The sequence below is a fragment of the Nonomuraea fuscirosea genome, assembly GCF_003001935.1.
GTDB classification, from domain to species: domain Bacteria; phylum Actinomycetota; class Actinomycetes; order Streptosporangiales; family Streptosporangiaceae; genus Nonomuraea; species Nonomuraea fuscirosea.
In genome coordinates this window covers 1-54,139 of sequence record NZ_PVNG01000015.1, presented here as the reverse complement: position 1 = coordinate 54,139, position 54,139 = coordinate 1, and the positions used below count along the sequence as shown (strand labels likewise).

Annotated in this window: 58 protein-coding genes and 4 pseudogenes (1 of these 62 cut by a window edge); 29 read left to right on the top strand and 33 right to left on the bottom strand. The window is 70.5% G+C overall.

The window, feature by feature from the left end; all coding sequences use genetic code 11:
• A protein-coding gene (locus B0I32_RS31625) for a zinc-dependent alcohol dehydrogenase (RefSeq protein WP_106246023.1) crosses the window boundary here: on the bottom strand, nucleotides 1-948 show its 5' portion. The gene continues 234 nt to the left of window position 1, outside the view; only the first 948 of its 1,182 coding nucleotides appear in the window; it begins with the start codon at nucleotides 946-948; the stop codon falls past the left edge of the window.
• Between the two features lie 94 nt (nucleotides 949-1,042).
• Here B0I32_RS31625 and B0I32_RS31620 point away from each other — a divergent pair, with 94 nt between their 5' ends.
• From B0I32_RS31620 to B0I32_RS31595, 6 genes are all read left to right on the top strand, one after another.
• Nucleotides 1,043-1,312, top strand: a complete 270-nt coding sequence (locus tag B0I32_RS31620; RefSeq protein ID WP_106246021.1) for a hypothetical protein — start codon at nucleotides 1,043-1,045, stop codon at nucleotides 1,310-1,312.
• Nucleotides 1,313-1,518: 206 nt separating this feature from the next.
• Nucleotides 1,519-2,568, top strand: coding sequence for a polyprenyl synthetase family protein (locus B0I32_RS31615; protein ID WP_106246020.1), 1,050 nt, complete (start codon nucleotides 1,519-1,521; stop codon nucleotides 2,566-2,568).
• A 12-nt stretch (nucleotides 2,569-2,580) separates the two neighbouring features.
• Nucleotides 2,581-3,522 (top strand): 4-hydroxy-3-methylbut-2-enyl diphosphate reductase, encoded by a 942-nt coding sequence (locus B0I32_RS31610; protein WP_106246018.1) that lies wholly within the window; start codon nucleotides 2,581-2,583, stop codon nucleotides 3,520-3,522.
• A gap of 30 nt (nucleotides 3,523-3,552) precedes the next feature.
• Nucleotides 3,553-4,968 carry a family 2B encapsulin nanocompartment shell protein gene (locus B0I32_RS31605; RefSeq protein WP_106246016.1) on the top strand — a complete coding sequence of 472 codons (1,416 nt, stop codon included), beginning with the start codon at nucleotides 3,553-3,555 and terminating at the stop codon, nucleotides 4,966-4,968.
• A 31-nt stretch (nucleotides 4,969-4,999) separates the two neighbouring features.
• A complete protein-coding gene (locus tag B0I32_RS31600; protein ID WP_106246015.1) occupies nucleotides 5,000-6,376 on the top strand; it encodes a family 2B encapsulin nanocompartment shell protein in 1,377 nt (458 codons plus the stop codon).
• A gap of 19 nt (nucleotides 6,377-6,395) precedes the next feature.
• The gene (locus tag B0I32_RS31595) at nucleotides 6,396-8,705 is read left to right on the top strand and encodes a terpene synthase family protein (RefSeq protein ID WP_245956149.1); all 2,310 of its coding nucleotides are present in this window, start codon (nucleotides 6,396-6,398) and stop codon (nucleotides 8,703-8,705) included.
• On the opposite strand, the pseudogene B0I32_RS61470 reads toward B0I32_RS31595, so the two are convergent.
• Nucleotides 8,664-8,882: pseudogene (locus tag B0I32_RS61470) on the bottom strand (STAS domain-containing protein); the annotation flags it as partial. The gene B0I32_RS31595 and the pseudogene B0I32_RS61470 sit on opposite strands and share 42 nt — an antisense overlap.
• Nucleotides 8,883-9,306: 424 nt before the next feature.
• Entirely contained in the window at nucleotides 9,307-9,573 is a 267-nt protein-coding gene (locus tag B0I32_RS31585) for a hypothetical protein (RefSeq protein ID WP_146178373.1), read from the bottom strand.
• A 363-nt stretch (nucleotides 9,574-9,936) separates the two neighbouring features.
• On the opposite strand from B0I32_RS31585, the gene B0I32_RS31580 reads away from it, so the two are divergent.
• On the top strand, nucleotides 9,937-10,500 hold the full coding sequence (locus B0I32_RS31580; protein ID WP_181307979.1) for a C40 family peptidase: 564 nt from the start codon (nucleotides 9,937-9,939) through the stop codon (nucleotides 10,498-10,500).
• Between the two features lie 223 nt (nucleotides 10,501-10,723).
• Here the strand turns inward: B0I32_RS31580 and B0I32_RS31575 are convergent, their stop codons facing one another.
• Nucleotides 10,724-10,990, bottom strand: a complete 267-nt coding sequence (locus B0I32_RS31575; protein ID WP_106246008.1) for a hypothetical protein — start codon at nucleotides 10,988-10,990, stop codon at nucleotides 10,724-10,726.
• A 430-nt stretch (nucleotides 10,991-11,420) separates the two neighbouring features.
• Between B0I32_RS31575 and B0I32_RS31570 the strand changes: the two genes are divergently transcribed.
• Entirely contained in the window at nucleotides 11,421-11,882 is a 462-nt protein-coding gene (locus tag B0I32_RS31570) for a hypothetical protein (protein ID WP_146178372.1), read from the top strand.
• A 44-nt stretch (nucleotides 11,883-11,926) separates the two neighbouring features.
• Here the strand turns inward: B0I32_RS31570 and B0I32_RS31565 are convergent, their stop codons facing one another.
• Both B0I32_RS31565 and B0I32_RS31560 read right to left on the bottom strand, forming a co-directional pair.
• Nucleotides 11,927-12,373: a MarR family winged helix-turn-helix transcriptional regulator gene (locus B0I32_RS31565; RefSeq protein WP_106246005.1), complete on the bottom strand. Its 447-nt coding sequence runs from the start codon at nucleotides 12,371-12,373 to the stop codon at nucleotides 11,927-11,929.
• The gene (locus B0I32_RS31560; RefSeq protein WP_106246003.1) at nucleotides 12,370-12,987 is read right to left on the bottom strand and encodes a DJ-1/PfpI family protein; all 618 of its coding nucleotides are present in this window, start codon (nucleotides 12,985-12,987) and stop codon (nucleotides 12,370-12,372) included. Before B0I32_RS31560 ends, B0I32_RS31565 begins: the two co-directional genes overlap by 4 nt.
• Nucleotides 12,988-13,048: 61 nt before the next feature.
• Here B0I32_RS31560 and mads6 point away from each other — a divergent pair, with 61 nt between their 5' ends.
• Nucleotides 13,049-14,401, top strand: a complete 1,353-nt coding sequence (gene mads6 / locus B0I32_RS31555; protein WP_106246001.1) for a methylation-associated defense system protein kinase MAD6 — start codon at nucleotides 13,049-13,051, stop codon at nucleotides 14,399-14,401.
• A gap of 132 nt (nucleotides 14,402-14,533) precedes the next feature.
• Here mads6 and B0I32_RS31550 read toward each other — a convergent pair whose 3' ends face one another.
• On the bottom strand, nucleotides 14,534-15,337 hold the full coding sequence (locus B0I32_RS31550; protein WP_146178371.1) for an FKBP-type peptidyl-prolyl cis-trans isomerase: 804 nt from the start codon (nucleotides 15,335-15,337) through the stop codon (nucleotides 14,534-14,536).
• Between the two features lie 148 nt (nucleotides 15,338-15,485).
• Here B0I32_RS31550 and B0I32_RS31545 point away from each other — a divergent pair, with 148 nt between their 5' ends.
• Genes B0I32_RS31545 through B0I32_RS31530 form a run of 4 tightly spaced genes read left to right on the top strand, consistent with a single transcriptional unit; the run spans nucleotide 15,486 to nucleotide 18,607 of the window.
• The gene (locus B0I32_RS31545) at nucleotides 15,486-16,529 is read left to right on the top strand and encodes a DUF2293 domain-containing protein (RefSeq protein ID WP_106245997.1); all 1,044 of its coding nucleotides are present in this window, start codon (nucleotides 15,486-15,488) and stop codon (nucleotides 16,527-16,529) included.
• 10 nt (nucleotides 16,530-16,539) lie between these two features.
• Nucleotides 16,540-16,911: an MmcQ/YjbR family DNA-binding protein gene (locus tag B0I32_RS31540; protein ID WP_106245995.1), complete on the top strand. Its 372-nt coding sequence runs from the start codon at nucleotides 16,540-16,542 to the stop codon at nucleotides 16,909-16,911.
• Between the two features lie 36 nt (nucleotides 16,912-16,947).
• Nucleotides 16,948-18,039: a serine hydrolase domain-containing protein gene (locus tag B0I32_RS31535; RefSeq protein ID WP_106245993.1), complete on the top strand. Its 1,092-nt coding sequence runs from the start codon at nucleotides 16,948-16,950 to the stop codon at nucleotides 18,037-18,039.
• A 34-nt stretch (nucleotides 18,040-18,073) separates the two neighbouring features.
• Complete coding sequence (locus tag B0I32_RS31530) at nucleotides 18,074-18,607, top strand: pyridoxamine 5'-phosphate oxidase family protein (RefSeq protein ID WP_106245992.1); 534 nt, start codon at nucleotides 18,074-18,076, stop codon at nucleotides 18,605-18,607.
• Nucleotides 18,608-18,641: 34 nt separating this feature from the next.
• Here B0I32_RS31530 and B0I32_RS31525 read toward each other — a convergent pair whose 3' ends face one another.
• Genes B0I32_RS31525 through B0I32_RS31510 form a run of 5 tightly spaced genes read right to left on the bottom strand, consistent with a single transcriptional unit; the run spans nucleotide 18,642 to nucleotide 22,696 of the window.
• Nucleotides 18,642-19,913 carry a kynureninase gene (locus tag B0I32_RS31525; RefSeq protein WP_106245990.1) on the bottom strand — a complete coding sequence of 424 codons (1,272 nt, stop codon included), beginning with the start codon at nucleotides 19,911-19,913 and terminating at the stop codon, nucleotides 18,642-18,644.
• Nucleotides 19,914-19,955: 42 nt separating this feature from the next.
• Entirely contained in the window at nucleotides 19,956-20,078 is a 123-nt protein-coding gene (locus B0I32_RS61070; protein WP_281262631.1) for a hypothetical protein, read from the bottom strand.
• On the bottom strand, nucleotides 20,075-20,500 hold the full coding sequence (locus B0I32_RS31520; RefSeq protein WP_106245988.1) for a RidA family protein: 426 nt from the start codon (nucleotides 20,498-20,500) through the stop codon (nucleotides 20,075-20,077). The genes B0I32_RS61070 and B0I32_RS31520 overlap by 4 nt, the downstream gene beginning before the upstream one ends.
• A complete protein-coding gene (locus B0I32_RS31515) occupies nucleotides 20,497-21,294 on the bottom strand; it encodes a 2-keto-4-pentenoate hydratase (RefSeq protein WP_106245987.1) in 798 nt (265 codons plus the stop codon). Before B0I32_RS31515 ends, B0I32_RS31520 begins: the two co-directional genes overlap by 4 nt.
• Nucleotides 21,287-22,696 (bottom strand): aldehyde dehydrogenase family protein, encoded by a 1,410-nt coding sequence (locus B0I32_RS31510; RefSeq protein WP_106245985.1) that lies wholly within the window; start codon nucleotides 22,694-22,696, stop codon nucleotides 21,287-21,289. Before B0I32_RS31510 ends, B0I32_RS31515 begins: the two co-directional genes overlap by 8 nt.
• Before the next feature lie 155 nt (nucleotides 22,697-22,851).
• On the opposite strand from B0I32_RS31510, the gene B0I32_RS31505 reads away from it, so the two are divergent.
• The 4 genes from B0I32_RS31505 to B0I32_RS31490 all read left to right on the top strand — a co-directional run bounded on the left by B0I32_RS31505 (nucleotide 22,852) and on the right by B0I32_RS31490 (nucleotide 25,426).
• On the top strand, nucleotides 22,852-23,556 hold the full coding sequence (locus B0I32_RS31505) for a dienelactone hydrolase family protein (RefSeq protein ID WP_106246413.1): 705 nt from the start codon (nucleotides 22,852-22,854) through the stop codon (nucleotides 23,554-23,556).
• 56 nt (nucleotides 23,557-23,612) lie between these two features.
• Entirely contained in the window at nucleotides 23,613-24,155 is a 543-nt protein-coding gene (locus B0I32_RS31500) for a VanZ family protein (protein ID WP_106245983.1), read from the top strand.
• A gap of 152 nt (nucleotides 24,156-24,307) precedes the next feature.
• Nucleotides 24,308-25,060 (top strand): GntR family transcriptional regulator, encoded by a 753-nt coding sequence (locus B0I32_RS31495; RefSeq protein ID WP_106245982.1) that lies wholly within the window; start codon nucleotides 24,308-24,310, stop codon nucleotides 25,058-25,060.
• 123 nt (nucleotides 25,061-25,183) lie between these two features.
• Nucleotides 25,184-25,426 (top strand): hypothetical protein, encoded by a 243-nt coding sequence (locus B0I32_RS31490; protein WP_106245980.1) that lies wholly within the window; start codon nucleotides 25,184-25,186, stop codon nucleotides 25,424-25,426.
• Nucleotides 25,427-25,635: 209 nt separating this feature from the next.
• Here the strand turns inward: B0I32_RS31490 and B0I32_RS31485 are convergent, their stop codons facing one another.
• Nucleotides 25,636-26,721, bottom strand: coding sequence for a coiled-coil domain-containing protein (locus B0I32_RS31485; RefSeq protein ID WP_146178370.1), 1,086 nt, complete (start codon nucleotides 26,719-26,721; stop codon nucleotides 25,636-25,638).
• Between the two features lie 150 nt (nucleotides 26,722-26,871).
• Between B0I32_RS31485 and B0I32_RS31480 the strand changes: the two genes are divergently transcribed.
• The gene (locus B0I32_RS31480; protein WP_393270217.1) at nucleotides 26,872-27,393 is read left to right on the top strand and encodes a gamma carbonic anhydrase family protein; all 522 of its coding nucleotides are present in this window, start codon (nucleotides 26,872-26,874) and stop codon (nucleotides 27,391-27,393) included.
• On the opposite strand, the gene B0I32_RS31475 is transcribed toward B0I32_RS31480, so the two are convergent.
• Nucleotides 27,365-28,129 (bottom strand): DUF1349 domain-containing protein, encoded by a 765-nt coding sequence (locus B0I32_RS31475; RefSeq protein ID WP_106245976.1) that lies wholly within the window; start codon nucleotides 28,127-28,129, stop codon nucleotides 27,365-27,367. The two genes, B0I32_RS31480 and B0I32_RS31475, sit on opposite strands and share 29 nt — an antisense overlap.
• Before the next feature lie 203 nt (nucleotides 28,130-28,332).
• Between B0I32_RS31475 and B0I32_RS57980 the strand changes: the two genes are divergently transcribed.
• Nucleotides 28,333-29,757 (top strand): hypothetical protein, encoded by a 1,425-nt coding sequence (locus B0I32_RS57980; RefSeq protein ID WP_181307977.1) that lies wholly within the window; start codon nucleotides 28,333-28,335, stop codon nucleotides 29,755-29,757.
• A gap of 505 nt (nucleotides 29,758-30,262) precedes the next feature.
• Here B0I32_RS57980 and B0I32_RS31465 read toward each other — a convergent pair.
• The 7 genes from B0I32_RS31465 to B0I32_RS31435 form a co-directional block, all read right to left on the bottom strand.
• Nucleotides 30,263-30,544: a metal-sensitive transcriptional regulator gene (locus B0I32_RS31465; RefSeq protein ID WP_080044376.1), complete on the bottom strand. Its 282-nt coding sequence runs from the start codon at nucleotides 30,542-30,544 to the stop codon at nucleotides 30,263-30,265.
• A 29-nt stretch (nucleotides 30,545-30,573) separates the two neighbouring features.
• A complete protein-coding gene (locus tag B0I32_RS31460) occupies nucleotides 30,574-31,659 on the bottom strand; it encodes a glycosyltransferase (protein ID WP_106245974.1) in 1,086 nt (361 codons plus the stop codon).
• Nucleotides 31,656-32,462 carry a hypothetical protein gene (locus B0I32_RS31455; RefSeq protein WP_106245972.1) on the bottom strand — a complete coding sequence of 269 codons (807 nt, stop codon included), beginning with the start codon at nucleotides 32,460-32,462 and terminating at the stop codon, nucleotides 31,656-31,658. Before B0I32_RS31455 ends, B0I32_RS31460 begins: the two co-directional genes overlap by 4 nt.
• Nucleotides 32,463-32,610: 148 nt before the next feature.
• A complete protein-coding gene (locus B0I32_RS31450) occupies nucleotides 32,611-34,737 on the bottom strand; it encodes a (Fe-S)-binding protein (protein WP_106245971.1) in 2,127 nt (708 codons plus the stop codon).
• A gap of 138 nt (nucleotides 34,738-34,875) precedes the next feature.
• Nucleotides 34,876-35,472 carry a TetR/AcrR family transcriptional regulator gene (locus B0I32_RS31445; RefSeq protein WP_106245969.1) on the bottom strand — a complete coding sequence of 199 codons (597 nt, stop codon included), beginning with the start codon at nucleotides 35,470-35,472 and terminating at the stop codon, nucleotides 34,876-34,878.
• Nucleotides 35,469-36,266: a class I SAM-dependent methyltransferase gene (locus tag B0I32_RS31440; RefSeq protein WP_245956146.1), complete on the bottom strand. Its 798-nt coding sequence runs from the start codon at nucleotides 36,264-36,266 to the stop codon at nucleotides 35,469-35,471. Before B0I32_RS31440 ends, B0I32_RS31445 begins: the two co-directional genes overlap by 4 nt.
• Nucleotides 36,267-36,300: 34 nt before the next feature.
• Entirely contained in the window at nucleotides 36,301-37,110 is an 810-nt protein-coding gene (locus B0I32_RS31435; protein WP_106245968.1) for a sugar phosphate isomerase/epimerase family protein, read from the bottom strand.
• Between the two features lie 204 nt (nucleotides 37,111-37,314).
• On the opposite strand from B0I32_RS31435, the gene B0I32_RS31430 reads away from it, so the two are divergent.
• The 5 genes from B0I32_RS31430 to disA all read left to right on the top strand — a co-directional run bounded on the left by B0I32_RS31430 (nucleotide 37,315) and on the right by disA (nucleotide 41,381).
• Nucleotides 37,315-38,013 carry a class I SAM-dependent methyltransferase gene (locus tag B0I32_RS31430; protein ID WP_106245966.1) on the top strand — a complete coding sequence of 233 codons (699 nt, stop codon included), beginning with the start codon at nucleotides 37,315-37,317 and terminating at the stop codon, nucleotides 38,011-38,013.
• Between the two features lie 61 nt (nucleotides 38,014-38,074).
• Nucleotides 38,075-38,443: a MerR family transcriptional regulator gene (locus B0I32_RS31425; RefSeq protein ID WP_106245964.1), complete on the top strand. Its 369-nt coding sequence runs from the start codon at nucleotides 38,075-38,077 to the stop codon at nucleotides 38,441-38,443.
• 2 nt (nucleotides 38,444-38,445) lie between these two features.
• Nucleotides 38,446-38,751: a thioredoxin gene (trxA, locus tag B0I32_RS31420; RefSeq protein ID WP_219912102.1), complete on the top strand. Its 306-nt coding sequence runs from the start codon at nucleotides 38,446-38,448 to the stop codon at nucleotides 38,749-38,751.
• A 106-nt stretch (nucleotides 38,752-38,857) separates the two neighbouring features.
• Nucleotides 38,858-40,264 carry a DNA repair protein RadA gene (gene radA, locus B0I32_RS31415; RefSeq protein WP_106245961.1) on the top strand — a complete coding sequence of 469 codons (1,407 nt, stop codon included), beginning with the start codon at nucleotides 38,858-38,860 and terminating at the stop codon, nucleotides 40,262-40,264.
• A gap of 40 nt (nucleotides 40,265-40,304) precedes the next feature.
• Nucleotides 40,305-41,381, top strand: a complete 1,077-nt coding sequence (gene disA, locus B0I32_RS31410; protein ID WP_106245960.1) for a DNA integrity scanning diadenylate cyclase DisA — start codon at nucleotides 40,305-40,307, stop codon at nucleotides 41,379-41,381.
• A 49-nt stretch (nucleotides 41,382-41,430) separates the two neighbouring features.
• Here the strand turns inward: disA and B0I32_RS31405 are convergent, their stop codons facing one another.
• On the bottom strand, nucleotides 41,431-42,111 hold the full coding sequence (locus B0I32_RS31405) for a hypothetical protein (protein WP_106245958.1): 681 nt from the start codon (nucleotides 42,109-42,111) through the stop codon (nucleotides 41,431-41,433).
• Nucleotides 42,112-42,190: 79 nt separating this feature from the next.
• Here B0I32_RS31405 and B0I32_RS31400 point away from each other — a divergent pair, with 79 nt between their 5' ends.
• The gene (locus tag B0I32_RS31400; RefSeq protein WP_106245956.1) at nucleotides 42,191-43,066 is read left to right on the top strand and encodes an HhH-GPD family protein; all 876 of its coding nucleotides are present in this window, start codon (nucleotides 42,191-42,193) and stop codon (nucleotides 43,064-43,066) included.
• 354 nt (nucleotides 43,067-43,420) lie between these two features.
• Here B0I32_RS31400 and B0I32_RS31395 read toward each other — a convergent pair whose 3' ends face one another.
• Entirely contained in the window at nucleotides 43,421-43,867 is a 447-nt protein-coding gene (locus tag B0I32_RS31395; protein ID WP_181307975.1) for a cupin domain-containing protein, read from the bottom strand.
• Between the two features lie 12 nt (nucleotides 43,868-43,879).
• Nucleotides 43,880-44,257, bottom strand: a complete 378-nt coding sequence (locus B0I32_RS31390; RefSeq protein ID WP_106245954.1) for a cupin domain-containing protein — start codon at nucleotides 44,255-44,257, stop codon at nucleotides 43,880-43,882.
• Nucleotides 44,258-44,317: 60 nt separating this feature from the next.
• Between B0I32_RS31390 and B0I32_RS31385 the strand changes: the two genes are divergently transcribed.
• On the top strand, nucleotides 44,318-44,782 hold the full coding sequence (locus B0I32_RS31385; protein ID WP_219912101.1) for a MarR family winged helix-turn-helix transcriptional regulator: 465 nt from the start codon (nucleotides 44,318-44,320) through the stop codon (nucleotides 44,780-44,782).
• A 175-nt stretch (nucleotides 44,783-44,957) separates the two neighbouring features.
• On the opposite strand, the pseudogene B0I32_RS31380 reads toward B0I32_RS31385, so the two are convergent.
• The 3 genes and pseudogenes from B0I32_RS31380 to B0I32_RS31370 all read right to left on the bottom strand — a co-directional run.
• A pseudogene (locus B0I32_RS31380) lies at nucleotides 44,958-45,962 on the bottom strand (ABC transporter ATP-binding protein); the annotation flags it as partial.
• Nucleotides 45,963-46,150: 188 nt separating this feature from the next.
• Nucleotides 46,151-46,852, bottom strand: coding sequence for an ABC transporter permease (locus tag B0I32_RS31375; RefSeq protein WP_106245951.1), 702 nt, complete (start codon nucleotides 46,850-46,852; stop codon nucleotides 46,151-46,153).
• A gap of 22 nt (nucleotides 46,853-46,874) precedes the next feature.
• Nucleotides 46,875-47,762: an ABC transporter substrate-binding protein gene (locus B0I32_RS31370; RefSeq protein ID WP_106245949.1), complete on the bottom strand. Its 888-nt coding sequence runs from the start codon at nucleotides 47,760-47,762 to the stop codon at nucleotides 46,875-46,877.
• Nucleotides 47,763-47,817: 55 nt separating this feature from the next.
• Between B0I32_RS31370 and B0I32_RS31365 the strand changes: the two genes are divergently transcribed.
• Nucleotides 47,818-48,753 (top strand): substrate-binding domain-containing protein, encoded by a 936-nt coding sequence (locus tag B0I32_RS31365; RefSeq protein WP_106245947.1) that lies wholly within the window; start codon nucleotides 47,818-47,820, stop codon nucleotides 48,751-48,753.
• A 15-nt stretch (nucleotides 48,754-48,768) separates the two neighbouring features.
• On the opposite strand, the gene B0I32_RS31360 is transcribed toward B0I32_RS31365, so the two are convergent.
• Both B0I32_RS31360 and B0I32_RS31355 read right to left on the bottom strand, forming a co-directional pair.
• Entirely contained in the window at nucleotides 48,769-49,707 is a 939-nt protein-coding gene (locus tag B0I32_RS31360; RefSeq protein ID WP_106245945.1) for a TIM barrel protein, read from the bottom strand.
• Nucleotides 49,708-50,062: 355 nt separating this feature from the next.
• Nucleotides 50,063-50,869, bottom strand: coding sequence for an SDR family oxidoreductase (locus B0I32_RS31355; RefSeq protein WP_281262630.1), 807 nt, complete (start codon nucleotides 50,867-50,869; stop codon nucleotides 50,063-50,065).
• Nucleotides 50,870-50,921: 52 nt separating this feature from the next.
• Between B0I32_RS31355 and B0I32_RS31350 the strand changes: the two genes are divergently transcribed.
• Complete coding sequence (locus tag B0I32_RS31350; RefSeq protein WP_219912100.1) at nucleotides 50,922-51,536, top strand: TetR/AcrR family transcriptional regulator; 615 nt, start codon at nucleotides 50,922-50,924, stop codon at nucleotides 51,534-51,536.
• 85 nt (nucleotides 51,537-51,621) lie between these two features.
• On the opposite strand, the gene B0I32_RS31345 is transcribed toward B0I32_RS31350, so the two are convergent.
• Together B0I32_RS31345 and B0I32_RS31340 are read right to left on the bottom strand one after the other, a co-directional pair.
• Nucleotides 51,622-52,032 carry a cupin domain-containing protein gene (locus B0I32_RS31345; RefSeq protein WP_106245940.1) on the bottom strand — a complete coding sequence of 137 codons (411 nt, stop codon included), beginning with the start codon at nucleotides 52,030-52,032 and terminating at the stop codon, nucleotides 51,622-51,624.
• Nucleotides 52,029-52,595 (bottom strand): YbhB/YbcL family Raf kinase inhibitor-like protein, encoded by a 567-nt coding sequence (locus tag B0I32_RS31340; protein ID WP_106246405.1) that lies wholly within the window; start codon nucleotides 52,593-52,595, stop codon nucleotides 52,029-52,031. The genes B0I32_RS31345 and B0I32_RS31340 overlap by 4 nt, the downstream gene beginning before the upstream one ends.
• Nucleotides 52,596-52,682: 87 nt before the next feature.
• Between B0I32_RS31340 and B0I32_RS31335 the strand changes: the two genes are divergently transcribed.
• Nucleotides 52,683-53,363, top strand: a complete 681-nt coding sequence (locus B0I32_RS31335; RefSeq protein WP_106246404.1) for a GntR family transcriptional regulator — start codon at nucleotides 52,683-52,685, stop codon at nucleotides 53,361-53,363.
• 190 nt (nucleotides 53,364-53,553) lie between these two features.
• Here B0I32_RS31335 and B0I32_RS61745 read toward each other — a convergent pair.
• Both B0I32_RS61745 and B0I32_RS31325 read right to left on the bottom strand, forming a co-directional pair.
• Nucleotides 53,554-53,697 (bottom strand): annotated as a pseudogene (locus B0I32_RS61745) (pentapeptide repeat-containing protein); the annotation flags it as partial.
• A gap of 172 nt (nucleotides 53,698-53,869) precedes the next feature.
• Nucleotides 53,870-54,139, bottom strand: a pseudogene (locus tag B0I32_RS31325) (ATP-dependent Clp protease ATP-binding subunit ClpC); the annotation flags it as partial.

Here is a 54,139-nt window from a genome sequence, read left to right as displayed (position 1 = left end):
CATCCCGCCGTAGACGCCGATGACCGATATCACCCCGCTGCGCCTGACGGTGTCGATGGCCTGGTTGAGCGCCGCCAGACGGTCCACGCCCGCGTTCGACATGAGCGGCGCGGCCACCGCGTCGGGCAGCAGCCCGGTGAGCGTCTGGGCGATCTTGGCCGCGGTCGAGCCGTGGGCCTCCATGCCGACCGCGTCGATGACCGCGTCCGTGCCGCGCCCGCCGGTGAGCCCGCGGACCTCCCCGGGGACGTCGGTGACCTCGCTCGCGTCGATCACCTCGATGCCGTGGCGGCGGGCCATCTCCAGGCGGGCGGTGACGCCGTCCACACCGATCACGCGGCGGCCGAGGTGGCGGGCGATGCGGGCGCACATCTGGCCGATCGGCCCGAGGCCGAAGACCGTGACGCTGCCACCCTCAGGGATCTCCGCGTACGCGACGGCCTGCCAGGCGGTCGGCAGCACGTCGGACAGGTACAGAAAGCGCTCGTCCGGCGGCCCCTCCGGGACCTTGATCGGGCCGAACTGGGCCTCGGGCACCCGCAGGTACTCGGCCTGCCCGCCGGGCACCTGGCCGTAGAGCCTGGTGTAGCCGAACAGGGCGGCGCCCATGCCGTGCTCACGCACCTGGGTGGTCTCGCACTGCGCGTACAGCTCCAGCCCGCACATGTGGCAGTGACCGCAGGCGATGTTGAACGGGACGACCACGCGGTCGCCCGGCCGGATGCCGGAGACCGCGGACCCGACCTCCTCGACGACGCCCATGGGCTCGTGCCCGAGGATGTCGCCCTCGGCCATGAAGGGACCGAGGACCTCGTACAGGTGCAGGTCGGAGCCGCAGATCCCGGTGCTGGTCACTTTGATGACAGCGTCGGTCGGCTCCTTGATCGACGGGTCGGGGACGTCCTCGACCCGCACGTCGCGCTTGCCGTGCCAGGTGACTGCCTTCATCCTCGTCTCCTCAGCCAGAGGTTACAAAAGCCGCATACCCCCACGTAGCTCTCCAAACGGCTCCCACGTCGCAGCGAACGCCTAGACTGCCCCCATGGCGCCGACACCCCTCACCCCCGACGAGGCCGCCCGCTTCCGGGTGACCATGTCCGAATGGCTCGCGAAGGAGCTCGTGGAGAAGGGCTCGGTCCGCCTGTCCGCCGTGGAGGACCCGGAGCTGCAGCGCCACTTCCAGGAGGTGGTGCACCGGGTGAGCGAACAGCTCGGCCGCCCGGTGACCAGCGTGGCCGGCCGGCGCGGCATGACGTTCGAGCTCGGGGCCCAGCCGCTCACCGACCAGGAGCGCCCGCCGCTCACCCCGTGACCTTCCCTTCCTGACCTTTCTCCGCTCCGGCCCCGCACGGTGACGACACCGTCAGGGCCGTTTTTTGTCGTGCCGTGGATCGGCCCCGGCGACCTGGTGTTTCCTCCCGCGTGCCCATGGCCAAGCCGCGGGAGAAGCTTTACACTCTCCGTATTCGATGAGTAACTAGGGGTAGCGACCGACTCGAGAGAGAAGGAGCCGTGCGTATGCCGGTGAGCTTCACCCAGCATTCCCTTGGTTCACGCATTGATCAGCGTCTGAGCGGTTTCCTGGAATCCTGGGGCGCCCAGATCTCCGACCCGGGCGTCGAGGCCGCCTACGGTCTGTTGTCCTCGTTCATCCTCGGCGGCGGCAAGCGCGTGCGGCCGCAGCTGTGTTACTGGGGCTGGCGCGGCGCCGGCGGCGACGACTGTGAGGAGATCATCAGCGCCGCCGCCGCCCTTGAGCTGTGCCATGCGGGCCTGTTGATCCACGACGACATCATGGACGGCAGTGAGCTGCGCCGGGGCCGCTCCACCATCCACATGAGCCTGGCCGGGCTGCACGACGGGCCGGGGGCGGAGGCGTTCGGCCGGGCGGGCGGCATCCTGCTCGGCACGCTCAGCCTGGCCTGGTCCGACGCGCTGCTGTCGTCGTGCGGCGTGGACGGCGCCCGGCTGCGGACGGCGCACCACGTGTTCGACACCATGCGCACCGAGGTCATCAGCGGCCAGTACCTCGACGTGCTGGCCCAGCTCCGCTCGGGCGCGACCGAGGCGGAGGCGCTGACCGTGATCCGCTACAAGAGCGCGAAATACACCGTCGAACGGCCGCTGCAGATCGGGGGCGCGCTGGCCGGCGCGCCACTGGAGCTGCTGGACGAGTACTCCCGCTTCGGCGTGCCCCTGGGCGAGGCGTTCCAGCTGCGCGACGACGTGCTCGGCACGTTCGGCTCGTCGGCGCAGACGGGCAAGTCGGCGCTGGACGACCTGCGGGAGGGCAAGCAGACGGTGATGTTCGCGCACGCCGTGCAGCACGCCTCCCCCGCCCAGCTCGTTCACCTGCGGAGCTGGCACGGCAACCCGGCGCTGGACGAGGAGCACGCCGCGGAGGTGCGGCAGATCCTGATCGACACGGGCGCGCTGGCCAGGGTCGAGGAGATGATCGAGGAACGGGTGGACCAGGCCATGACCGCCCTGGGCCGGGCACAGATCAAGCCGGAGGCGGCCGGCGTGCTGGCCCTCATGGCCGACCAGCTCGCCCACCGCACCACGTAAGGGGACCTCCGGATGGGACGGGTACTTCTCGCTGCCCCGCGCGGCTACTGCGCGGGCGTGGAACGCGCGATCATGACGGTGGAAGAGGCGCTGAGACGCTTCGGACCCCCCGTCTACGTGCGTAAACAGATCGTGCACAACACCTTCGTGGTCGACGACCTGACCCGGCGCGGCGCGGTCTTCGTCGAGGAGCTCAACGAGGTCCCCGACGGCGCGCTGGTCGTCTTCTCCGCCCACGGTGTCTCGCCCGCGGTGAAGGACGAGGCCGGGTTGCGCGGCCTGCGCTCGATCGACGCCACCTGCCCCCTGGTCACGAAGGTGCACAAGGAGGCCGCGCGGATGGCCGAAGAGGGCTACGAGATCGTCCTCATCGGCCACGCCGAGCACGAGGAGGTCGAGGGCACGGTCGGCGAGGCGCCTGAGCGCATCCACGTCGTGGATCCGGCCAGGCCGGACGACCTGGTGACGGCCGGCTCCGGCCGGATGAGCTGGCTGTCGCAGACCACGCTGGCCGTGGACGAGACCATGCGGGCCGTCTCGGCGCTGCGTGAGCGCTTCCCCGGCCTGGTCGATCCGCCGAGCGACGACATCTGCTACGCCAGCCAGAACCGCCAGCAGGCGATCACCAGGATCGCGCCGGAGTGCGAGCTCGTCATCGTGGTCGGCTCGCCCAACTCCTCCAACAGCCGGCGGCTGGTCGAGGTCGCGCTCGACGCCGGCGCGGGCGCCGCCCACCTGGTCGACCGGGCCGCCGACGCCGACGAACGCTGGCTCGACGGTGTCGCGACCGTCGGGGTGAGCTCCGGCGCGTCCGTGCCGGAGAGCCTGGTCGGCGACTTACTGGCCTGGCTCTCGGCCCGCGGATACGCCGACGTGGAGCAGGTGACGCTGACGGAGGAGACCCTCACGTTCTCGCTGCCGCTCGAACTCCGATCCTCCCGCAACCCTCGCTAGGTCCCATCCACAGATTGGCGGTGCACCACGATGACCGAAACCACGCACACCACGGCACCCGAGAACGGCAACGGGAACGGGCAGCTCAGCCTCAGTACCGACGCGGCCAAACAGCTCTCGACGACCACCAAGACGCCGCCGCAGATGCAGGAGATCACCAGCCGGTGGCTGCTGCGGCTGCTGCCGTGGGTGCAGTGCTCGGGCGGCGTGTTCAGGGTCAACCGGCGGCTGACGTACACGCTGGGCGACGGCCGGATCACCTTCACCACCACGGGTGCCGAGGTGCGGGTGATCCCGGCCGAGCTGACCGAGCTGCCCATGCTGCGCGGCTTCGACGACATGGAGGTGCTCGGAGCGCTGGCCGACCGGTTCAGCCAGCGCGAGGTGGAGGCGGGCGAGGAGATCGTCTCCGAGGGCGGCGAGGTGGACCGGCTCGTGCTGATCGCGCACGGCCGGGTGGCCAAGGTCGGGCGCGGCTCGTACGGCGACGAGCAGAACCTCGGCGTGCTGGCCGACGGCGACCACCTGGGCGAGCTGAGCCTGGCCGGGGGCGGCAGGCACGAGTTCTCGGCCCGCGCGAAGACGGCCACCACCGTGCTCACGCTCTCCCGCCAGGACTTCGAGCAGATCGCCGAGCAGGTCCCGGCGCTGCGCGAGCACGTCGAGCGCTGGCGTACCAGCGGCGACCGGAAGCAGAACGACTACGGCGAGGCCGCGATCAACATGTCGGCCGGCCACGTCGGCGAGGCCGTCCTGCCCGGCACGTTCGTGGACTACGAGCAGAGCCCGCGCGAGTACGAGCTGAGCGTGGCCCAGACGGTCCTGCGCGTGCACAGCCGCGTCTCCGACCTGTACAACCAGCCGATGAGCCAGCTCGACCAGCAGCTGCGCCTGACGATCGAGGCGCTGCGCGAGCGCCAGGAGCACGAGCTGATCAACAGCAGGGAGTTCGGCCTGCTGCACAACGCCGACTTCGGCCAGCGCATCCGCACCCGCTCCGGCCCGCCCACCCCCGACGACCTCGACGACCTGCTGTCGACCGTGTGGAAGGAGCCGTCGTTCTTCCTGGCCCACCCGCAGGCCATCGCCGCGTTCGGCCGCGAGTGCAGCAAGCGCGGCGTCTACCCGCAGTCGAGTGAGGTCAGCGGGCACCGCGTGCCGGCCTGGCGGGGCGTGCCGATCTTCCCGTGCAACAAGATCCCGGTCTCGGGCACCCGGACGACGTCCTTCCTGCTCATGCGCACCGGGCAGGAGAACCAGGGCGTCGTCGGCCTGCACCAGACCGGCATCCCCGACGAGTACCAGCCGAGCCTGTCGGTCCGGTTCATGAACATCAACGAGAAGGCGGTCATCTCCTACCTCGTCAGCGCCTACTACTCGGCCGCCGTGCTGGTGCCGGACGCGCTCGGCGTGCTGGAGGACGTCGAGCTCGGCCGCAACGGCTAGCAGCCGCCCTTTCCCGTCAGGAGTTGGTGTGATGACAGCGGAGCCCGGCCAGAGGTCGAGCCTCGGCGCCCCGGCGGCGCGCAACCTGGCCACGACGACCAAGACGTCCCCCCAGATGCGGGAGATCTCCCCGCGCTGGCTGCTGCGGGTGCTCCCGTGGGTGGACGTCGCGGGCGGGGTCTACCGGGTGAACCGGCGGCTCACCTACCCGGTCGGCGGCGGCCGGGTGAGCTTCGCCAACACCGGGGCCAGGATCCACGTCGTCCCACCGACCCTGGCCGAGCTGCCGCCGCTGCACGGGCTGGCCGGTGACCCCGTGCTCGACCTGGTCGGCGACCGGTTCGAGCAGCGGGAGTACGAGCGCGGCGACACGATCGTGCGGGCCGGACGGCCGGCGGACGAGCTGATCGTCGTCGCCCGCGGGCGGGTGCGGAGGATCCGGGCGGGCGAGTACGGCGCCCGGGCCTTCGCCGGCATCCTGGCCGGCGGCGACCACGCCGGCGCCGACGAACCCGCCCCTGGCGAGCCGTGGGACAGCACGCTGACGGCCGACACCGCCTGCACGGTGCTGTTCCTGCGCTGGGAGGAGCTGCGCGCGCTGAGCGAGCGGTCACCGGCGCTGCGCGACCGGCTCGCCGCCTACCGCGCCCGCCGGGCCGCGCCGCAGAACAGGTGGGGCGAGGCCGAGATCGCCACGGCCGCCGGGCACCGCGGCGAGGTGACGCTGCCCGGCACGTTCGCCGACTACGATCCGGGGCCGCGCGAGTACGAGCTGAGCGTCTCGCAGACCGTGCTGCGCGTGCACACCCGGGTCACCGACCTCTACAACGACCCGATGGACCAGAAGGAGGAGCAGCTGCGCCTGACCATCCAGGCGGTACGCGAGTCGCAGGAGCGCGAGATGATCGTCAACCGCGACTTCGGGCTGCTCCACCAGGCCCACCCCGGCCAGCGCGTGCACACCCGCACCGGCCCGCCGGGCCCCGACGACCTGGACGAGCTGCTGTGCCGCAGGAAGAAGTCCCGCTTCTACCTGGCCCATCCGCGCGCCGTCGCCGCCTTCCACCGCGAGTGCAGCGCCAGGGGCGTCTATCCCGACAGCGTCGAGATCGACGGCTCGCGGCTGACCGCGTGGCGCGGCGTGCCCATCCTGCCCTGCGACAAGATCCCGATCAGCCGGGACGGCACGACCTCGATCCTCGTCCTGCGCACCGGCGAGGAGGATCAGGGCGTCGTCGGCCTCCACCGCGGCGGCGTCCCCGGCGAGCGCGAGCCGGGGCTGAGCGTGCGCTTCACCGGCATCGACGCGAGAGCCGTCGCGTCCTACCAGGTCAGCGCCTACTACTCGGTCGCGGTCCTGGTGCCGGACGCGCTCGGCGTGCTGGAGAACGTCGAGGTGGCGCGCTGACCGTTCACGTGAAGGAGCGATGATGTCCCAGCCGTTCGAACTGCCGGACTTCTACCAGCCGTATCCGGCCCGGCTCAACCCGCACCTGGACGAGGCCCGCGCCCACTCCAGGCGGTGGGCGCGCGACATGGGCATGCTGGAGGGCTCGGGCGTCTGGGAGGAGGCCGACCTCGACGCCCACGACTATCCGCTGATGTGCGCCTACACCCATCCCGACTGCGACGGCGCCGAGCTGAGTCTGATCACCGACTGGTACGTGTGGGTCTTCTTCTTCGACGACCACTTCCTTGAGGTCTTCAAGCGCACCGGTGACCTGAAGGGCGGCAAGACGTATCTCGACCGGCTGGCCGGGTTCATGCCGATGGGCTCGGACCTGACGGTGCCCGAACCGTCAGGCCCGGTGGAGGCCGGTCTGGCCGACCTGTGGCCGCGTACGGTGCCGGGCATGTCCGCCGACTGGCGGGCGCGGTTCGCGGAGAGCACCCGCAACCTGCTCGACGAGTCCCTGTGGGAGCTGGCCAACATCAACAGGGGCCGGGTGGCCAACCCGGTCGAGTACATCGAGATGCGGCGCAAGGTCGGCGGCGCCCCCTGGTCGGCCGGGCTCGTCGAGCACGCCGTGGCGGCCGAGGTGCCGGCCAAAATCGCGGCGTCGCGGCCGATGCGGGTGCTGCGCGACTCCTTCTCCGACGCCGTTCACCTGCGCAACGACCTGTTCTCCTATGAGCGTGAGGTCCGTGACGAGGGTGAGCTGAGCAACGGGGTGCTCGTGCTGGAGACGTTCCTCGGCTGCGGCACTCAGGAGGCCGCCGAGGCGGTCAACGACCTGCTGACCTCGCGGATGCAACAGTTCGAGCACACGGCGGCGTTCGAGCTGGGGCCGCTGTTCGTGGAGCACGCCGTCGACCCGATCGGCGCGGCCGACGTGCTGGCGTACGTGAAGGGGCTGCAGGACTGGCAGTCGGGCGGGCACGAGTGGCACCTGCGCTCCAGCCGGTACATGAACGCGCGGGCCAGGGCGAGCCGGCCGCTCGGCATGTCGTCGGCGCTCGACCTGCTGGGCGCCAAGCGGCTGCGGAACTTCGCGCACGTGCCGTACCCGCGCGTGGGTCCCTCGCGCATCCCCGACCTGTACGTGCCCTTCGACCTGAAGCTGTCGCCGCACCTCGACCGGTCACGGCGGGAGACCGTGGACTGGTGCCGGGCGATGGGCATGCTGGAGCCGCAGCACGGGGTGGTCGGCACGGCGGTGTGGGACGAGGCGAAGCTGGTCGACTACGACCTGCCGCTGTGCGCGGCGGGCCTGCATCCGGACGCCTCGCCGGAGGAGCTCGACCTGGCCTCCTTCTGGCTGGCCTGGGGCACGTACGGCGACGACTACTTCCCCGTCGTCTTCGGCGGGACCCGTAACCTGTCGGCGGCCAAGGTGAGCGTGGACCGGTTCAAGGAGCTCATGCCGCTCGACTGCTCCGCCCCGCCGCAGCCGGTCGGCGCGCTGGAGCGGGGGCTGGCCGACCTCTGGGCCAGGACGGCGGGGCCGATGCCGGTCGAGGACCGCCGCGAGCTGCGTACGGCGGTCGAGGACATGTGCGCGGCCTGGCTGTGGGAGCTGGCCGGCGAGATCGCCCACCACATCCCCGACCCGGTGGACTACCTGGAGATGCGGCGGCACACCTTCGGCTCCAAGCTGACGATGAGCCTGTGCCGGTTGCGGCACTCGAAGGCGATCCCGAGGCAGTTCTACGCGGCCGGTCCGATGGTGGCGCTGGAGAACGCGATGATGGACGCCGGGATGCTGGTCAACGACATGTTCTCGTACCAGAAGGAGATCGAGTTCGACGGCGAGGTGCACAACGCCGTGCTGGTGGTGCAGAACTTCTTCGACTGCGACTACCCGGCCGCGCTGGAGGTCGTCAACGACCTGATGGCCTCGCGGGTGCGGCAGTTCGAGCACATCGTGGCGCACGAGCTGCCGATCCTCTGCGCCAACTTCGGCCTCGACGCCGCCGCGCGGCGGGACCTCGACGCCTTCGTGGCCGAGCTGCGCGACTGGCTTGCGGGCGTCGCCCACTGGCACCGCGAGTGCTCGCGCTACGACGAGCCGTCGCTGCTCCGTCACCACCGCTCGGCGCGGTGGCGGCTCGGCGGCCCCACGGGGCTGGGCAGCTCGGCCGCGATGACGAGCTCACAGGGGCACGTGGTGGACCGTGGGCTGGTAGTACCACCCCATCAGGCGCAGCAGCCGCCGCTGAGCCGGCGTGACGTTGTGCAGCCGGATCCAGCGTTGCCCGGCGGGCAACATGGGCATGACCAGCACACGCAGGCCTGACACGTCGATGAAGCTCAGCGCGCCGGTGTCGACATCGATGTAGGGGCAGGGGCCATTCTGAACGACGGCGTTCCGCTCGGGGTCCTGGCGGCAGTTCGCCAGGACGCCGGCCAGCGCCGGACTGTTGGTGGCGTCGATCTCGCCGATCAGCGTGACGACCGGAGCCGCGGACGTCATCGCCACGGTGATGCTCAGCTGCTCGTCCTGGTAGAGCAGTCGCTGCTGGACGCTACACACTCCTCGCACCCCCCAACACGCACCTATGGGGGTCATATTGCCGAATTTCCTGAAATACAGGCTACACGAGGAATTAATTAATAGGTATTCTTCGCCGTGTTATGACCGTTTTTAGGGTGAATGTTGGTAGGTAGCGCTTTCCGAACAGGCGGGCCGTACCCGCGCCGGCTGCGGGCTTGACGGACACCGGCCTGTTCGGATTCGCGATCTACCGAGGACGGTGACCCGCCGCGCCCGGCTCCGCGTACGCGACCGGCGCGGAGCACTCCGGCAAGGTGCCGCCACGAGGGGTTCGTGGCTGCCGGAGCGCCGTCACACCGAGGCGCGCGGACCTGGGCGTCGAGCCGCCGCCGCCCTCAGGCGATCAGTTGTTGTCGCCCACGTTCTCCAGGTTGCTGAGAGCGTTGAGGTCGATGTCCTGCAGGTGCAGGGCCGTCAGGATGTCGATGTACTTGACGGAGTCGTTGAGGACGTCGTTGGCCACCGTGGCGTCGTCGAGGATGCTCAGCTGGCTGAGGATCTGCTTGCCCTTGTTGAACGCGTTGGGACCGACGTCGGCCGAGGCGCTCGTGGCCGACATCCCGAACATGCAGCCCGCGATCGCTGCACCAGCGAGAATGCGACGGATCATTTGTTTGTTTCTCCTTCGTCGGAATCGGCGCGGGATGCGCGTCATCGTGAATCACTCGCACAGCACTGCGAGATTCCCTGAATAACAATCTCGCGGCCCGTCGGCGCGCCGCAACCCGAGCACGCTAAGCCAAAGTCAAATACCCGCCCCAATTCCTTGGCTGCCGATCATCCCCAGTCGGGATATGTCCGAGTGGTCCTGATATGCCCGGGGCGGCATGACGGCAATTTTTCATCTTATGCCCATACACACACCCTGCCTGACCAAAGGGCGTTTTATCCGCATAGGGATGGAGGAATGTTAGCGGTAGAGCGCCGTGACCACGGGCTCGGCGTCAACGAGTCGAGGAGCGCTGAATATGCCATGAACGGAATAAGGCCGGTGCTGCTGACCGTACTGGCGGGCACACTTGTCAGCGCGTTTCCCGGCGCTGCCGTGGCGGCCGCCGGCGCTTGTCCCGCGCAAATATGCCGGCCCGTCGCGGCGATACGGTCAGGAGCCGGGGCCATCGCGGCGCGGGCGGCGATGGAGATGATCGGAATTCCCTACTCGTGGGGCGGCGGCGGGGTGCGCGGGCCCGGATTCGGGATCGGGAAAGGCGCCAAGACGCTCGGCTTCGACTGCTCGGGCTTGACGGAGTACGCCTGGGCGCGGGCGGGGGTGCTCATCGGGACGACCACGCACGAGCAGTGGCGCTCGGGGATCCGCGTGGCCAAGGAGCAGGTGGAGCCGGGGGATCTGGTCTTCTACGACAGCGACCCGGGCAGTCCGGGGCCAGAGCACGTCGCCGTGGCGGTGGACGCGACGCGGATGGTGCACGCCCCGTACACGGGGCAGGTCGTCCGGGTGGACGCGCTGGATCGGCGGACCTTCATGGGCGTGATCCGGCCCAGCGAGACCTCGGCGAACCTCGATCCGCTCGCCTGAGAAAACGACGATCGCGCGGCCCGGGGTCGTCCTGCAGTGATCGACCCGGACCGCGCGATGCGCGTAGCTCGGTGCGCACCAAGCCAGTGCCGTGGTCGCGATGTCCACGGCCCGTACATTCGGCCTACCTCAAGGCACCAGAAAGACGATCTTGGCCGGGCGGGCTCTCCGCATATTCGGAAAGCCGCCGATCACCTTCCTGCCTACGCCATGTGAGGAGTCGTCAGTTGTTGTCGCCGGAGTTCTCCACGTTGCTCAGGACGTCGGCGTCGATGTCCTGCAGGTGGGCGATGGTCAGCACGTCGACGTACTTGACGGAGTCGTTCAGGACGTCGTTCAGCGCGGTCAGGTCGTCCAGGATGCTGAACTGGCTCAGAATGCTCTGCCCGCTGTTGTGCGGGTTGGGGCCGACGTCGGCCGAGGCGGCGGACGCGGAGAAACCGAGAGCGACGGCCGCGATTGCTGCACCGGCGAGAATGCGACGGATCATGTGTGCTTTCCTCCATGGATCGGCGCGGAATTCCCGACGCCATAGTCGTTTGTGCAGGGCTGTGAGGTGCCGCCAATAACAATCGCGGCAGGCAGCGAGAACCGCAACTCATTTGGCCCTGCCGGAGGCCGAGCCGGAACCCCTCTTTCTTGGCACGGTGTTTTCACGCCCGTCGACCGCGCCCGGCATTTAACCGCCACCGGCAGGCCGGAAATCGACATCCGTTTTGGCTCTCCGCGAGAATGCCCGCCTATCGGCTCACCACCGGTTAGGCAAGGATCGCCCGAAACTTGAATATCGCCCTACGCCCTGCGGTGTATCCGGACGGCCGCCCGAGGGGGGACGTCGCGCGCGCCTGGAGCGGTGAGGATGGCCGCCTGGACCAGGAAAGGAGGCGGGTGCGATGCGGCCGCGAATGAGGAGGACGATCGTGGTCATCCACGTCATCGCTTCGGTCGCGCTGGTCGGGGAGGTCTGGGGGCTGGTCGTGCTGAATACGGCGGCGACGCTGGCGAACGATCCCGCGCTGACGCACTCGGCCTATCGGATGATGTCGCCGCTGGTGTTCGCGGGCGGGATACCGCTCAGCCTCATCGCATTGACCAGCGGCATAACACTGGGCCTGACCAGCCATTGGGGGGTGTTCCGCCATTACTGGGTGGCGGGCAAGCTGGTGCTGCTGCTGGCCGTGGTCGGCGTGGGCATGTTCCTGTTCGATCCGGAGGGAATGGCCGCCGCCACCTCGGGCGGCCGGTCCGTGGCGGAGGCGCGGCAGTGGGGCCAGGTGGCGGCGCTGGGCGCCCAGATCGTCATGCTGATGACGGCCACGACACTCTCGGTCTTCAAACCACGCCGCAGAATCCGCCTGACCGGGAGCGGGGACCTGGAGTGACTGGCGTGTCCGGGACCGGCGTGGCGCGACCGGGACCGGGGTCGTCAGGGGTTGTCGCCGAGCCGGTCGAGGGCCGCTGACAGCCGGCGCAGCGCCTCCAGGCAGTCTCGTGCCGTCTCCACGCCCAGCTCCCCCACGAGCCGGTCGGCGAACTCCCGATGGCCGGGGATGATCTCGGCGATGGCCGCCCGCCCCTCGGCGGTGGGCCGCAGCAGCTTGGCCCGCCGGTGCGCGGGGTTGGGCCGGTATTCGGCCAGCCCCCGCTCGACCAGCAGGTCCGCGATCCGCTGCACGCCCTGCCTGGTCATCCCCATGGCGCGGGCGATCCCGGCGACGGGCAGGGGCTCGTCCAGCACGGCTCCGAGCACCTGCCACCACGCCGCCGTCATCCCGGCCGGCCGGGCCAGCCCCTCGGCGACGTGCAGGAACTGCCCGTTGAGCCGGAACGACCCCAGCGCCATCCCCGACAGCAGCTCGGCACTCTCGCTCATGCGGCCGCCAGCACCTCGAACGCCGTGGCGTCGCTGTGCCCGAACAGCCGGAACCAGGCGTCCAGCACCTCGGGCCGGTAGACGTCGAGCCGCCGGAAGATCTCCCTGGCGAAGGCCACCGGCTCGGTCGGCCCGGCCGTGATGAGGTCGCCCCCGAGCACCGCGTCCCGGTCGAGGTAGCGCCCGGCTCCGGCGTAGCCCTGCTGCGCCTGGAGGTAGTGCACCACGGCGCTGGTGTGGTCGCGCTCGTCGAGCAGCCCCTCGCGGGCCAGCCCCGCCGTGGCGCCGCAGATGGCCGCCACCGGCACGCCCGCGTCGAGGAACTCCCCCGCCTTGCGCGCGAACGGCGCGAGCGAGTCGCCCGCGTCCCACAGGTCTGCGCCGGGCAGGATGAGCAGCGCGCTGCCGGCCGGCGACAGGTCGCCGAGCGCGAGGTCGGGCGTGAGGCGCACGCCGCCCATGGTGACGACGGGGTCGCGGGTCAGGCCCACCGTGACGATCTCGAATCCGCCGGGCTCACGCATGTAGCGGCCGTTGCGCAGGTGTGCGGTCGCGTGACCGGTCTCCCAGTCGGCGAGTGTGTCGTAGACGGCGTGGTGCACGATTCGCTTCATGACAGCATCTTGTCATTTCGACAGTATGTTGTCAATGCGATCCCATGCGAGGATAGTCGTCATGGCAGAGATCGTCGGCGGCGGACGCCCGGTGAACGACGCGGAGCGGCGTGTGATCGCCTATCTGCGCGACCACGCGCCCGGCGACTGGCTGCTGCTGCACAACGTCGAGGTCCCGCGCGGCCACGACGTGTTCGAGGTCGACCTGATCGTGCTGACCGGCCACTCGCTCGTCGTCGTCGACGTCAAGGGCACCAGGGGCCGCATCGAGGTGTCCGGCACCCGCTGGTTCCCCCCGCGCAGGGAGGCGTTCGGCTCGCCCGTGGCCAAGCTGCGGGGCACGGCGAAGGCGCTCAAGGGCCTGCTGGTGTCCAGGGCCACCCAGCTCGAACGGGTCTACGTCGACAGCCTGGTCGTGCTCACCTCGCCCGACGCCGAGCTGATCGACCCGGCCGGGCGCGACGCGGTCAACGTCACCGACCTGCCGGGCCTGCTGGCCACGCTGAGCGACGTCTCCCGGGTCAGGCGCGGGTGCAGTCCCGACGCGAAGCCCTACCTGACGGCGATCCTCGACGCGCTCAACCAGACCGTGCGCCGCAGCACCGCGCCGCCCAGGTTCGGCAACTGGGAGGTCGAGGAGCAGCTCGGCGGCGACGCCAAGGTGACCGAATACCGCGCGTTCAACGCCACACTGCCGGGCAGCGAGACCGTGCTGCTGCGGGTCTACCAGGCCGATCCGCTGGCCGACCACGAGTCGCGGGCAGCCGAACGGCAGCGCATCGCCAACGCCTACCAGTCGCTGGCCAGGATCCCGCCCCATCCGTGCGTGGTGCGCTCGCGCGACTTCTTCGCCATCGACGACGAGAGCCGGTTCGTGCTGGTGCTCGACGACGTCCACGGCCAGGCGCTGCACCTGGCGATGGGCAAGGGCGCCGCCCCGATGCCGGTGATCCAGGACCTGCTGCGCGGGCTGGCGCACGCGCACGCCAACGGCGTCGTCCACCGCGCGCTGACCCCGGCGTCCCTCCTGGTCACCGACGCCGGGCACGCCGTGCTGACCGGGTTCGACTACGCCAAGCCGGGGCCGCGCAACTACACCGTGGCCCACGAGCTGGGCAACGTGCTCGACGCCCACTACGTGGCGCCCGAGTGCCAGGAGCGGCCCGACCAGATGACGACCGCCTCCGACGTCTACGCGGCCGGCGCCATCGCCTACCAGCTCCTCACCGGCCAGCTGCCGACCAGCGCCGACGCCCACGGCGGCCCCGACGTGCCCGACGTGGTCCGCCGGATGCTCGACCACTCGCCCGCCAAGCGGCCCACGGCCGAGCAGGCGCTGGAGTCGCTGCGCAGCACGCCGCAGCAGGGGTCGAAGATCAGGCGGCTCGTCCGCAGGATCGTCTCCGGCTCCTGACGAACGCCGGCACAGCTCGCCGAAGACGACGACCGCCCGCGCATGCCGCCGGAACCGCACAACCCGCCGGAGACGACGATCGCTGTCGTCCCCCGCCGGAGACGACGATCCGACGGGGTGCCCAAGGCCGGACTACGCGGACGTGATCGTGTCGAGGATGTCGATCACGTAGAGCATGGGCAGCTCTCCCGGCGACGGCACGGCCACCCGGCTGCCCACGTGCTGCCCGGTCAGCGCCTTGACCCAGGACATGGGCGCGGCGCCGGCCTCCAGCGTGTACGCGCTCGGTCCGCCCCGCCGGTAGGAGGAGTCCACCACGGTCCGCGACGGCCAGGACGCGGCCACGTACTGGACGATCACCTTCGCACCGGCCTCCACGCGCGGCCCCGACCCGTCGATGAGCGTACGCGGCGGCTCCGACGGCGTGAGGTCGGCCGGGACCACCGGCAGCGCGCGCCCGACGAGCCGGGCGTCGGGCGGATAGCCCCCCAGGATGTCGAAGACGAGCACCAGCGTGTCGGCGGGCGAGAGGCCGCCCAGCGGCACGTTCGGGCCCGTCGCCTCGCCGGCCGGGCTGACCAGCATGACCCGGCTGCCCGCCGGCCGCCCGATGAGGGCCTGCCGCCAGGTCTCCGACACCTGCCGGCCGTCGAAGACGACCGTGGTGGGCTGGTTGCCGTCCCAGGTGCTCAGATAGGGACGATTGCCCGACCAGCGCCGGATGTCCACGTCGGCGAGCACCACGTCACCGGGCACCGTACGCCGTCCGCTGCCCATCGACAGCACCGTGATCCGCGGCGTGCGCCCCGGCTGGCCCATGGGTATGGAGACGTTCGGCTTGCTGCCGAACCGCCCCGTCACGACGGGTTGCGTGCCCTCTTCCGCCACCCCGCACGTGGTGGCGAGCATGAGGAGGGCAGGCCAGAACAGACGCACGATTTCCTCCAGGACCAGATCCGAAGGAGTTACTTGCCGTAAGTGTCCAAAGGAAAGCTTCGGGGCGCGCCATCTCACGACAAACTTGGAACGTGAGTGAGGGGACCATCGGACGCGGCCCGCTGACGGGCCCGCGCAAGGAGAGCCTGTGAGCAAGCCCAACCTCGCGCGGCGGGTCGCCGAGGCGGCCGAGATCGCGTTGACCACCCGGAAGTACGTGACGTTCATCGACGTGGTGACCGCTCTGCGCTGGCTGCACACCCGGCACGTGGACACCTGGCGGCAGGGCAGGGCGGCCACGCTGGCCGAGCTGGCGGCGGTCGACGAGGACCGCCTGCTGGCCACGGCCGGCCTGCTGCGCGACTGGGCGCGGGCCAAGGGGCTCAAGCCGGTCGACACCCCGTACGTCGCGGGCACGCGGGACCGCCGCGAGCTGCGCTTCACCGCCGCGCACGCGCAGGAGCCGTTCCGGGTGCACTGGCTCTCGCCCGACCTCAGCGAGGCCAGGGTGCGCCGGCTCACCGAGGCGCAGAGCAAGGCGCCCGACCTGGTGGCGGTGTCCCCGCTCGACGACTGGACGTGCGCGTCCTGCGCCGGCACCGGCCCCTACCTGATCATGGAGGACGACACGCCCCACTGCCTGACCTGCGCGGACATGGACCACCTGGTGTTCCTGCCGTCGGGCAACGCCGCGCTCAGCCGCCGCGCCAAGCAGGAGAGCGGCCTGTCGGCGGTGGTGGTCCGCTACAACCGGCGGCGCCGGCTCTACCAGCGCCAGGGCCTGCTGGTGGAGGAGGCCGCGCTCGCCGCCGCCGAGGACCGGTGCCTGGCCGACGAGGAGGTGCGGCTGCGCCGCCGCGAGCGCGACCGCGTCCGCAGGGCGGATCAGGACGTCGAGTTCCAGGCGCGGATGGCGGCCGAGATCGCCCGGCTGTTCCCCGGCTGCCCCGAGGAGCGGGCGCGGGAGATCGCCGAGCACGCCGGCCTGCGCGGCAGCGGCCGGGTCGGCAGGTCGGCGGCGGCCAGGGCGCTCGACGAGAACGCCATCACCCTGGCCGTCATCGCCTCGATCCGGCACCTCGACACCGACTACGACAGCCTGCTCATGTCCGGCGTGCCGCGGATGGAGGCCAGGGAGCGGATCAGAGGAGCCATCGAGCGCAAGCTCGAAGAGTTCCGCGTCCCACGCTAATGTCGAAAACATGAGCGATTGGCACGACGTGAGGCGAGAGCTGCGCGCGTTCGCGCTCGGCCTGCCCGAGAGCCACGAGGACCATCCCTGGGGCGAGACGGTCATCAAGGTCAACAAGAAGGTCTTCCTGTTCCTCGGGATCGACGAGCAGACCGAGAAGTGGGACCCGACCTTCGGGGTGAAGCTGCTGTCGGAGACCCATGGCCACGCGCTGACGGTCGAGGGGGCCAAGCCGAGCGGTTACGGGCTGGGCAAGGCCGGGTGGGTGACCGTGCCGTTCCTGGCCGAGCTGCCCGAGACCGAGGTGCTGCTCGACTGGGTCGAGGAGAGCTACCGTGCCATCGCACCCAAGCGCGCGGTCAAGGAACTCGACCTCAGGTGACGGCCGGACGGTGCCGGTTACGGAGCGGGAACGGCGATGAGTGATCTACAGGACCGGATCCAGCGGCACCTCGACACGCTCGTCGGCACAGACGTGGAGACGGGCGTGCAGGTCGCCGTCTATCAGGACGGCACGCTGATCGTCGACGCGGTGGCCAGCCTGGCCGATCCGGTCACCGGCCGGCCGCTCACCTCGCGTACGCCGATCTTCAGCTTCTCCACCTGCAAGAACATGGCCGCGACGCTCGCTCACATGCTCGTCGCGCGCGGTTTCCTCGGCTACGACAGCCTGGTGGAGGATCATTGGCCCGAATTCGGCGTACGCGGCAAGGCCACGACGACGCTGCGCCACGTCCTGACCCACACGACCGGTCTTCCCGCCATGCCGCGCGAGATCACTCCGGCCGAGCTGCCCGACTGGTCCAGGGTGTGCGCGGCGCTGGCCGCGGCCGAGCCGCGCTGGCGGCCCGGCGCCGCCATGGGCTATCACGCCTACACCTTCGGCCATCTCGTCGGTGAGCTGGCCCGCCGGACGACCGGGCGGCCGATGCGCGAGCTGCTGCGTGAGTGGATCACCGCGCCGCTCGGCATCGAGGGGCAGCTCTTCTTCGGCGCTCCGCCGGAGTCGCTGCCGGGGCCGGCCCGCCTGGAGCAGCGGGCGGAGCAGTGGCCCGCCGTCCCGGACGGCGGTGACGCGATCCTCGCGCCTTGGGAGAGCGGGCCGCGGGCGGACTTCGGCAACGACGAGGCGATCCTGCAGGCCGACATACCGTCGGTGGGCAGCGCCACCGCGCACGGCCTCGCCGCGATGTTCGACGCCCTGCTGCGGGGCGAGCTCGTGGGCTCCGCGCAGCTGGAAGAGCTGTGCGCGCCCGCGTACGTGGGCGTGGACCAGGTCTTCGGCACTCCGGCGCGGATGGCGCTGGGCTTTCCGATCGGCCGGATCGGCGCGCCCGCCGCGGAGAGACCGGTGGCGTTCGGCTGGCCGGGTGGAGGCGGCAGCTACGCCTACGCCGACCCCGCGCGCGGCGTCGCGTTCGCGCTGACGAAGACCCGGCTCGTCCCGAACTTCGACACCGCGCTCTCGGTCACCACGATTCTGTCGGACCATCTCGCCAGAATGACCTGAGCCGCCTCCGCCTGAACCGCCACCAGGAGAGATCATGTCCACGCCCACCACCGGCGACCCGGCCGTGCCGCAGACCGTCCTCGGCCCCTTCTCCGCGCCGGATGCCACTCCGACGCCGTGGGAGGAGACGGAGTGGGCGCTGCGCCGGATCCAGAAGTTCCAGCTCTGCACGGTGCGCCGGGACGGCCGCCCGCACGTGACACCACTCGTGGCGATCTGGGCGTTCGGCGCGATGTGGTTCATCACCGGCGAGAACGAGCAGAAGGCCAAAAACCTCAGCGCCAACCAGCACTGCGCGCTGACCAGCGGAACCGACACCCTGACCAGCACCAACTACGTCATCGAAGGCACCGCGAGCCTGGTCACCGACCCGGACACCCGGCACGCCGCGGCGGCCGCGTTCGAGCAGTCCTACGGCTGGCAGTTCACCCGCGACGACGGGACCTGGTACCAGCTGGGCGACCGCGTCCGGGCCGGAGCCGTCCAGCTCTACCGGGTCCAGCCGGACAAGGCGTTCGCCTTCGCCGACGGGAAACGGTCGTCCCAGACGCGCTACCTGTGGCGCTGACGGCCGCCACCGCCCGGACACGTGTCAGGAGACCTCAGGTGACGGCCAGGCGGGTGGCGTAGGCGGGGTCGCGCCAGAGCTCCTTGTCCAGCACCTCCAGCAGGGTCGTGGCGGCGTCGTGCACGTCGGCGTAACCGATGTAGAGCGGCGCGAAGCCGAACCTGAGGATGTCGGGCGCGCGGAAGTCTCCGTGCACACCCCGGTCGATCAGCGCCCGCATCACCGGATAGCCGTCGGGGTGGCGCAGGCTGACCTGGCTGCCCCTCTCCGTGGGGTCGGCCGGCGAGACCAGCTCCAGCGCGTCGCCGACCAGGTCGATGAAGAGCGAGGTCAGCGCCATGCTCTTGGCCCGCACCTGGGCCAGGTCCACCCGTTCCCAGATGTCCAGCGTGGCCTCAAGGGCGGCGAACGACAGCACGTGCGGGGTGCTCACCGCGAACCGCCTGATGCCCTCGGCCGGCCGGAAGTCCTCCTCGAACGCGAACGGCTCGGCGTGGCCGTGCCAGCCGGACAGCACGTTCTCGGCGGTGGCCTGGTGGCGCGGGTCGACGTAGAGGAACGCGGGCGCGCCAGGACCGGCGTTCAGGTACTTGTAGGTACATCCAACCGCGAAGTCGGCACCGGCGAAGTCGGCACCCCCGCGATCGGCCTCAGCGGCGGCGGCCCCAGCGAAGCCGTCGCCCGAGACGTTCACCTCCATGGCGCCCACGCTGTGGCACAGGTCCCAGACGATGAGCGCCCCCGCCGCGTGCGCCTCGGCCGTGATCGAGCGCATGTCGCGCCGGGCGCCGGTGCGGTAGTCCACCTCCGACAGCAGCACCACGGCCGCGTCCTCGAAACGCCGCTCGGCCAGGTCGCGCACCTCGTAACGGTCCTGCCCGCCGCCCAGCAGCCGGGTCAGCCCCTGCACGATGTAGTGGTCGGTGGGGAAGTTCCGCACCTCGGAGACGATCACCCGGCGGTCCGGGCGCAGCCTCAGCGCCGCCGCCACCGCCTGGAAGATCGCGATCGAGGTGGTGTTGCCCACCACGACCTGCCCCGGCCCGGCGCCGATCAGGGGGGCCAGCCGGTCGCCGGTGGTCAGCGGCTGGTCGTACCAGCCGGCGTGGTTCCAGCCGCCGACGAGCTGCGCGCCCCACTCGTCCTCGACCGCCTGCCGCATCCGCTCGGGCGTGCGCCGGGGCAGCGCGCCGAGCGAGTTGCCGACGAGGTAGATCACGCCGTCCGGCAGCACGAACTCGTCCTTGAGGGCCCGCAGCGGGTCCGAGGCGTCGAGGGCGAGACACTGGTCGCGGTCCACGGCCACTCCTGTCCTGACGAAATAGTGAATTTCACCCTATTTACGCCATTATGGGACCTGACCGAGGAACACCTCCGCGTTACCCCCGAGCAGCTTCGCGCGGGCCGGACCGGACGGGAAGCCGGCCCGCCTGATCAGGCCGCCCGCCGGCAAGTCGATGGGGACGATCACGATCGCTCCAGCGGATGGTAGGCCACGGCCTGCATCTCGATGAGGAGGTGGGGGTGCGGCAACTGGTGCACCGCGACCGTGGCCCTGGTGGGTCCCTCCTCGTCGAAGAACTCCGCGTAGACCTCGTTGTAGCCCCTGAAGTCGTTCATGTTCACCAGGTATGTGGTGATCTGCACGAGGTCGGCCAGTGAGCCGCCCGCGGCCTTGAGGATGTCGCCGACGTTCTCGATGACCGCGCGGGTCTGGGCGCGGATGTCGAGGTTCGTCGTGCCGTGCTTGTCCACCTCCACGCCCACGAACGTGTCGTCGAGGCGCCGGCAGCTCGTACCGGAGATGTACAGGAAGTCACCCGCCCTCTTGACGTGCGGGAACCTGCCTCGCGGCGCGGCCTTGCCCGGAACGCGGATGGCCTTGGGCCTCACTTCCCGAACACCGCCCGCACCGATCCCAACCCCTCGACGCGCGCCTCGAACACGTCTCCTGGACCGACCGGCACGACGGGGCCGAGCGCGCCGGTCAGCACGACGTCGCCGGCCCGCAGCGCGTAGCCGGTGCGGCCGAGCCGGTCGGCCAGCCAGACGGCGGCGTTGAGCGGGTGGCCCAGGCACGACTCGCCCGACCCGGTCGAGACCTCCTCGCCGCCGCGCGTCATCGTCATCCCGGCCGCCCGCAGGTCCAGCCCCATGAGCGAGGTCGGCGTGCTGCCCAGCACGAACGCGCCGGCCGAGGCGTTGTCGGCGACGGTGTCGGCCAGCGTGATGTCCCAGTCGGCGATCCTGGAGTCGGCGATCTCGATGGCCGGCAGCGCGAAGTCGACCGCCCTGATCACGTCGGCCACCGTGAAGGGGCCGCCCTCCAGGTCGGCGCCGAGCACCAGCGCGACCTCCGCCTCGGCCTTGGGCTGCAGGAACGGCTCCAGCGGGATCGGCAGCCCGTCGCGGTGGTACATGTCCGCGAACAGCATGCCGAAGTCGGGCTGGTCGATGCCGAACTGCTGCTGCAGCAGCGGGTTGGTGACGCCGATCTTCCGGCCGATCAGCCGCCGCCCTTCGGCCAGCGCCCGCTTCGTGCCGATCTCCTGTACGGCGTACGCGTCGGCGGCGGTGCTGACCAGGTCCCTGATCGGCGCACAGGGCTTGCCGGAGAGTGCTGCCTCGGCCAGCCGGTCGGCGGCCTGGGCGTGCGCGTTGACTGCCTGGGACCATTCGTCATGCATCGGACTGCTCCAGTTTGATGGTGATCGTGGTGGGTTCGGAGTAGAAGTCGAGTGACCGGGTGCCGCCCTCCCGGCCGATGCCCGACAGCTTCACGCCGCCGAACGGCGTCCGCAGGTCGCGCAGGTACCAGGTGTTCACCCAGACGAGCCCCGCCTCCAGGCGCTGCGCCACCCGGTGGGCGCGGTCGAGGTTGGTGGTCCACAGCGTGGCGGCCAGGCCGTAGTCGCTGCCGTTGGCCAGGTCGATCGCCTCGGCCTCGCTGTCGAAGGGGGCGACGTGACACACGGGACCGAAGATCTCCTCCCTGTTGAACCTTGACCACTCCGACAAGCCTGTCACTACCGTCGGTTCCACGAAATATCCGGAATCGCGGTGGTCGCCGAACAGGGGGACGCCGCCTCCCGCCAGCACCTTGGCTCCCTCCGAGCGGGCCAGGGCGTAGTACGAGAGCACCTTGTCGCGATGTTCGGCCGAGATCATCGGCTGCAGCTCGACCTCCTGGGCGCGCACGGCCAGCCGGGCGCAGAACTCCTCGAAGATCGAGCGTTGCACGTAGAGCCGCTCGGTGCACAGGCAGACCTGGCCGCCGTTGGTGAAGACCGACTTCACCGCGCCCTCGACCGCCCGGTCGAGATCGCAGTCCTCGAAGATCAGCCCGGCGTTCTTGCCGCCCAGCTCGAACGAGATCGGCTTGACCCGCTCGGCCGCCGTGATCATGATCGCCGTGCCGGTCCGGGTGGACCCGGTGAACGTCAACCCGTCCACGCCGGGATGCTCCACCAGCAGCTGCCCGACCGGGCCGTGCCCGAAGATGATGTTGACCACGCCCGGCGGCAGCCCGGTGTCGGCGCAGATCTCGGCGAACACCGCCGCCGAGCCGGGCGTCTGCTCCGACGGCTTGACCACCACGGTGTTGCCCGAGACGAGGGCGGGGGCGAGCTTCCAGGTCATGAGCAGGAACGGCAGGTTCCACGGCACGATCACGCCGACCACGCCGAGCGGCCTGCGTACGGTGTAGCTGAGCGTTCCGGACAGGTGGAAGGCGTCGTCGGGACGCTGGGCCGCGATCTCGGCGAACGCGCGGAAGTTCGCGATGCCGCGCGGGATGTCCAGCGTGCGGGTCTGGTCGAACGACTTGCCCGTGTCGGCGATCTCCGCGGCCACCAGGTCGTCGAAGCGCGCCTCGATGCCCTCGGCCAGGCGCCGCATCCACCCGGCGCGCTCGCCGACGGGCAGCCCGGCCCAGTCGCGGGCCGCCTCCCTGGCCGCGCGCACCGCCCGGTCGACGACCTCGGGGTCGGCCTCGTGCGCCTGCCTGACCACCGCGCCCGTCACCGGGTCGTGCACGGGGAACACCTTGCCCGCGGCCACCGGCTCGCCGCCGATGAAATGGGTCAGCACAGCACTCTCCTCATCTCTCCCTCGCCTCCCGGTCTGGATCGACCGGTCCGGATCGACGTGCGGCTCGTGGACCTTGGAGCGTCCCGGGGACACGGAACCTCTGATCGCATCGTCTCGCCGGATCGCGCGGCGCGCTATGAGCGATGCTGGTGAACATGCAGATCCGAACAGACAGAATCGCCGCCCATGACGGCTCCTTCGACGTACGCGTGTGGCTGCCCGACGGCGGGAGCGGCCCGGGGATCCTCCTCGTCCAGGAGATCTACGGCGTCGGCCCGTACATCGAGAAGGTCGCCGCCGACCTGGCCGCGCGCGGTTACGTGGTGGCCGCGCCCGATCTGTTCTGGCGGTTGCAGCCGCACTGGATCGGCGAGCACACGCCGGAGGGCACTCAGACCTCGATCGCGCTGGCCGAGGGGTTCGACTTCGCCCAGGGCGTGGCCGACTGCGCGCTCACGGTCGCCCATCTGGGCGCGCTGCCCGAGGTGCGCGGCGGCGTCGGCGCGGTCGGCTTCTGCCTGGGCGGCTCGATCGCGTACATGCTGGCCACCCAGGTCGAGCTGGGCGCGGTGCTGTCGTTCTACGGCTCGGCCGTGCCCGAGGGGACCGGCATGATGGAGCGCATCCAGGCGCCGCTGCTGCTGGTCTTCGGCGGCGACGACCCCTTCATCGCCCGCGAGCGGGTGGCCGTGGTCGAGAAGGCCGCCGAGTCCCGGCCGAACGTGATCATGCATGTGGAGGAGGAGGCCGGGCACGCCTTCCACAACAGCGAGGCGCCGATGTTCTACCGGCCGGAGGCGGCGGAGCGTACGTGGGGGGTCGCCATGGCCTTCCTCGGCGAGCATCTGCCCGCCCGGTGAGACCTGTCCAGATGGACATCTTCCGGTACCCCTAGATCAATCGCCATGATGGTCGGATGGCGCGGACGTGGGAATTGTGGGGAAACGTCATTATTGCTGGTACGTTTGCACTCCCTGTCGCGTTGCTAGCAATCTTGGTTCTCCACCGCCACCGCGCTCGCGCCGGCCGTCCCGCGGCCCTGCGCACCGCGATCGCCGACGTCGGCATCGTGGCCGGGACCGCGCCCTGGATCTGGATGATCCTCACGCCCTCGGACGGCCGGGGAGGAGTCGGGCTCGTCCCCTTCGCCGACCTCGCGGACCTGCTGACGGCACCGTGGGAAGCGGTGTCGGTGCAGGTCGGAGGCAACCTGCTGGTTTTCGCCGCGCTGGGCGCGCTGCTGCCGGTGCGCAGCGCGGCGATGTCCTCTCCCGCCCGTGTTGCGGCCGTCGCGGCGGCATTTTCGGTCCTGGTCGAGGTGCTCCAGTACGTGCTGCGACTGGGTCGTTTCTCCTCCGTGGACGACGTCATCCTCAATACGGCCGGCGCCGTGATCTTCTCTTTGGTTACTCGCCGCTGGTGGGCCGATCGAATACCGGCTGGGACCGTTCCACGCTAACGGTCCGCTAAAACATCGCGGAATTCACCACACGGGCACGATCCTCTCAAAATCAGCCCGCGACCAAGCCCTGCATCTGTGCGATCGTGGACAAGACGGGGCAAGTTCTCTGGAGACGCCACTACCCGGTCGGTGACAGAGGGTGATCAAAGTTGTCTGAATCCCCGGTACCCCACGAGCCCCCTATCTATCGACGCATCGCCGACGGCCTCCGCGCCCGGATTCTGTCCGGCGAACTGCGCGACGGGGACCGACTACCGGGCGAGAACGCGCTGATGGCCGAATACGCAATCGCACGAGCCACCGCCAGGCAGGCGCTTGCCGTACTGATCAACGAAGGGCTGGCGGTGCCCAAACGAGGCTCGGGGGTTTACGTGCGGCTGTTCAAACCGATCCGCAGGCACGGCTCGCGCCGCCTGTCACGAGAGCAGTGGGGTCAGGGACGGGCCATCTGGGACGCCGACGCGCGCGGCAGGCCGTTCACCGTCGACCGGGTGGAGGTGGTGCTGGAGCGCGCCACCGAGGAGGTGGCCGCGGTCCTCCAGAGCGGCGAGGTGTGGGTCCGGCGGCGGCGCTACTCGGTCGACGCCAGACCCGTGCAGCTGGCCACGTCCTCCTTCCCCGCCCACCTGGTCGAGGGAAGCGCGATCACCCTCGCGGACACCGGCCCGGGCGGCGTCTACGCCCGGCTGGGCGACCTGGGCCTGCCCCCCGTGCACTTCACCGAGGAGGTACGCGCCCGCATGCCGGGACCGCGCGAGAGCGGGCTGCTCGACCTGCCCGGCGGCACGCCCGTGATCGTCATCTCGCGGACCGCGTACACGTCGGGAGGGCTGCCGATCGAGCTCAACGAGATGGTGCTCGACTCGGCGGCGTATGTACTCCAGTACGACTTCGACGCGTAATTCAAGGGGATCTGTCAAGCGATAGGTTGACCTGTCCGTCACGATCATAGAAATTCTCTAGAGAGGTGGCGCATCTTGTAGGGAGATGGAACCTCGCCTGGGGCCCGGGAAAGGCGGACGGAGATGTCCTTTGACCGACATCTTGCCGACATTGCCCGGGACTACCCCCACTGGACCGTCTGGCGGAGCGACGCGGGCCGCTGGTGGGCCACGAGACACCATCCGCTCAGCGTGGCGCAGCGCGACGCCGGATGTGCGATGACCATCGACGCGGACGACCCGGAGGGACTGCGCGACCATCTCCGGGACCAGGAGAGGCGGGCCGGTGAGCACCAGACGTGGCGGGCCGGCCCCGCACCTCCATGACGCGGGCCGTGGAGCGTTCCCCGGCCCGCGCACACGAGCAGCCCGGTGCCGGGTTCAGCGTCTCGGCGGCCCCGGTACCGGGCCCCCAAACAGGAGGGGCCACGAACGCGGAAGCCTCCGACCCTATCGGGGGCGGGGGCTTCCGCTTACGACCGCTCGCCGGATCTGCTCGGGCCTGCTCGCGGCTTGCTTGTGTGCCGACTTGTCGCCTACTTGTGCGCCTCTGACAGCCGGGCGATATTGACGTCCGTATCGTCCGAGATGCCCTCTTCCCGGCCCTGAGACCGCTGCTCGGCCGCGTCCTTGTCGACGACGACCTCAACCGTCTCCTCGGGGTCGAGGACCACGCGTACGTCCTCCTGAGCGCTTGGAGCGTCCTCCGCGCCCTGGCCGGCCGGCGGCGCGATCGCGTCGGGGACCAGCGGGCCGGCGTTCGCCTCCGCCCGCATCAGGTCGCCGAGCACCGCGCTGACCTCGGTGAGCCGGCGCACGACCTCGGAGTGCGTGTTGCTCAGGTAGTCGACCCGCCGCCCGGCCTGCTCGTCCAGCGCGGCGGTGCGCTGGCGCGCCTGCTCCAGCATGGAGTCGGCCTCGGCGCGCGCGCCGGAGACGATCTGCTCGGCCTGGGCGTTGGCGGACTGCACGGTCTGCTCGGCCTGCGCGTTGGCGCTCGCGACGGCCTGCTCCGCCTCGGTCCTGGCACTCGTGATGGTCTGGTCGGCCTCGGTCCGCGCGCCCGTGACCAGCCGCTCGGCCTCGGCCCTGGCCCCCTTCAGCGTCTCGTCGGCCTCGGTGCGGGCGGAGGTCAGCTGCTCCTCCGCGTCGCTGCCCGCCTGGGCGAGCATGTTCTCGGCCGCCTGGGTGGCCTCGCTCACCCGCCGCTCCGCCTCGGCCTGCGCGGAGGTGAGGATCTTGTCGGCGGTCTCGCGCGAGGTGCTGAGGAGCCGTTCGGACTCGGCCTTGGCGGACTCGCGCACGCTGGTGGCCTCGGCCTCGGCGTCCTCGCGCTTGGCCGCGGCCTCCTCCTCGCCTAGCCGGAGGATCTGCGCGAGCCGGGGGCTCAGGTCCTCGTAGCTCTGCGGCGTCTCGACCATGCGCCGGCGGGCCTCGGCCAGCTCGATCCGGCCCTGCTCGGCCTGCTCGATGGCCCGTGCCAGCCGCTCTTCCAGGTCCCTTATCTGGTTACGGGTTCGCATCATGTAGTCGTGGACCTGGCGGCGGTTGTAGCCGCGCATCACGACCTCGAACGTGTCCTCTTGCATCAGATCGGGAATGCTCTCGTGCTGGTGTGTCATGGGGGTTACCTAAGGGTGGTTTGCGTGAGGCGGGGGAAAACTGCGGGTTGTGAGGGTCTGGCAACGGGACGTCAGGAAACGACTTTCCTGCCATCTGCCCACGTCCGCAACCCGAACGCCATACCCCGAGCTGGAATTACGATGTCTCGAATGTACATAGCAGCGTTGGACAACGGAGCAGTGCCCGACATACACCCCGATGCGTACATAGCCCACGGCGTCGTCGTGGTCGGCGACGTACGCGTGGGCCGGGCATCCAGCATCTGGTACGGCTCCGTTCTCCGGGGGGACGGCGAGCGGATCGAGATCGGCGAGGAGTGCAACGTACAGGATCTGTCCTGCCTCCACTCCGACCCGGGTGAGCCCGCGATCCTGGAGGACCGCGTGAGCCTGGGCCACAAGGCCATGGTCCACGGCGCCCACATCGAGTCGGGCGCGCTGATCGGCATCGGCGCCATCGTGCTCGGCGGCGCCAGGATCGGGGCGGGCACGCTCGTGGCCGCCGGAGCGCTCGTCGGCCCCGGCAAGAAGATCCCCTCGGGCGTGCTGGTCGCCGGCGTGCCCGGCAAGATCGTGCGCGAGCTCACCGACGACGACCGCGAGTCCTTCGCCGGGACCCCGGACACCTACATGGCCAAGGCGATCAGGCACCGGCAGGCGTCATCGCTTTGATGAGCACCTCGTCCGGCACCGAGGCGGCGTTGAGCGGATCGGCGTACTCGGGCAGCTCGGGCCGCAGGAAGCGGACGAAGTCGACCGTGAGCTTGAGGTCGGGCGTGCCCGTGACCTGCTTGGCGTTGCCCTTGGTGGCGTCCTTCTTGAGCAGGCTGTAGCTGTCCCAGTCGGTGTAGGCCGTCACCCCCCATTGGAGCACGTCGGGCAGGGTGGACGGCCAGCGCCGGCCCACCTTCCACTTGCCGCCGTCCTCCTTGTAGAGCGCGACGAAGACACGGCCCACCCTGGCCAGCGTGAGCTCGACCCAGCCGCTCTTCACCGCGAGTTCCTGCGGCTTGGAGCTGCCGTCCTGGGTGTACTTCACCTCGACCTGGCCGCTCTTCTCGCCCGTGCCCACGGCGACCGACACCCAGTTGGGCTTGGCGTACGAGCCGGGCTGGCGGGCCATCAGCCCGCCGAGCGAGAACTTGCGCTTCGGCCATCCGCTGCCGCTCTTACCCGTGACCTTGATCCGGGCGTGCATGACGATGTCGCCGGCCAGATCCTGGTAGACGAAGGGCCCGCGGAAGCCGTCGAACCAGGCCGAGGTCTTGGGCTCCAGGTACATCGAGCCCTTCACGGTCTTGTTCACGTCGTACTTGCCGATGCGGTCGACGTCCTTCTCGGTCTCGCTGAGCTTGGTCCACGCCGACAGGTCGGCGGCGTCGTCGAACTCCGTGGAGGCCTCACCCACCTCCCCGCCGGGCGCCGGCGGAGAGGCGTTCTGTAGCGTGAGGATGCCGGGGCCCGTGAGCGTCGGCTGCGGCGCCGCTGCGGTACCGCAACCGGAGAGCACACAAACGACCACCGACAACCCTGCTACCTTCGCCCTCATAGCGGACATTGTGCCGTGAAAAGCCGATGGATGATCCGAGTACCACCAGTACGATGACCGCCGTGCCACCCTGGGATGCGTTCACCGCCACGGAGGCGGAGGTCCGTGCCATGGTCGCGGACCCACGTTGGCAGCGCCTTTCCGTGCCCGATCGCGCCCACGTCCTGGCGGCCAGAATTCTTGTGACCCCAGATGGCGACCGATGGCTGTTCGGCGCCCACGCGCGCTGGCACCTGCTCGACCCCGCCGACGGCCGCTGGCACCTCGCCCCGCCGGCGCGGCGCGTACGCGCGCGCCAGGTGGGACACGCGACGACGACCCTGCCCGACGCCGTGGTGCCGCAGGGCTACGACTTCCACGCCGAGCCCGGCTCCACGCAGGCGTTCGTCGGCCCCGACGTGCCCGGGAGCCTCACCGAGCAGCTCAGGGTGCTGCTCCGGAGCAGCGGGCGCAAGTCGGAGCTGGACTACCCGCTGACGGCGTTCGGCGAGATCTTCGCCTCCGACGTGCCCAGCACGGTGGCGGCCGTCTGGGGGACGATCATGTGGTGCGCCTACGCGCCCGCCTTCGACGGCAACGAGCGGCTGATCACGGTGTTCGGCGAATACCTGTGCCGTCCCCTGCCCGGCGACGAGTGGGTGCGCTGGCTGCCCGCGCCGCCGCTGCTCGACCTCGTCACGCTCGTGGCCGAACGGCTGCGGGCCGGGCGCTCGCGGCAGGCGCTGCGGCTGGCCGCCGTGATGGCGGACGCGGCGCAGATCCTGCTGCTCGACACCCGGTTCAGGCCGCGCGCGCTGGCGCTGCTCACGATGGTCGAGCCGATGCTGCGCACGGCCAGGCCGGAGGACTTCCGCGGCGAGTTCACCAGCGGCCTGCACAGCGCCTACCAGGACAACGCGGACAACGGCTCACCGACCGGCCCGCACAGCCGGTCGCCGGAACTCCGGCGGGACTTCCAGGGGGACGACGCGGGGCTGCGCGAGGCGTGGCTGGAGCGCGTGCCCACCAGGCTGTGCCGGGCTCTGCTCATCGAGAACGACCCCGAGGCGCACTTCACGCACACCGTGTACGACCTCGTCGAGGCGCTGTCCTTCATGCCGGACCCGCCGGCGGCCGCGGCCACGTTCCTGGCCGACCTGTCCGACTCCAGGCGACTGCTGCCGGGGCGGCTGGACCATCGGCTGCGGATGGCGTACGAGGAGCTGGCGCGCGCGGGGCGGGTCGGGACGTCCGCGGCCGACTCGACGGAGCCCGACGGCTTCCCGGTCCGTACGGGAGGGCTCTCGGTCGCGCCCGCGCCGGTGCTGGAGGTGGCGCCGCCCGACCGGGCGAGCGCGGCGGCGGTGCTGGGGGCGGCCTACGCCATGGGGCTCGCGTGGGGGCGGCTGACGGGAGCCAAGGTGCCCGAGCGGGGGCTGGCGAGCCAGTCGGCACTCGTACGAAAGATCGTTCATGAACGCGACGACCATCACACAGGTCACATCTAAACCACAAATACCGATATTTCCACCTTACCTCCCCTATATCGTTCTAACACTTCCGATAACAGTCAATTAGCTGAATTGTGATCTCGGCTTCGGGAAATGATCCCCGAGGGGCCCCCGCGGCGCTGAAAGGAATGACTCCGATGGGCCATGTCGCCCGCAGAGTCTCCGCCGTAACCTCGTAGAGGGTGTGGGCTGCGGAAGGAAGGACGACGCGGTGGGGCACAATGACCTGGACTCTCGGGTCCACGACCGTGTCGCGTTGGACGAGATTGCGCTCTACGCCGAGGTGCTCACGGCCGTGGCTGTCAGCGAGCGGCGGCTGACCTTGGACGAACTCGACGACGCGCTCGGATTGCGGACTTCGGCGAGCCGCTGAAGGACCGACGATTACTAGCCCCGGGGACCTAGTTCCCGGCTCCAATGGGGTCGGGAACACCGGTTTCCGGGGTTTCACATAACTAGTCAATCCATCGCCCGGCGGTCCGACTTTCGGACGAGAGGCGAACTACGAGCGGACGAGGCGGGCGATCGCCGCCGAGGCCTCCTTGACCTTCGCCTCGGCCTCGGGGCCCCCGGTGTTGATCGCGTCGGCCACGCAGTGGGAGATGTGCTCCTCCAGCAGCCCCAGCGCCACCGCCTGCAGAGCCCTGGTCGCCGCGGAGACCTGGGTGAGCACGTCGATGCAGTAGGCGTCGTCGTCGACCATGCGCTGCAGACCTCTGATCTGCCCCTCGATCCGTCGCAGGCGCGTCAGATATGCCTGTTTGTCCCCGCTGTACCCATGCATGCTTCTACGGTACCCGGAGAAGGTATCGCTCAGCGGAGGCCGTCGATCAGCTTCTCCCACTGCTCGGCCACCTCGTCGGCCGAGTGACGCACCGCGGTGTCCAGGGCTCCTGCCGCGAGCGAGCGCCGCCTGCGCTCGTCGTCGATCAGCGCCAGCAGCGCCCCGGCGAACAACTGCTGCTGGTCGCTCTCGGACTCGGGCACCAGCACCCCGTTGTAGCCCGTCGCCACGAACTCCCTGGGCCCCCTGGCCCCGTCGAAGGCCACCACCGGCACCCCGCACCCCATGGCCTCCAGCACCGTCATGCCGAGGTCCTCGCCGCGCGAGGGGTTGGCCACGATCGACGCCTTGGCGAACTCGCCGGCCAGGTCGGGGGTGGTGCCCATGAAGTAGACGTGGTTGTGCAGGTGCAGCTCGCGCACCAGCGAACGCAGCCGGCGCTCCTCGGGGCCGCCGCCGTACAGCCGCAGCCGCCAGTCGGGGCGCTTGTCGGCCACGATCGCGAACGCCCTGATCAGCCGGTCGTACGCCTTCACCGGCACCCACCGACCACCGGCGGCGACGATCCTGTTGTCCATCCGCGAGCGCGGCCACGGGCCGCGCGGCAGCGCGTCCAGCACGCTGTGCACGACGGGCCCGCCGTCTCCCGGCGGCAGATCGAGCAGCCTGACCCAGTCCTCCTGGGCCGACTCCGTGGCCGTCACGACGGCGTTCAGACGCGGGTAGAGGCGTTGCACGGGCCCGGGCACCGACGGCCTGCCCCACTCGCGGGCGATCTTGATGGTCTCGCGCGGCGCGTGCCTGGCCGCCTGGACGCCCAGCCCCGGCCTGGTCGTGATCAGCACGTCGCACCTGAGGTTGCGCAGCATCCGCCACAGTGCCACCTCGGTACGGACCTGGCCGCGCGGCAGCAGGTGCCTGACCCCCGGCCTGGCGTCCACGACGCTGCGCATGGCCACCTTGGGCCCGACGGGGAAGAACGGCTTCTCCTTCTGCCGCCGGATGCTGATGACCTCGACCTCGTGCCGCTCCGCGAGCGCGGTGGCCAGGTTGAGCGTGGCGCGCACGTCGCCGCGCATGGCGTACGCGGAGGTGAGGACGAGGCTGACCTTCATCCGCCGACCTCGATCCGCAGCTCGTCGTCCGCGGTGTAGCAGGGTCTGATGAGCACGCCGTCCACCCGTGAGGACGGATAGTGCAAGCGGCGCCGTTTGCCGTCCACGTCGTCGAGCCTGGCGCCGAGGCGCAGCGGCGTGGGCACGCCGTCCACCTCCAGCGCGGGCTCCCACGTGCCCGCGCCCTCGGCCTCCTCGTGGTCGGCCGCCACCAGCACGTCCACCAGCGACACGGCCGCGTGGAAGCGCACGCCCTGGACGGTGGCCGTGGCCGACAGGTGGGCGCCGGTCAGGCGGCGGTCGAGCGTCAGCGTGGCCTCGTGGCGGGTGTCGTCGTCCTCCAGCCCCGTGTACGCCAGCAGGCCCATCACCTCGAACCGGCCCTCCCTGAACCAGATGGAGCGCACCTCGGCCACCGGTTCGGCGTCGGAGATCTTCAGCGCCAGGAAGCCGTTGCGGGTGCGGTAGGAGCGGTAGGCGAGGGTGCGCCGGCACAGCGCGTACGCGTCGAGGTGGTCGAGGGAGAAGCCGGGATCGACGCTGCGCAGCCTGCTGCGTTTGCCGTCACGGCGCAGATAGGCGTCCCAGCGGCCGGTGCTGAGCTCCAGCGGCTCCAGTGAGACCGTCAGCGTGGCCTCGCGCGCCCGAGCGCGTGAAGTGGCGAGCAGCACGTCGCGTTCCACCCCCGTGGTGCGATGCCTGAGAACGAGTTCGGTGCCGTCTTCCAGAGGTTCGTCGATGGCTAGCCGCAGGGAGAGTACGTCGGCCAGGGTGACTTCGGCGTCCGTGACGACGACGCCCATCACGAGCCCCCTCCCCGTCGAATAGAGCCATGCGACGTTGAGGTTACCGTGATTTTCCCGTTATGTGGATGCCGGATTTCTTCCAGCCACACGCGTTGACATGCGAAACTCCTCCACAACTGGTGTGGAGGAGTCCGACTGACGGCGGTCAGGAAGTGCCCTTGACCGACTTGATCAAGAGCTGGGCGACGTCCACGACTTCGAGCGTCTCCTTGGCTTCGCCGTTGTTCTTCTTCTCGTTGATGGCGTCGCCGAGCATCACCATGCAGAACGGGCACGCGGTCGAGACCGTGTCGGGATTCGTGGTCAGAGCCTCGTCCACCCGCTCGGTGTTGATGCGCTTGCCGATGCGCTCCTCCATCCACATGCGCGCCCCGCCGGCGCCGCAGCAGAAGCCGCGGTCCTTGTGCCGGTGCATCTCCTGGGTCTGCACGCCGGGCACCTTCGCCATGATGTCGCGCGGCTGGGAGTAGACCTTGTTGTGGCGGCCGAGGAAGCACGGGTCGTGGTAGGTGATCTTCTCCTCGATCGGCGTGACCGGGGTGAGCAGCCCCTCGTCCACCAGCTTCGACAGCAGTTGCGTGTGGTGCACGACCTCGTACGTGCCGCCGAGCTGCGGATACTCGTTGGCCAGGGTGTTGAAGCAGTGGGGGCAGGTGGCCACGATCTTCTTCACCCCCGCCTCGTTGAGCGTCTCGATGTTCTGCTGGGCGAGCATGTTGAACAGGTATTCCATGCCCAGCCGCCGCGCCGGGTCGCCGGAGCACGCCTCCATCGGGCCGAGCACCGCGAACTTGACGCCCGCGATGTGCAGCAGCTCCGCGACCGCCTTGGTGGTCTTCTTGGCCCGGTCTTCGAGCGCGCCCGCGCAGCCCACCCAGAACAGGTATTCGGTGTCCGCGGGCATCTTGTCCTCGATTATCGGAACCTCGAAGTGTTGTCCGTCCACGGAGGTGGCCAGCTCCTCGATCCAGTCGGCCCGCTTCATCTCGGACATGCCCCACGGGTTGCCCTTGTTCTCCAGGTTCTTCACCATCACGCCCGCCTCGGACGGGAACGACGACTCCACCATCACCTGGTAGCGGCGCATGTCGAGGATGTGGTCGATGTGCTCGATGTCCACCGGGCACTGCTCGACGCAGGCGCCGCAGTTGGTGCAGGACCAGAGCACGTCGGGGTGGATCACGCCCTCCTCGCCGACCAGCGGCTTGTCCAGCAGGGCGAGCACGTCGGTGTCCTTGTGCTCGACGCCGTTCGCGGCCGCCAGCAGGTAGGGGGCCACCGCGAAGGCGTGGTCGCGCTGGTCGAGGATGAGCATCTTCGGCGACAGGGGCTTGTCGGTGTTCCACGCCGGGCACTGCGACTGGCAGCGGCCGCACTCCGTACAGGAGTAGAAGTCGAGGAAGCCCTTCCAGGTGGTGTCGGCGATCTTGCCGCGCCCGAGCCGCTCGGGGTCGAGGTCCTCGTCCTCGAAGTCGACCGGCTTGCCGTCCACGCGCATCTCCGGCGCGCCGCCCATGCCGTCGGGGCGGCGGGAGAAGAGCACGTTGATCGGCGCGGTGAAGATGTGCAGGTGCTTGGAGTTGACCACGATGACCAGGAACACCAGCATGAAGCCGATGTGCAGGAGCAGCGCGATCTCCTCCAGCAGCGGGCTGGCCGGCAGCGCGTCGCCGAGCGCGAGCGAGACGAACGCGCCGGAGGAGTAGGGGAAGTTCCCGTTGGCCGCGGCCGCGCCTCTGGCCAGGAACAGCGTCCAGATGATGTTGAAGATCATGAACAGGACGAGCCAGGCGCCGCCGAGGTGCGAGCCGGAGAAGCGGGACTCACGGCCGAGCGCCTTGGGCGAGTTCTTCACCCGGATGACCGCGAAGGCGATCAGGCCGAGCACGCACGCCACGGCGATGAAGTCCTGGAGGAGGCCGAGCACGCCCCAGGTGCCGATGAGCGGGATGTGGAAGTTCGGGGTGCCGGTGATCGCGCCCTGGATGATCGCGCCGTACGCCTCGATGTAGACGGTCAGCAGGATGAAGAACGCCCACATGACGAAGAAGTGGGCGACGCCCGACGGCGTCCACTTGAGCAGCTTGCGCTGCCCGAACACCTCGACGAGCTGCGCCTTGATCTCGTCGCCCGCGTGCGTCCTGGCGTAGTCGATCCGCTCGGGGGCGGGTGGGCCCACGGTCGCGAGCCGGTAGAGGAACATCACTCTGCGGCCGGCCACGGCCACCGCCAGGATGGTCATGACGAGCCCGACGATGGCTACCCAGAGCACGGGATCCTCCCACAGACGACGTTGGCTGTCAGCGTACGGTGACCCGCCGAGCAGGCGTGTACCCCGATCCTACCCGTGAGTAACTTTATCGGGTCACTCGACATACCCTAAGGTCATCGCCGCCTCCAGAACAATGCTCTAATTCGGATCGTCGCCCGTGAAGTACCGCTGGAGGGTCGGGCCGAGCAGCTTCACCAGCTCCTCGTGACTGGCGCTGGCCATCGGCTCCAGCTTGAGCACGTAACGCGCCATGAGCACGCCGAACATCTGCGCGAAGCCCGCCTCCACCCGCAGGTGCGGCACCTGGAGCCGGTCGGCCACCTGGTAGAGCAGGGCGTTGGAGATGAACTCGCGGAACATCGCGGCCACCTGCTCGTTCGTCATCGCCGAGCGGATCAGCGCCACCATCGGGTCGCGGGTCTCGGCCGAGGCGGTGACGCGCAGGATCATCCCCACCAGCCGCTCGCCGATCTCCGTACGCGGGCCCTCCAGCAGCAGCGGGATGACTTCCTGCGGAGTGATCGGCAGCTGCATCGCCGCGGCGAACATGCCCTCTTTGGTGTCGAAATAGTGGTGCACGAGGGCCGGATCGACCTGGGCCTCCCTGGCGATGCCGCGCACGGTCGCCTTGTCGAAGCCCTTCTCGGCGAACACCCTCCTGGCCGCCGTGAGGATCTCGCCGCGCGTGTCGGCCGAGCCCGGCCTGCGTCCCGGGCGCCGCGGCGTACCGCTCACCGGCCCACCGCCAGGTAGGCCCGCATCGGCACGGACAGCACACCCTCGGGGAAGGCCGCGCGCAGCTCCACCCGCTGGCGATCGACCAGCTCGTCGGCCCGCTCCTTGGACAGCGCTGCCATGTAGGAGTGGGAGCGCAGGTCGAGCAGGAAGTGCTCGATGCCGACCAGCCTGGTCCAGGGGATCCAGCGCTCCTCGACCACCTCGAAGGCCGAGGCTATCGGCGGCACCGACCACTCCTCGACCGCCGGCCCCCAGTAGGTCGGCACCGCCTGCGCCAGCCGGGCCTCGTAGTCGGCCAGCCACTCGGCCTGGGAGGCGTGGTGGAAGTTCCAGCAGCCCGCGATCGAGCCGCCGGGCCGCAGCACCCGCCGTGCCTCGGCGATCGACAGCACGGGGTCCAGCCAGTGCCACGACTGGGCGTACATCACCAGATGCGCCGCCTCGCCGGCCAAGGGCAGCACGTTGCCGTCGGCCAGCACCGCCGCCACGGGCGCGTCTTCACCGGCTCCCCCGCCCGCCTGCTGGTCGGCGGCGCTCCTGGACACCAGGCGCGCCAGCATCGGCTCGCCCGGATCGACCGCCACCACCCGGGCGCCGCGCGCCCTGAGGCCGCGCGTCATGATGCCGGTGCCCGCGCCGACGTCGACCACGGTCGCGCCGTCGAGGTCGACGCCGGTCACCTCGCCCAGCGCGCGGTAGACCTCGTCGGGGTAGCCGGGCCTGCCCTCGTCGTACGCGTCAGCCACTCGGTCGAAGGTCCTGCCCAGGTCCTTGATCGGCCCTGCGTTCATGTGGTCGCCGCGTTCATGGAGGATGCCACCAGGATCATGTGGACGCCGCCAGGTGCAACCTGGCGAAGGCCAGCCCTTCCGCCAGATCGTCGATCCGTTCGGTGCGGCTGGCCGCCTTCCGGGTGTTGATCTCCAGGACCACGAGCCCCGAGTAGCCGTTGCCGGCCAGCCGCTCCAGCATCGGCGCGCACGGCTGGTTGCCCCGGCCGGGCACCAGGTGCTCGTCCTTGTTCGTCACGCCGAGACCGTCGGCGAGGTGCAGGTGCGCGAGCCGGTCGCCGAGCTTGACCGCCATCTCCATGGCGTCGGAGCCTGAGACCGCCGTGTGTGACAGGTCCAGCGTGACCTGGGGGAAGTCGTAGTCGATCGGATTCCAGTCAGGCGAGTAGGGCACCACGTCGTTGGCCCTGGCCCGCAAAGGGAACATGTTCTCCACCGCGAACGCGACATCCGTCTCATCCCGCATCCTGGCCAGCCCGTTCTCGAAGTCACGGGCGTAGTCACGCTGCCAGCGGAACGGCGGATGGACCACGACCGTGGAGGCGCCCAGCCGTTCGGCCGCCTTCTGCGCCTTGACGAGCTTTGCCCACGGGTCACGGCCCCAAACCCGCTGGGTCACCAGCAGACAGGGCGCGTGGATGGCCAGCACGGGCACCTGGTAGTGCTCGGACAGCCGCTCGATCACGTCGATGTCCTGGCTCACCGGGTCGGCGCCGACCATGATCTCTACGCCGTCGTAGCCCAGGCGCGCGGCCAGCTCGAACGCATCGGGAGTGCGTTCCGGATATACCGAAGCGGTGCTCAGCGCGATCTTCGCGCTGGGCACGCGGATGACATCAGCCACATTGCCAGCCTAAGCCGGAGAAGGCGTTCTGGCGCGCGGTCACCCGTGGTGAGCCGTGTCTCAGCGTCTCACCGGGGACGCCGACACGCTCGTGACCTCGGCGTCGGCGCTGCCGGAGCGGCGACACATCGGGGCTCGCGACCTCGCCCCCGACGTTCCCGGGCGGCGGCTTTCCCAGGACGAAGGTGCCTCTACCGTTGTGGCATGTCCCGGATAGCGAAAGGCGCGATCCCCAGCCCCAACATCTGGAACACCCCCCAGATCTACGAGCTGGAGAACCGCGCCGTCGACCCCGACGGCGCGGCCGACGCGGCGATGCGCGCCCTGCGCCCCTGGGGCGGCGCCACCGTGCTCGACATCGGCTGCGGCACCGGCTACCACCTGCCGGTCCTCGCCGCCGAGGCCGCCAGGGTGATCGGCGTGGAGCCGCACGGAGACCTGGCCGCGCTGGCCCGCCGCCGCTGCGCGGACCTGCCCAACGTCAGCGTGCACGCCGCGGCGGCCCAGGACCTGCCGCTGCCCGACGCGGGGGTGGACGTGGCCATCGCGCGGTGGGCGTACTTCTTCGGGCCCGGCTGCGAGCCCGGCCTGCGCGAGCTGTCCCGGGTCGTCCGCCGCGGCGGGGCCGCCTTCGTCCTCGACCTCGACGCGGCGCGGGGGTCGTTCGGGCGCTGGTTCTCCCGTACGGTGCCCGCCTACTCCACCCGCGAGGTCGAGGCGTTCTGGGACCGGCAGGGCTGGCAGCGCCGGCCGCTCGATCTGCGGATGACGTTCCGGCGGCGGGCGGACCTGGAGGCGGTGCTGCGCATCGAGTTCACGCCCGAGGTGGCCGAGCAGGCCATCGCCGAGACGACCGGGCTGGAGCTGGCCTACCCGAACGTCCTGCGCTGGCGCTACTTCTGACCACGACCCCGTTACTCCATCGCTTGACCTTGACACAGGCGTCAACGTTTACCGTGGACGCATGCGCATCGGTGAGCTGGCGGAACGCACCGGAGTGAGCACCCGCTCGCTCCGCTACTACGAACAGCACGGGCTCCTCCGCGCCCGCCGTGGCTCCAACGGCTACCGCGACTACGCCGAGGACGACGTCCGGCTGGTGTCCGAGATCCGGGCCCTGCTCCAGATCGGTTTCACGCTGGAGGAGACCAGGCCGTTCGTCGACTGCCTGCGCCGGGGGAACAGCACCGGCGGCTCGTGCGCCGAGTCGGTCGAGGTCTACGAGCGCAAGCTGACCGAGATCGACCAGGAGATCCGCGTCCTGCTCGCCCGCCGCGCCGAGGTGGCCGCCCAGCTCGCCCAGTCCTGCCCAGGATGCTTTGTGAGGGGATGAAGATGATCACGTTGACCACGGACAACTACGAGGAGCAGGTGCTCAAGAACGACAAGCCGGTGCTGGTCGAGTTCTGGGCCGAGTGGTGCGGGCCGTGCCGGATGGTCGGGCCGGTGCTGGAGCAGATCGAGGCCGAGCACGGCCTGACGATCGGCAAGCTCAACACCGACGAGAACCCCGAGATCATGGCCCGGTACGGCGTCATGGCGGTGCCGACGATGCTGCTGTTCGAGAACGGCGAACCGGTCAAGCAGATCGTGGGCGCCAAGCCGAAGCGCATGCTCGTCTCGGAGCTGGGCCTGGCGTAGCGCCGCCGCCGTACCCGCGGGCCCTCGAAATCCGCTCGGGCGCCCGGCACGACATCCGCCGCCGCGCCCTCGAAGATTGTCGGCCCCAGCCGCTAGCCTGCCTGGCATGGCCAAGACAGCCCAGAAGCCCGGATACCGCTGTGCCGAATGCGGGTGGCGCACCACGAAGTGGGTCGGCAGGTGCGGCGAGTGCCAGGCGTGGGGCACGGTCGACGAGGAGGGCGCCCGCGCCGGCGTCAACGTCGTCCAGGCGGGCGCGACCACCGCGCCGGCCCTGCCGATCGGCCAGGTAAAGGCCGAGCTGGCGACGGCCCGCACGACCGGCGTGGCCGAGCTCGACCGGGTGCTCGGCGGCGGGCTGGTGCCGGGCGCGGTCGTGCTGCTGGCCGGCGAGCCCGGCATCGGCAAGTCCACCCTGCTGCTGGAGGCCGCCGCCCGCATCGCCGAGCGCGACACCGTCCTCTACGTCACGGGCGAGGAGTCCGCGGCCCAGGTGCGGCTGCGGGCCGACCGCATCGGCGCGATCCAGGACCGGCTCTACCTCGCCGCCGAGACCGAGCTGTCGGCTTTGGTGACCCATGTGGAGAAGGTGGAGCCCAGGCTGCTGGTGGTCGACTCGGTCCAGACGATCGGCTCCGCGCAGGCCACCGGAGTGCCGGGCGGGGTGACGCAGGTGCGTGAGGTGGCGGCCAACCTGGTCCGGATGGCCAAGGAGCGCAACATGGCCACCGTCCTGGTCGGCCACGTCACCAAGGAGGGCTCGATCGCCGGCCCGCGCACCCTTGAGCACCTCGTCGACGTCGTGCTCAACTTCGAGGGCGACCGCCACTCCCGGCTGCGCATGGTGCGCGCGATCAAAAACCGGTTCGGCCCGACCGAGGAGGTCGGCTGCTTCGACCTGCACGAGCGGGGCATCGAGGGCATCACCGACCCGAGCGGGCTGTTCGTCTCCCGGCGCAGCGAGCCGGTCCCCGGCACCTGCGTCACCGTCACCGTCGAGGGCACCCGTCCGCTGCCCGCCGAGGTGCAGGCCCTCGTCGCCCGCACCGACGCCCAGCAGCCCCGGCGCACCTCCTCCGGCCTCGACACCTATCGCGTGCAGATGATCCTGGCGGTGCTGGAGCGCCGGCTCAACGCCCGGCTCGGCGGCTGCGACGTGTTCACCGCGACGGTCGGCGGCATCAAGCTGTCCGACCCGGCGGTCGATCTGTCCGTCATGCTCGCCGTCGCCAGCGCCGCCGGCGACAAGCCGCTGCCCTCGGGTCTGGTGGCGCTGGGCGAGGTGGGCCTCGCGGGCGAGTTGCGCCCGGTCAAGGACGTGCGCAGGCGGCTGACGGAGGCCGCGCGCATGGGTTTCAAGCGCGCTCTCGTACCCGCCGGATCCCTCGAAGAGGCCGGTCGCAGGCGCGGCGGGCAGCGCGCGCTGGTGCCGGTGGGCCCGGTGGCGTTCGCGCCCGGGTTCGAGGTGGTTCAGGCGGAGAACGTCTGGGACGCACTCACACACGTCACATGAGCACGGCTAAGCTGAGGTGACCGATCGACACGGGGGTCAGGTGGATAGGAGTCTTGACGACCGCCGTCGCGAAGCCCTGGCCGCTGTGGCGCCGGGCACACCTCTGCGCGACGGCCTGGAGCGAATCCTGCGCGGACAGACCGGCGGGCTGATCGTCCTCGGCTACAACGGGGTCGTCGAAGAGGTCTGCAGCGGCGGCTTCGAGCTCGACGTCGACTTCTCCGCCACCAGGCTGCGCGAGCTGGCCAAGATGGACGGCGCCATCGTGGTGAGCGGCGACCAGAAGATCGTCCGCGCGGCCGTGCACCTCGTGCCCGACCCCGCCATCCCCACCGACGAGTCCGGCACCCGCCACCGCACCGCGCAGCGCGTCGCCCTGCAGACGGGCCTGCCGATCATCGCGATCAGCAAGTCGATGCGCATCATCGCCCTCTACCTCGACGGCATCCGCTACGTCCTGGAGGAGTCGGCGGCCATCCTGTCCAAGGCCAACCAGGCCCTGGCCACGCTCGAACGCTACAAACACCGCCTCGACGAGGTCTCCGGCACCCTGTCGGCGCTGGAGATCGAGGACCTGGTCACGGTCAGAGACGTGGCCGCCGTGGCGCAGCGGCTGGAGATGGTCCGCCGCATCTCCGACGAGATCAAGGGTTACGTGGTCGAGCTCGGCACCGACGGCCGGCTGCTCTCCCTCCAGCTCGACGAGCTCGTGGCCGGCGTCGACTCCGAGCGCGAGCTGGTCATCCGCGACTACCTCCCCGCCCCCGCCGGCCGCCGCCAGCGGCGGCTGCTCGAAGCCCTGCACGAGCTGGACAAACTGTCGGGCAACGAGCTCCTCGACCTCTCCACCGTCGCCCGCGTCCTCGGCCACACCGGCAGCGACCAGCTGGAGAGCGCGGTCAGCCCGCGCGGCTTCCGTCTGCTGGCCAAGGTCCCCCGCCTGCCCGCGACGGTGGTGGACCGGCTGGTCAACCACTTCGGCGGCCTGCAGAAGCTGCTGGCCGCCAGCATCGACGACCTCCAGGCGGTCGGCGGCGTCGGGGAGTCCCGGGCCCGCAGCGTCCGCGAGGGCCTGTCCCGCCTCGCCGAATCCTCCATCCTCGAACGCTACGTCTGACGCCCTTCCCGGCCTCGAAACGCCAGTCGAATGAACTCGACCAGGGCGGTCAGCGGAGGTGGAAGACTCCCTTGGTGCTGCGCATCTTCCCCATGCGCACCGTCGCCACGTACGTCCCCGGCAGGGCCGCCGACGGGGTCGCGCGGCAGTCGGAGCTCGACCGCCGCCTGTCCCACTCCAGGGACCGCACGTACGGGACGCCCCGCTGCAGTTGCCTGATCTCCGTGCCCTCACCGCTCACGCAGTCGGCCGTGGACCAGATGCGGTCGGCCCCCGAGGTGATGCGGAGCTCCATCGCCCGCGGCCCCACGTCGGCGGTGCACATGACCGTGCCCGTGTTCACCAGCGTGACCATGAAGCTGGGACGGGAGCCGCCCGGGTAGATCTGCTCCTTGCCGCCCTGGAGGCTGAGCACCAGGTCCTGCTCGGGGCAGGGCTCCCCCGGCCGCCTGGGCCGCTGGGTGGGCGTCGCCTTGGGGGTGGCGGTGGGCGAGGGGCTGGCCGTGCCCATGGCGAGCGTACGCAGCCCCGCGAGCAGCGGGTCGACGGAGGGCGTGGCGCTGACGCTCGCGCTCGGCGAGGTCTGCGCGCTGGACGAGCGCTCCGGGCCGCTGCCGCTGGAGCACGCCCACGCCACAACGGCCACCACGACGAGCACCGCCACCAGAAGGCTCATCCGGCGCCGCCAGTAGATGTCACCGCCGTCGCCACGCATCGTATCCGGGTCCATACACCAAGTCTGGTGACGAGTCAGCGACGGTGAGTGACGACACGCCGGGTCTTGGCCATCACGGAATACCCTTGACCGCGTGGCCGAGCCGAACCTCCTGCACACCGCCATTCTGGACTGGTACGCGGACAACGCCCGCGATCTCCCCTGGCGTGCCCCCGACGCGACACCGTGGGGGGTGCTGGTGAGCGAGATCATGCTCCAGCAGACCCCGGTCGTTCGCGTCCTGCCCATCTGGCACGAGTGGATGGAGCGCTGGCCCACTCCGAAGGCGCTCGCGGCGGAGCAGCCCGGCGAGGCCGTACGCCATTGGGGCCGCCTCGGCTACCCGCGCCGGGCCCTGCGCCTGCACGCCTGCGCCAGGGCCATCACCGACGAGCACGGCGGCGAGGTGCCGTCCGACCACGAGACCCTGCTGGCGCTGCCCGGCATCGGCGAATACACCGCCGCCGCGGTCGCCAGCTTCGCCTACGGCGGGCGGCACGCCGTGCTCGACACCAACGTGCGGCGGGTGTTCGCTCGGGCGGTGCGCGCGGAGGAATACCCGCCGACCGCCACCTCGGCGGCCGAACGACGGCTGGCGGAGGCACTCCTGCCCGAACTGGGCGCGCCCCGGTGGGGGGTGGCCGTGATGGAACTGGGCGCCCTGGTGTGCACGGCCCGGGCGCCCCGCTGCGCCGACTGCCCGATCACCCACGTGTGCGCGTGGCGCCTGGCCGGCAAACCACCGCACACCGGCCCACCACGCAAGGGCCAGACGTACGCCGGCACCGACCGCCAGTGCCGCGGCCGCCTGTTGGAAGTGCTGCGCAAGGCACACGGCCCAGTCCCGAAAGCGGCACTCGACGCGGTATGGGACGACGCTCCGCAACGCGAACGCGCCTTGGACGGCCTGATCACCGACGGCCTGGCCGAAGTCCTCCCAGACGACACCTACCGCCTCCCCCAGGCCTAACCCCGCCACCCCGGCAACCAAGCCCCTCCAAAGAGACACCCCCACCAATCCACGAACCTCCACACGCCGCACTCCGCACTCCGCAATTCGCCACCCCTTACTCCGGCCCCAGGATTCGCGAACCCAGCACTCCCAGCCCCGGGATTCGCGAACCCCGCCCTCCGACCCTCAGGACCCGCGAGCCCAGCACTCCCGGCCCCAGGATCCGCCAGCCCCGTGCTTCCCGACCGCAGGACCGGCGAGCCCAGCACTCCAGAATCGCGGGAACCGTCGAATCACGGCATCTGCATCACAACTGAGCGGAGCCCCGCACACGCGGACTGCAGGGTCCACGAGTTACGGCACCCGGAGGTGTCACCGTGCCCAGAGTGGGACCAGGCGTTCGGTGGCCTTGGGGGCCAGGGCGCAGGCGTCCGGATCCGACACACCGCCTGGGTTGTAGACCCGAGCCCCGGCCGACGCGACCACGACCGACACGAACCCGTGCTCGGGGTCGGCGTACATCTGCCGGCTCACGTCCGCCGGCAGCACCATCGTGTCGCCGGGCCCCACCTCGTACCGCTCGCCGCCGAGCCGCACCACGGCGGCCCCGGACAGCCACGTCCACACCAGCTCGGTGTCGAACGCGTGCACCGGCCCCACCATCCCGGGCTTGGCGTCCACCCGCCACACGGCCTGCCCCGCCCGCCCCTGGGTCGGGGAGGCGAGGGTGGTCATCACCCCATTGGGCGTCTCGATCCTGCGGGCCTCAGTCCCGGACACGAAGGACCCGGGTACCACGGATTCCGGTACGACAGACATCGGCAACTCCTTTCACGCGATCCACGGCGGGACGCCGTACTCGGTGCCGTCGGCGGCGAAGGCCCGGGCGCCGGCCGCGGCCGTGACGACGGCCGTGTAGCCGGTGGCGGGGTCGGCGAGGACGCGCCGCACCGTACGGGCGGGCATGACGACCGTGTCACCGGCCGTCACCTCGAACCGCTCCCCGCCCAGCTCGACCGTCGCCGCCCCGGCGACCCAGCTCCACACCTGCTCCACGTCGAAGTCGTGCACGGGCCCCTCGGCGCCCGGCTTGGCCTCGACCTTCCACAGGGCCCTTGAGGCCCCTCCCTGCGTCGGCGAGGCGAGCGTCGTCATGACCCCGCCAGGAGTCTCCGACCGCCGCGCGTCGTCCGCATGGATGACGGCCATGCCACTTACCCCCTAAGATAGGCAACCACGTTGTCCATATAGTTAACCAGGTTGTCTATCGTGTCAAGTCATGGCTTCGAACTGCCCCTGCGCCTGCTGCTCGCGTTCCGGATGCTGATCGACGAGCTGCACGCGGAGCTAGCCCGGCAGGGTCACCCGGACATCAGACCCATGCACGGCTTCGTCATGCAGGCGATCGGCCCGGACGGCACCACCGCCGTCGAGCTGGGCCGTACGCTGGGCGTCTCCAAACAGGCCGCGGGCAAGACCATCGACACCCTGGAACGCATCGGCTACGTCGAACGCACCACGGACGCCCGGGACACCAGACGCAAGATCGTCCGCCTCACCCCGTACGGCATGGACGCACTCAACCGCTCGGCCCGCATCTTCGACACCCTGCGCGCCCACTGGGCCGGCGAGCTGGGCGAGGATCGCCTGAACGCCCTCGAAGCCGACCTGCGCACGATGACGCCGGGCAACCCCTGGCGCCTGGACACCCCCGGCTGGTTCGGCAACCTCTGACCCCCTCCGCCCAGAGGCCGTCTCCTCTTCACCTCCCGAGCCCTAACAGCCTCCTCCCAGAACCTCGACGGACTCGTCCCGAACCCCTGACCACCTCCTCCAGCTGGCCGTAACCGTCCTACCGAGGCCCGACGGCACCCTCCGGCCGCCTCGTCGCGTTGGACGACGCCCGGTCTCAGGACGCGGACGGACGGGAACCGAGGCCCGCCGTCCACCCGTTCCCATCGACCCCGGCCAGCGCCCGCGCCTGCCGGACCCGTACGCGGACGTCGCCTCCAACCGGAGGAAGCGAGGTGCCGGGCAGATCGCCGGGATGCAGGCAGGTCAGCGGGCCGCCCGCGGTGTCGACGTCCACCCGGGTGGCGATGCCGAGCGCGACCGTGCGACGCAGCGTTCCGGGCACCGGCCGTACGTCGTCATCGCGCTGACCCGCGGGACCGTCGGACGGATCGAGGATGAGGTGGGTGTGCTCGGGCCGGGCCACCAGCGGATGGGTACGGCCGGTGAGCGCCGGCGGAAGCAGGTTGGTGTACCCGAGCAGCCGGGCCGTGTCGGCGTCGCTGGGATGGTCGAGCACCTCGGTGGTCGGGCCGTGCTGGCGGATCCGGCCGCCGATCAGCAGCGCGGTGTCCTCGGCCAGGGCGAGCGCCTCCTGCCGGTCGTGGGTGACCAGGATCGTGGCGGTCGGCTGTCCGCTCAGCGCGGCGCGCAGGTCGGCGATCAGGTCGGCGCGGGTGGTGCTGTCCAGTCCGGTGAACGGCTCGTCGAGCAGCAGCACCTTGGGCCCGACGGCGAGCGCGCGGGTGATGCTGACCCGCTGGGCCTCGCCGATCGACAGGCTGCGGATGTCCCGGTCGGCGAACGGAACGAGGCCGAGCGCCTCCATCCACGGCCACGCGCGCAGCCGGGCCTCGCGCCGGCTCATCCCGCGGAACCGCAGCCCGCTGATCACGTTCGCGGCGACCGTACCGCGGCGCAGGATCGGCCGTTGCAGCACAGCGGTGATGGCATGACGCATCAGCGGCCGCGTGGCGGGACGGCCGTCCAGCAGGATCACCCCGCTCACGCGGTGGCTGCTGAGCAGACCCAGCGCACGCAGCAGGGTGGACTTGCCGGCTCCGTTCGGACCGAGCACGGCCAGCGTACGTCCTGACGCGACGTCCAGCTCGGGCACGCTGAGCAGCTCACGGTCGCCGGCCCGCACGCGCAGATCCCGGCAGCCGATCCCAGCACCTTGGCCACCCACCCCAGCGCCCTGGCCCCCCATCCCGGTGTGCTGGCCACCCACTCCAGCGTCCTGGCCACCCACCCTGGCGCTCTGATCGCCTATCCCAGCGCTCTGACCACCCATCCCAACGTCCTGACCGCTCATCGCGGCACCGCCCGCTGCTGCTGGACGAGGGTCAGCGACAGATTCACGCCGAACGCGATCAACAACAGAATGAGCCCGAACGCGATCGCCAGCGAGAACTGCCCCCGGCTGGTGGCCAGCACGGCGGCGGTGGTGAGGACCCGGGTCTGCCCGACCAGGTTGCCCCCGACCATCTGCGCCGCCCCCACCTCGCTCACCACCGCGCCGAAGGCGGCCATCGTGCCGGCGAACAGCGGCAGCCTGGCCTCGCCCAGCAGCGCCGCGAACGCACGCACGCGGTTCGCCCCGAGAGCCTGCATCTGTACGCGGAAGTCGGGATCGACCTGTTGCAATGCGGCCGCGACCAGCGCGATCACGACCGGGGTGGCGATCGCGGCCTGGGCGACGATCATCGCGGTCGGTGTGTAGAGCAGCCCGAGCCCGCCCAGCGGCCCGCTGCGCCACAGCAGCACGGTGACGAACAGGCCGACCACCACCGGCGGCATGCCCATCCCCGTGTTGGCCGCCGCCAGCAGGACCCGCCGGCCGGGGAAGCGGGCCAGCGCCACGATCGCGCCCAGCGGCAGGCCCACCAGCAGGGCGATCGCGGTCGCCGTCAACGAGACGCGCAGGGTCAGCGCGATGATCGTCCAGCTGTCCTCGTCCCCGGACAGCAGCAGCTCGACCGCGTCCACGAACCCGTCGAACAGCACGTCCATTAGGCGGCCTCCCCGACTGTGCTCATTCGCCCAGCTTCGCTTCGTCCTTGCCGGCGTCCGGGGTGAACAGCGGCTGGCCGAACTTCGCCCGTCCGAACTCGCCGATGAGCCGCTGCGTGGCCGGGGCGACCATCCAGTCCGCGAACGCCTTGGCGCCGTCCGCCCGCACCCTGCCGCCGGCCTTCTGGGTCATCTCGATGACGTGGTAGACGTTCAGCAGGCCCGGGTCGCCCTCGCTGAGCACCTCCAGCTCCAGGGAGTCGCGCTGGGTGAGGTACGTGGCCCGGTCCGACAGGGTGTAGCCGGCCTTCTCACCGGCGACCCGCAGCGTCGCGCCCATGCCCTGCCCGGTGGACTGGTACCAGGAGCCGCCCGGCGTCACGCCGGCCTGGGACCAGAGGCCCTTCTCCTTGGCATGCGTACCCGACTCGTCGCCCCGCGAGACGAACACCGCCTCGGCGTTCGCGATCTTCTTCATCGCGTCCGCGCTGCTCGTCCCCCGCACACCGGCCGGGTCGGCCTTCGGGCCGAGCAGCACGAAGTCGTTGTGCATCACCAGCCGCCGGGCGCCGGCCGAGCCCTCGGCGACGAACTTCTCCTCCGCTTCCGGCGAATGCACCAGCAGCGCGTCCGCCTCCCCGCGACGGCCCAGCTCGATGGCCTGCCCGCTGCCGACCGCCACGGTCTTGACCTGCCAGCCGCTCTCGCGGGTGAACACGGGCAGCAGCTCGTCGAGCAGGCCGCTGTCCTGGGTGCTGGTGGTGGTGGCCAGGATCAGCGACTTCTCCGCCGGAGCCGCCGACGCCGCCGACGCACTCGCGGAGGGCCCGCCGGCGGAGGGGGCGGTCCCGCACCCGGCCAGGAGAACCGCCACGATCCAGGCGATACCGATCAGGATCCCTCTACGCATGGCTGTGACCCTATCTGCGCTACTTCAGAGTAGTGCAAGGGTAAGTTATTGCGATGTGACCCGATATCGGGAAATCTGCAGCGACCTCGCCCACCAGATCAGCGCCGGGGCCCTCCAGCCCGGCGACGAACTGCCGGGTGTGCGCGACATCGCGCAGCAGTGGCACACCACCGCCTCCACCGTCAGCCGGGCGCAGCGCCGGCTGGCCGACGCCGGCGTGCTCGAACTCGCCGAACGCCGCCGCGCCCGCGTGGCGCCCGGCGCGGCGCTCGCCGCCCGGCGCTTCATGCACGAGGACCAGGTCTTCACCCTGGCCGGCAGTGACGACCCAGCGCTCGACCTGCTGGTCGGAACGTTGTCCGGCCAGTTGAAGATCACCCAGCGCGAGGGCAGCGTCTCGGGCCTGGCCGCGGTACGCGAAGGCCGCGCCGACGGGGCCGCGATCCATCTGCTGCACCACACCGGCGTCTACAACGCGCCCTTCGCGCGCGGCATGCTGCGCGGCCTCGGAGCGCACCTGATCCACCTCTGGCGACGCGAGCAGGGCCTGATCGTGCCGCCGGGCAACCCCGGCCGCATCACCGGCATCGCCGACCTGGCGAACCGGCGTATCTCCACCCGCCGCCCCGGCACCGGAACCCGGATCCTGCTCGACCGGCTGCTCCTCGCCGCCGGCCACGACCCGGACAACCTCAGGGGTCCGCAGGTCGGCACTCATCTCGAAGTCGCCCTGGCCGTGGCCACCGGAACGGTCGACGCCGGTCTCGGCATCCGCTCGGCCGCCATCGGCCTGGACCTCGACTTCGTCCCCCTGACGTGGGAGGACTTCGACATCGCCCTGGTCAAGAACGGCCTCGACCCGGCGGCCCACCTCATCGCCGCCCTGCGGACGCCGTCCCTGCGCGAGAAGATCACCGCCCTCGGCGGCTACGACACCTCCCGCTCCGGCCAGGTCACCGAACTCACCGACACGGAACGAGCCCGGCGTTGAGCAGGCGTCAGTGAACTAGGCGGCCAGTTGCAGACCCAGGCTGGTCAGATTCGTACGCGCCCAGGCCAGCTCCTCGGCCAGCAGCGACACCAGCGCCCCCGGCCCCTTGGCCCGCCCGGGAACCATGAGGTTGTGCGTCTCCACCTCGATGTGCGCACTGCCGCTCACCGCGCCCGACAGCAGGGCCGTCAGCGTGTCGTGCAGCACCGCGCCCGTGCTCGGCGTCTCACCGGTGTGGTTGTGCACGTGGCCGAGCTTGACCACGGGCGCGCCGGCCGCGGCCAGCCCCTTCAGCGCCACACCGGGCTCCTCGGCGCCGCACGCGAGGTGGCAGGCGTCCAGGCACACGCCCAGGTGCTCGGAGTCGATGCCGCCGACCCGCTCCAGCGCCTGCTCGGTGGTCTCCAGCACGCAGCCGGGCCACGGCTCGAACCCGACCCTGATCGTCTTGCCCGACGTGCTGTAGATGCCGCGCAGCTCGCGGGCCAGCCGCTCGAGCCGGCGCGTGGCGATCGCGTGCAGGTCGGCGGGCCAGTCGCGGCGCCAGCCGATCGGGATCGTCGAGATGCTGCCGAACCGTACGTCCTCGGGCAGCAGGAACGCCAGGATCTTGGCCAGCGCCATCGTGTAGCGGTAGCGCTCCGGCTTGGCCCAGTCGGGCCCGGGGACCTCCTGGTTGCGTCCGCCGGTGCCGTTGAGGCTCACGACCTCCAGGCCGCGCTCCTCCAGGGAACGACGCAGCCGTACGAGCTCGATGCGGTCGGCGGTGAGGTGGTCGGCGACGGCCGGGGACAGCCAAAGCCCGATGCCCATCCGCTCCACTCCCAGCCGCTTGCGCACCGGAACCGCGTATCGCGTCAGGTGGGCGATGAGGTTCTCCAGGTCCTCAGCGGGGTGGACGCCTGCGTTGTAGGCGAGGTGAACGAGCGTTCCGTCATCGTGACGCAGGCGCATCGGTTTCCTCCACGGCTTGCTTTGAGTGTTCCCCTCGCCCGCCTCGGTACGTACGAGCCATGTGAGCATGCCTGCTTGCGGGTGGCACGCGCGTCCGCCCTGAGTTGACATCTCGCTACTCCCTGCGGAGCAGCCTTCAACCTAGGGACACGCACTTGTCGCTCACTTGGATGAGACTTGGCGAAGCTCTACGCAGTGTAGTACTACTCGCGGTGGCGTCATACCCGTTGGCCCAACAATTACGCAACGACCGCAACCTTCTCACTTCTGCTCATCTCGTACGGTGAAGATCGCCAAGATGCCCGTACGCGCCCCTGAACACCCCGCCACCACCCCGGCGATCCCCGCGGAGGGGTCACAGCCCGGCGCCACCGGTCGCGTCGATCACCCTGCCCGTCACCCAGCGCGCGTCGTCGGAGGCGAGGAACGCGACGACGTCGGCGATGTCCTCGGGCTGCCCGACCCGGCCCAGCGCATGGAGCGACGCGGCGTGGGCCTCCGCGTCCGCGTTGCCGCGCAGCCATCCCGCGTTGAGGTCGGTGTCCACGATCCCGGGGGCCACGGAGTTCGCCGTGATGCCCCGCGGGCCCAGTTGCTTGGCCAGGTTGAGGGTGAAGGTGTCCAGGGCGCCCTTGGTGGAGCTGTACGCGATGATGTCCGGCATGGCCAGCCGCGCCGCGCCGCTGGAGATGTTGATGATCCGCCCGCCGTCGCGCAGCCGGCCGAGCCCCTGCTGCACGATGAAGAACGGCGCCCGTACGTTGACCGCGAAGATCCGGTCGAACTCCTCCTCGGTGAGTGCGGCCAGATCCGAACTGCGGCCGATGCCGGCGTTGTTGACGATGATGTCCACGCCCGCCGGAAGCGAGTGCCGCTGGAGGTGGGCGTCGAAGGCGGCCCACAGCGCGGCCGCGTCACCGTGCCCGCCCAGCTCGGCCCGGATCGCGAACGCCCGGCCACCCTTCTCGCCGATCCTTTCGACGACCTCGTCGGCCGCACCCTGATCGCGGGCGTAGGCGACGGCCACGACGGCGCCGTCCCGGCCGAGCCGCTCGGCGATGGCTCGCCCGATCCCCCTGCCGCCGCCGGTGACCAGCGCCACCCTGCCCTCCAGCACGCGTCCGCCCATGACGATCCCGCCTCTCAGTTCTTGAGTGTTCACTCAACAAATAAGCTAACACGACTTCTTGAGTGAACGCTCTAGAATGTGTGGCATGGGTCAAGCAGCACGTGGCCGTCCGCGTACGTTCGACCGTGACGCGGCACTCGCCGCGGCCACACGGCTGTTCTGGGAGCGCGGCTACGAGGCCACCTCGCTGAACGAGCTCACCGAGGCGATGGGCATCCGGCCAGGCAGCCTGTACGCCGCCTTCGGCGACAAGAAGGCGCTGTTCAAGGAGGCCGTACACGCCTACACCCGCTCGCCCGTCGGCGCGTTCGTCGGCGTCGCCCTGCGCGAGGAGGCCACGGCGCACCACGCCTTCGCCCGCATCCTGCGCGAGGCCGCGACGATCTATCCCGATCCCGCGCACCCCGCCGGCTGCCTGACCATCAGCGCCGCCACCAACGTGACCGTCCAGGACGCCGAGGTGGCGGCGTTCCTGCGCGATCTGCGCAACGCCAACCTCGCGGTCTTCCAGGACCGCCTGCGCGCCGCTCAGCGGGACGGCGAACTGCCCCCGTCCGCCGATCCCCGCGCGCTGGCCGGATACTTCGCCGCCGTCATCCAGGGAATGTCGCAACGCGCCCGGGACGGAGCCGACGCGGCCGAACTCACCCAGATCGCCGACCTGGCGCTGGCCGCCTGGCCGAGCCGTTCCCCAAGCTGACGCGCACTCCCACGTGACCAAGGTCGTGTACCGCTTGCGCGAAGCCGAGAGCGGGTGCCGTCGGACGGCGCCGGGATGTGCGCCATCAGAGAGCAGGCGTCGTCGCAGGCAGGTCGGCGCGTCTCTCCGAGCGGCCGCCACACGGCGGAGTGATGGTCATGACGGTGCTGGGGATGTCGAGCTGGATCCGGTGCCACCGTCCACGCGGGACGACGGCGGCGGTGCCGGCCGTCAGCCGGAGCTCCTCCTCGCCCTCCCCCGGCCATTCCGTACGCAGATAGAGGCGGATCTTGCCGATGACGCAGGACACGATCTGCTCGGCCTCGGTGTTCACCTGCCAGTGGTCGGCGTGGACGTCGGCACCGGTCCTCGCGTGGAACGCCTTCAGATGCCAGCCGTCGCGCCCGGCGTCCACCGGCCGGGCTCTGGTGTGGATCCGGCCGCCCTGGGACAGGTGGATGACGGACGCGGAGAGCTCGATCGGGGTCACGGTCATGGAGTCTCCGCGGTGGCGGTCAGGACCGCGCGGGCGAGGACGTGGCCGGCGATGGTGAAGCCGAGATACGCGGGGGTGGCGTCGGCCGGGACGCCGATGGCGTCGGTGCCGAGGGCGTGCACCACGACGAAGTAGCGGTGCGGGCCGTGCCCGGCCGGCGGGGCCGCGCCGAGGTAACGCGCCACGCGAGCGTCGTTGGGCAGCTGGTACGCGCCTTCGGGCAGACCGGAGCCGGTGTCGTCACCCGCGCCTTCCGGCACCTCGGTGACGGTGGCGGGGATGTCGGCCACGGCCCAGTGCCAGAACCCGGAGCCGGTCGGCGCGTCCGGGTCGTACACCGTGACGGCATAGCTCTTCGTCCCCTCAGGGGCGCCGCTCCACGACAGCTGCGGGGAGATGTCCTTGCCTCCCGGGACGCCCGCGGACATCTGCGCGGCGGGCCAGGGAGCGCCGTCGGCCAGCGTGGTGCTGGTGACGGTGAAGGAGGGCACTTCGGGAAGGCGGGCGAAGGGGTTGTTCACGTCTGCTCCTTCATTGAGCTGGTGAGGGATGTCGGCAGCCATGGACGGCACCATCCGAGGCGCCGTCCGCGACACTATCGACCATAACACGAATAATCGATTATTTGGCGAATGGTCTATCCTGAGGGCATGACGCAGACGGCCGACCCATCGGCGAAACCGATGCTCTCCGAGCGGGTCCACACCCTGCTCCAGACAGCGATCATGAGAGGCGAGTACGCACCGGGCGAGGCGCTCAAGCCGCAGGAGCTGGCCCAGCGGCACCACGTCAGCCTGGCCGTCGTACGCGAGGCTCTGGTGCGCCTGGTCGGCGAGGGCATCGCGGTGCGGCTGCCCAACCGCGGCTTCGCCGTCCCCGACTTCTCGGACCAGCGGTGGCAGCAGATCGCGCAGGCCCGCCGCACCATCGAGCCGGTCATGCTGCGCCTGGCGATCGAGCACGGCGACCTCGACTGGGAGGCACGGGTGCGGGCGGCCCACCACCGCCTGACCCGCACGCCGGCGTACGTGCTCGAGGAAGGCGGGTATTACAGCAGCGCGTGGTCGGAGGCACACCGCGTCTTCCACCGGACGCTGCTGGACGGGTGCGGCAACCCGGTGGTGCTGGACATGTTCGACCGGCTGTGGACGGCCGGCGAGCTGGCCCGCCGCTGGTCGGCCCAGCGCACCCCCGACCGCGACGGCGTCGCGGAGCACCGCCGCCTGGAGGAGGCGGCCCTGGCCCGCGACGCCGACACCGCCGCCGAGGTACTGACCCAGCACCTGACCCTGACCGTCGCCGCCCTCACATCGCCACCTGACGAGGCCTGAGCACGCCCCGCTGACCAGCAGCGCCCTCGACGACCCCGGGAGAGGAGCGACAGCACCCGGGTCTCGCCGGCTCGTCGTCACGCCGCTCGACTGAGCGGACGGTACGTGCCACCCGTCCGGATCAGCGCCCCGGGGGCGGCGGGCGGCAGCCGGCGGCGGCGGGCAGCGGCTCGCGGTAGCGAGCGGCGGCTCACGGCAGTAGACGGCGCACGGCAGTGGGCGACGCACGGGTGGGCGACGCACGGGTGGGCGACGCACGGGTGAGCGACGCACGGGTGAGCGACGCACGGGTGAGCGACGCACGGGTGAGCGACGCACGGGTGAGCGACGCACGGGTGAGCGACGCACGGGCGGTCTATGCACGCCCACATAGGCGATGGCGTGTGCCTACGCGGGTACAGGCCGGGCTGCTCGCGCGACAGCTCACCGCCGGCAACGCCGCAAGCACGGAGGACGCGAAAAGCCCCCGCGTGAGAATCCACGCGGGGGCTTTCGTCAGAACAGGGTCAGTTCTGGATCGGGGCGGCGATGGCGGCGGCCGAGTCCGGGATCTTCGAGGACGTCTCGCCCTTGAAGATGAACTTGGCGTTGTCGCCCTCACCCTCGATGGTCACCTTCACGACCTGCCCCGGACGGAGCTCGCCGTAGAGGATCTTCTCCGACAGGGAGTCCTCCAGCTCTCGCTGGATCGTCCGGCGCAGCGGCCGGGCGCCCATGACGGGGTCGTAGCCGCGGTCGGCCAGCAGCTGCTTGGCGTCGGGAGAGACGTCGAGCCC

Bases quoted from the DNA above. Each gene is read 5' to 3' on its own strand.
- B0I32_RS31620 (WP_106246021.1), top strand. From the start codon at position 1,043: ATGGCGCCGACACCCCTCACCCCCGACGAGGCCGCCCGCTTCCGGGTG.
- B0I32_RS31615 (WP_106246020.1), top strand. From the start codon at position 1,519: ATGCCGGTGAGCTTCACCCAGCATTCCCTTGGTTCACGCATTGATCAG.
- B0I32_RS31610 (WP_106246018.1), top strand. From the start codon at position 2,581: ATGGGACGGGTACTTCTCGCTGCCCCGCGCGGCTACTGCGCGGGCGTG.
- B0I32_RS31605 (WP_106246016.1), top strand. From the start codon at position 3,553: ATGACCGAAACCACGCACACCACGGCACCCGAGAACGGCAACGGGAAC.
- B0I32_RS31600 (WP_106246015.1), top strand. From the start codon at position 5,000: ATGACAGCGGAGCCCGGCCAGAGGTCGAGCCTCGGCGCCCCGGCGGCG.
- B0I32_RS31595 (WP_245956149.1), top strand. From the start codon at position 6,396: ATGATGTCCCAGCCGTTCGAACTGCCGGACTTCTACCAGCCGTATCCG.
- B0I32_RS31585 (WP_146178373.1), bottom strand. From the start codon at position 9,573: ATGATCCGTCGCATTCTCGCTGGTGCAGCGATCGCGGGCTGCATGTTC.
- B0I32_RS31580 (WP_181307979.1), top strand. From the start codon at position 9,937: ATGAACGGAATAAGGCCGGTGCTGCTGACCGTACTGGCGGGCACACTT.
- B0I32_RS31575 (WP_106246008.1), bottom strand. From the start codon at position 10,990: ATGATCCGTCGCATTCTCGCCGGTGCAGCAATCGCGGCCGTCGCTCTC.
- B0I32_RS31565 (WP_106246005.1), bottom strand. From the start codon at position 12,373: ATGAGCGAGAGTGCCGAGCTGCTGTCGGGGATGGCGCTGGGGTCGTTC.
- B0I32_RS31560 (WP_106246003.1), bottom strand. From the start codon at position 12,987: ATGAAGCGAATCGTGCACCACGCCGTCTACGACACACTCGCCGACTGG.
- mads6 (WP_106246001.1), top strand. From the start codon at position 13,049: ATGGCAGAGATCGTCGGCGGCGGACGCCCGGTGAACGACGCGGAGCGG.
- B0I32_RS31540 (WP_106245995.1), top strand. From the start codon at position 16,540: ATGAGCGATTGGCACGACGTGAGGCGAGAGCTGCGCGCGTTCGCGCTC.
- B0I32_RS31535 (WP_106245993.1), top strand. From the start codon at position 16,948: ATGAGTGATCTACAGGACCGGATCCAGCGGCACCTCGACACGCTCGTC.
- B0I32_RS31530 (WP_106245992.1), top strand. From the start codon at position 18,074: ATGTCCACGCCCACCACCGGCGACCCGGCCGTGCCGCAGACCGTCCTC.
- B0I32_RS31515 (WP_106245987.1), bottom strand. From the start codon at position 21,294: ATGCATGACGAATGGTCCCAGGCAGTCAACGCGCACGCCCAGGCCGCC.
- B0I32_RS31505 (WP_106246413.1), top strand. From the start codon at position 22,852: ATGCAGATCCGAACAGACAGAATCGCCGCCCATGACGGCTCCTTCGAC.
- B0I32_RS31500 (WP_106245983.1), top strand. From the start codon at position 23,613: ATGGCGCGGACGTGGGAATTGTGGGGAAACGTCATTATTGCTGGTACG.
- B0I32_RS31490 (WP_106245980.1), top strand. From the start codon at position 25,184: ATGTCCTTTGACCGACATCTTGCCGACATTGCCCGGGACTACCCCCAC.
- B0I32_RS31485 (WP_146178370.1), bottom strand. From the start codon at position 26,721: ATGACACACCAGCACGAGAGCATTCCCGATCTGATGCAAGAGGACACG.
- B0I32_RS31480 (WP_393270217.1), top strand. From the start codon at position 26,872: ATGTACATAGCAGCGTTGGACAACGGAGCAGTGCCCGACATACACCCC.
- B0I32_RS31465 (WP_080044376.1), bottom strand. From the start codon at position 30,544: ATGCATGGGTACAGCGGGGACAAACAGGCATATCTGACGCGCCTGCGA.
- B0I32_RS31460 (WP_106245974.1), bottom strand. From the start codon at position 31,659: ATGAAGGTCAGCCTCGTCCTCACCTCCGCGTACGCCATGCGCGGCGAC.
- B0I32_RS31455 (WP_106245972.1), bottom strand. From the start codon at position 32,462: ATGGGCGTCGTCGTCACGGACGCCGAAGTCACCCTGGCCGACGTACTC.
- B0I32_RS31440 (WP_245956146.1), bottom strand. From the start codon at position 36,266: ATGAACGCAGGGCCGATCAAGGACCTGGGCAGGACCTTCGACCGAGTG.
- B0I32_RS31430 (WP_106245966.1), top strand. From the start codon at position 37,315: ATGTCCCGGATAGCGAAAGGCGCGATCCCCAGCCCCAACATCTGGAAC.
- B0I32_RS31425 (WP_106245964.1), top strand. From the start codon at position 38,075: ATGCGCATCGGTGAGCTGGCGGAACGCACCGGAGTGAGCACCCGCTCG.
- trxA (WP_219912102.1), top strand. From the start codon at position 38,446: ATGATCACGTTGACCACGGACAACTACGAGGAGCAGGTGCTCAAGAAC.
- radA (WP_106245961.1), top strand. From the start codon at position 38,858: ATGGCCAAGACAGCCCAGAAGCCCGGATACCGCTGTGCCGAATGCGGG.
- B0I32_RS31405 (WP_106245958.1), bottom strand. From the start codon at position 42,111: ATGGACCCGGATACGATGCGTGGCGACGGCGGTGACATCTACTGGCGG.
- B0I32_RS31395 (WP_181307975.1), bottom strand. From the start codon at position 43,867: ATGTCTGTCGTACCGGAATCCGTGGTACCCGGGTCCTTCGTGTCCGGG.
- B0I32_RS31390 (WP_106245954.1), bottom strand. From the start codon at position 44,257: ATGGCCGTCATCCATGCGGACGACGCGCGGCGGTCGGAGACTCCTGGC.
- B0I32_RS31375 (WP_106245951.1), bottom strand. From the start codon at position 46,852: ATGGACGTGCTGTTCGACGGGTTCGTGGACGCGGTCGAGCTGCTGCTG.
- B0I32_RS31370 (WP_106245949.1), bottom strand. From the start codon at position 47,762: ATGCGTAGAGGGATCCTGATCGGTATCGCCTGGATCGTGGCGGTTCTC.
- B0I32_RS31360 (WP_106245945.1), bottom strand. From the start codon at position 49,707: ATGCGCCTGCGTCACGATGACGGAACGCTCGTTCACCTCGCCTACAAC.
- B0I32_RS31350 (WP_219912100.1), top strand. From the start codon at position 50,922: ATGGGTCAAGCAGCACGTGGCCGTCCGCGTACGTTCGACCGTGACGCG.
- B0I32_RS31345 (WP_106245940.1), bottom strand. From the start codon at position 52,032: ATGACCGTGACCCCGATCGAGCTCTCCGCGTCCGTCATCCACCTGTCC.
- B0I32_RS31340 (WP_106246405.1), bottom strand. From the start codon at position 52,595: ATGGCTGCCGACATCCCTCACCAGCTCAATGAAGGAGCAGACGTGAAC.
- B0I32_RS31335 (WP_106246404.1), top strand. From the start codon at position 52,683: ATGACGCAGACGGCCGACCCATCGGCGAAACCGATGCTCTCCGAGCGG.